The sequence below is a fragment of the Bacillus mesophilum genome (assembly GCF_008923265.1).
Classification (GTDB): domain Bacteria; phylum Bacillota; class Bacilli; order Bacillales; family Cytobacillaceae; genus Cytobacillus; species Cytobacillus mesophilum.
Genome location: NZ_WBOT01000004.1, coordinates 230,686 through 288,356, shown reverse-complemented (window position 1 = coordinate 288,356; position 57,671 = coordinate 230,686). Strand labels below are relative to the sequence as shown.

At 39.0% G+C, this 57,671-nt stretch carries 54 protein-coding genes and 1 pseudogene (2 of these 55 only partly in view); 21 read left to right on the top strand and 34 right to left on the bottom strand.

The genetic code is table 11. From position 1 onward, the window contains the following. Positions 1-1,288, bottom strand: the 5' portion of a protein-coding gene (locus F7732_RS14535) for a polysaccharide biosynthesis protein (protein ID WP_151574746.1). 47 nt of this gene lie to the left of the window's left edge; only the first 1,288 of its 1,335 coding nucleotides appear in the window; it begins with the start codon at positions 1,286-1,288; its stop codon lies off the left edge, out of view. Between the two features lie 443 nt (positions 1,289-1,731). Here F7732_RS14535 and F7732_RS14530 point away from each other — a divergent pair, with 443 nt between their 5' ends. Together F7732_RS14530 and F7732_RS14525 are read left to right on the top strand one after the other, a co-directional pair. Continuing rightward, positions 1,732-2,085 (top strand): DUF6054 family protein, encoded by a 354-nt coding sequence (locus tag F7732_RS14530; RefSeq protein ID WP_151574745.1) that lies wholly within the window; start codon positions 1,732-1,734, stop codon positions 2,083-2,085. Positions 2,086-2,213: 128 nt separating this feature from the next. Next, positions 2,214-2,945, top strand: a complete 732-nt coding sequence (locus F7732_RS14525) for a tryptophan-rich sensory protein (RefSeq protein ID WP_161598890.1) — start codon at positions 2,214-2,216, stop codon at positions 2,943-2,945. Here the strand turns inward: F7732_RS14525 and F7732_RS14520 are convergent. The 5 genes from F7732_RS14520 to F7732_RS14500 form a co-directional block, all read right to left on the bottom strand. Next, positions 2,931-3,563: a response regulator transcription factor gene (locus tag F7732_RS14520; protein WP_066449700.1), complete on the bottom strand. Its 633-nt coding sequence runs from the start codon at positions 3,561-3,563 to the stop codon at positions 2,931-2,933. The two genes, F7732_RS14525 and F7732_RS14520, sit on opposite strands and share 15 nt — an antisense overlap. A gap of 35 nt (positions 3,564-3,598) precedes the next feature. Further along, positions 3,599-4,621: a sensor histidine kinase gene (locus F7732_RS14515; protein WP_151574743.1), complete on the bottom strand. Its 1,023-nt coding sequence runs from the start codon at positions 4,619-4,621 to the stop codon at positions 3,599-3,601. Further along, positions 4,618-5,352 (bottom strand): cell wall-active antibiotics response protein LiaF, encoded by a 735-nt coding sequence (gene liaF, locus F7732_RS14510; RefSeq protein WP_151574742.1) that lies wholly within the window; start codon positions 5,350-5,352, stop codon positions 4,618-4,620. The genes F7732_RS14515 and liaF overlap by 4 nt, the downstream gene beginning before the upstream one ends. Before the next feature lie 351 nt (positions 5,353-5,703). After that, positions 5,704-6,336 (bottom strand): PspA/IM30 family protein, encoded by a 633-nt coding sequence (locus tag F7732_RS14505; RefSeq protein WP_151574741.1) that lies wholly within the window; start codon positions 6,334-6,336, stop codon positions 5,704-5,706. A 20-nt stretch (positions 6,337-6,356) separates the two neighbouring features. Next, on the bottom strand, positions 6,357-6,707 hold the full coding sequence (locus F7732_RS14500) for a lmo0954 family membrane protein (protein ID WP_151574740.1): 351 nt from the start codon (positions 6,705-6,707) through the stop codon (positions 6,357-6,359). Positions 6,708-6,914: 207 nt separating this feature from the next. On the opposite strand from F7732_RS14500, the gene F7732_RS14495 reads away from it, so the two are divergent. Continuing rightward, complete coding sequence (locus tag F7732_RS14495) at positions 6,915-7,418, top strand: hypothetical protein (RefSeq protein ID WP_151574739.1); 504 nt, start codon at positions 6,915-6,917, stop codon at positions 7,416-7,418. Between the two features lie 58 nt (positions 7,419-7,476). Then, positions 7,477-8,403, top strand: coding sequence for a VanW family protein (locus tag F7732_RS14490; RefSeq protein WP_151574738.1), 927 nt, complete (start codon positions 7,477-7,479; stop codon positions 8,401-8,403). 36 nt (positions 8,404-8,439) lie between these two features. Here F7732_RS14490 and F7732_RS14485 read toward each other — a convergent pair whose 3' ends face one another. The 3 genes from F7732_RS14485 to F7732_RS14475 form a co-directional block, all read right to left on the bottom strand. Continuing rightward, positions 8,440-9,249 carry an Fpg/Nei family DNA glycosylase gene (locus F7732_RS14485; RefSeq protein ID WP_151574737.1) on the bottom strand — a complete coding sequence of 270 codons (810 nt, stop codon included), beginning with the start codon at positions 9,247-9,249 and terminating at the stop codon, positions 8,440-8,442. Positions 9,250-9,454: 205 nt separating this feature from the next. Then, positions 9,455-9,733 carry a general stress protein gene (locus F7732_RS14480; RefSeq protein ID WP_151574736.1) on the bottom strand — a complete coding sequence of 93 codons (279 nt, stop codon included), beginning with the start codon at positions 9,731-9,733 and terminating at the stop codon, positions 9,455-9,457. A 68-nt stretch (positions 9,734-9,801) separates the two neighbouring features. Next, positions 9,802-10,935 (bottom strand): trans-sulfuration enzyme family protein, encoded by a 1,134-nt coding sequence (locus F7732_RS14475; RefSeq protein WP_151574735.1) that lies wholly within the window; start codon positions 10,933-10,935, stop codon positions 9,802-9,804. A gap of 184 nt (positions 10,936-11,119) precedes the next feature. Here F7732_RS14475 and F7732_RS14470 point away from each other — a divergent pair, with 184 nt between their 5' ends. Then, positions 11,120-12,646 (top strand): FAD-dependent oxidoreductase, encoded by a 1,527-nt coding sequence (locus F7732_RS14470; protein WP_151574734.1) that lies wholly within the window; start codon positions 11,120-11,122, stop codon positions 12,644-12,646. Between the two features lie 60 nt (positions 12,647-12,706). Here the strand turns inward: F7732_RS14470 and F7732_RS23480 are convergent, their stop codons facing one another. The 5 genes and pseudogenes from F7732_RS23480 to F7732_RS14455 all read right to left on the bottom strand — a co-directional run bounded on the left by F7732_RS23480 (position 12,707) and on the right by F7732_RS14455 (position 17,509). After that, positions 12,707-13,195: a methyl-accepting chemotaxis protein gene (locus tag F7732_RS23480; protein WP_420837696.1), complete on the bottom strand. Its 489-nt coding sequence runs from the start codon at positions 13,193-13,195 to the stop codon at positions 12,707-12,709. Between the two features lie 273 nt (positions 13,196-13,468). Further along, a pseudogene (locus F7732_RS23475) lies at positions 13,469-14,005 on the bottom strand (protoglobin domain-containing protein); the annotation flags it as partial. Between the two features lie 141 nt (positions 14,006-14,146). Further along, positions 14,147-14,281, bottom strand: a complete 135-nt coding sequence (locus F7732_RS23280) for a hypothetical protein (RefSeq protein WP_275670931.1) — start codon at positions 14,279-14,281, stop codon at positions 14,147-14,149. A gap of 380 nt (positions 14,282-14,661) precedes the next feature. Continuing rightward, positions 14,662-15,819, bottom strand: coding sequence for a DEAD/DEAH box helicase (locus tag F7732_RS14460; protein WP_240056636.1), 1,158 nt, complete (start codon positions 15,817-15,819; stop codon positions 14,662-14,664). A 229-nt stretch (positions 15,820-16,048) separates the two neighbouring features. Further along, positions 16,049-17,509: an alanine/glycine:cation symporter family protein gene (locus F7732_RS14455; protein ID WP_151574732.1), complete on the bottom strand. Its 1,461-nt coding sequence runs from the start codon at positions 17,507-17,509 to the stop codon at positions 16,049-16,051. Positions 17,510-17,726: 217 nt separating this feature from the next. On the opposite strand from F7732_RS14455, the gene F7732_RS14450 reads away from it, so the two are divergent. Beyond that, entirely contained in the window at positions 17,727-18,938 is a 1,212-nt protein-coding gene (locus F7732_RS14450; RefSeq protein WP_151574731.1) for an MFS transporter, read from the top strand. Positions 18,939-19,010: 72 nt separating this feature from the next. Here F7732_RS14450 and F7732_RS14445 read toward each other — a convergent pair whose 3' ends face one another. The 3 genes from F7732_RS14445 to map all read right to left on the bottom strand — a co-directional run bounded on the left by F7732_RS14445 (position 19,011) and on the right by map (position 22,718). Then, entirely contained in the window at positions 19,011-20,282 is a 1,272-nt protein-coding gene (locus F7732_RS14445) for a S8 family peptidase (protein ID WP_151574730.1), read from the bottom strand. A gap of 535 nt (positions 20,283-20,817) precedes the next feature. Further along, positions 20,818-21,813 carry a zinc-binding dehydrogenase gene (locus F7732_RS14440; protein ID WP_151574729.1) on the bottom strand — a complete coding sequence of 332 codons (996 nt, stop codon included), beginning with the start codon at positions 21,811-21,813 and terminating at the stop codon, positions 20,818-20,820. A 161-nt stretch (positions 21,814-21,974) separates the two neighbouring features. Beyond that, complete coding sequence (map, locus tag F7732_RS14435; RefSeq protein ID WP_151574728.1) at positions 21,975-22,718, bottom strand: type I methionyl aminopeptidase; 744 nt, start codon at positions 22,716-22,718, stop codon at positions 21,975-21,977. A 266-nt stretch (positions 22,719-22,984) separates the two neighbouring features. Here map and F7732_RS14430 point away from each other — a divergent pair, with 266 nt between their 5' ends. The 6 genes from F7732_RS14430 (at position 22,985) to F7732_RS14405 (ending at position 30,046) form a co-directional block, all read left to right on the top strand. Further along, entirely contained in the window at positions 22,985-24,721 is a 1,737-nt protein-coding gene (locus F7732_RS14430; RefSeq protein WP_151574727.1) for a LytS/YhcK type 5TM receptor domain-containing protein, read from the top strand. Next, entirely contained in the window at positions 24,722-25,450 is a 729-nt protein-coding gene (locus F7732_RS14425; RefSeq protein ID WP_151574726.1) for a LytR/AlgR family response regulator transcription factor, read from the top strand. It begins immediately after the preceding gene. 251 nt (positions 25,451-25,701) lie between these two features. Beyond that, positions 25,702-27,156: a carbon starvation CstA family protein gene (locus tag F7732_RS14420; protein WP_151574725.1), complete on the top strand. Its 1,455-nt coding sequence runs from the start codon at positions 25,702-25,704 to the stop codon at positions 27,154-27,156. A gap of 71 nt (positions 27,157-27,227) precedes the next feature. Further along, positions 27,228-28,139 carry a ketopantoate reductase family protein gene (locus F7732_RS14415; protein ID WP_151574724.1) on the top strand — a complete coding sequence of 304 codons (912 nt, stop codon included), beginning with the start codon at positions 27,228-27,230 and terminating at the stop codon, positions 28,137-28,139. A 146-nt stretch (positions 28,140-28,285) separates the two neighbouring features. Next, entirely contained in the window at positions 28,286-29,008 is a 723-nt protein-coding gene (locus F7732_RS14410; RefSeq protein WP_151574723.1) for a DUF3784 domain-containing protein, read from the top strand. An 81-nt stretch (positions 29,009-29,089) separates the two neighbouring features. Continuing rightward, a complete protein-coding gene (locus F7732_RS14405) occupies positions 29,090-30,046 on the top strand; it encodes a calcium/sodium antiporter (RefSeq protein WP_151574897.1) in 957 nt (318 codons plus the stop codon). Positions 30,047-30,089: 43 nt separating this feature from the next. On the opposite strand, the gene F7732_RS14400 is transcribed toward F7732_RS14405, so the two are convergent. From F7732_RS14400 to F7732_RS14390, 3 genes are all read right to left on the bottom strand, one after another. After that, positions 30,090-31,370 (bottom strand): MFS transporter, encoded by a 1,281-nt coding sequence (locus F7732_RS14400; protein WP_151574722.1) that lies wholly within the window; start codon positions 31,368-31,370, stop codon positions 30,090-30,092. Further along, positions 31,367-31,837, bottom strand: coding sequence for an ArsR/SmtB family transcription factor (locus tag F7732_RS14395; RefSeq protein WP_240056635.1), 471 nt, complete (start codon positions 31,835-31,837; stop codon positions 31,367-31,369). Before F7732_RS14395 ends, F7732_RS14400 begins: the two co-directional genes overlap by 4 nt. Positions 31,838-32,065: 228 nt before the next feature. Next, on the bottom strand, positions 32,066-34,144 hold the full coding sequence (locus F7732_RS14390; protein WP_240056634.1) for a catalase: 2,079 nt from the start codon (positions 34,142-34,144) through the stop codon (positions 32,066-32,068). A gap of 258 nt (positions 34,145-34,402) precedes the next feature. Here F7732_RS14390 and F7732_RS14385 point away from each other — a divergent pair, with 258 nt between their 5' ends. Beyond that, positions 34,403-35,668, top strand: coding sequence for a sensor histidine kinase (locus tag F7732_RS14385; RefSeq protein WP_151574721.1), 1,266 nt, complete (start codon positions 34,403-34,405; stop codon positions 35,666-35,668). Between the two features lie 97 nt (positions 35,669-35,765). Here the strand turns inward: F7732_RS14385 and F7732_RS14380 are convergent, their stop codons facing one another. The 3 genes from F7732_RS14380 to F7732_RS14370 all read right to left on the bottom strand — a co-directional run bounded on the left by F7732_RS14380 (position 35,766) and on the right by F7732_RS14370 (position 37,958). Then, on the bottom strand, positions 35,766-36,248 hold the full coding sequence (locus F7732_RS14380; protein ID WP_151574720.1) for an NUDIX domain-containing protein: 483 nt from the start codon (positions 36,246-36,248) through the stop codon (positions 35,766-35,768). Between the two features lie 64 nt (positions 36,249-36,312). Further along, positions 36,313-37,260 carry an SDR family NAD(P)-dependent oxidoreductase gene (locus F7732_RS14375; protein ID WP_151574719.1) on the bottom strand — a complete coding sequence of 316 codons (948 nt, stop codon included), beginning with the start codon at positions 37,258-37,260 and terminating at the stop codon, positions 36,313-36,315. A gap of 113 nt (positions 37,261-37,373) precedes the next feature. Further along, positions 37,374-37,958: a TetR/AcrR family transcriptional regulator gene (locus F7732_RS14370; protein WP_151574718.1), complete on the bottom strand. Its 585-nt coding sequence runs from the start codon at positions 37,956-37,958 to the stop codon at positions 37,374-37,376. A 327-nt stretch (positions 37,959-38,285) separates the two neighbouring features. On the opposite strand from F7732_RS14370, the gene F7732_RS14365 reads away from it, so the two are divergent. Together F7732_RS14365 and htpX are read left to right on the top strand one after the other, a co-directional pair. Further along, positions 38,286-39,965, top strand: coding sequence for a hypothetical protein (locus F7732_RS14365; protein ID WP_151574717.1), 1,680 nt, complete (start codon positions 38,286-38,288; stop codon positions 39,963-39,965). Between the two features lie 211 nt (positions 39,966-40,176). Beyond that, positions 40,177-41,058, top strand: a complete 882-nt coding sequence (htpX, locus tag F7732_RS14360; RefSeq protein WP_151574716.1) for a protease HtpX — start codon at positions 40,177-40,179, stop codon at positions 41,056-41,058. A 60-nt stretch (positions 41,059-41,118) separates the two neighbouring features. On the opposite strand, the gene F7732_RS14355 is transcribed toward htpX, so the two are convergent. From F7732_RS14355 to F7732_RS14330, 6 genes are all read right to left on the bottom strand, one after another. Next, complete coding sequence (locus F7732_RS14355) at positions 41,119-41,991, bottom strand: peptidylprolyl isomerase (RefSeq protein ID WP_151574715.1); 873 nt, start codon at positions 41,989-41,991, stop codon at positions 41,119-41,121. Between the two features lie 19 nt (positions 41,992-42,010). After that, complete coding sequence (locus F7732_RS14350) at positions 42,011-43,384, bottom strand: S1C family serine protease (RefSeq protein ID WP_151574714.1); 1,374 nt, start codon at positions 43,382-43,384, stop codon at positions 42,011-42,013. A gap of 170 nt (positions 43,385-43,554) precedes the next feature. After that, a complete protein-coding gene (locus tag F7732_RS14345; RefSeq protein ID WP_151574713.1) occupies positions 43,555-43,839 on the bottom strand; it encodes a spore coat protein in 285 nt (94 codons plus the stop codon). A 51-nt stretch (positions 43,840-43,890) separates the two neighbouring features. After that, complete coding sequence (locus tag F7732_RS14340) at positions 43,891-44,094, bottom strand: hypothetical protein (RefSeq protein ID WP_066449810.1); 204 nt, start codon at positions 44,092-44,094, stop codon at positions 43,891-43,893. A 325-nt stretch (positions 44,095-44,419) separates the two neighbouring features. Continuing rightward, positions 44,420-45,859, bottom strand: coding sequence for a HAMP domain-containing sensor histidine kinase (locus tag F7732_RS14335; RefSeq protein WP_240056633.1), 1,440 nt, complete (start codon positions 45,857-45,859; stop codon positions 44,420-44,422). After that, positions 45,843-46,523 (bottom strand): response regulator transcription factor, encoded by a 681-nt coding sequence (locus tag F7732_RS14330; protein WP_151574711.1) that lies wholly within the window; start codon positions 46,521-46,523, stop codon positions 45,843-45,845. The genes F7732_RS14335 and F7732_RS14330 overlap by 17 nt, the downstream gene beginning before the upstream one ends. 178 nt (positions 46,524-46,701) lie before the next feature. On the opposite strand from F7732_RS14330, the gene F7732_RS14325 reads away from it, so the two are divergent. After that, complete coding sequence (locus F7732_RS14325; protein ID WP_151574710.1) at positions 46,702-47,634, top strand: aldo/keto reductase; 933 nt, start codon at positions 46,702-46,704, stop codon at positions 47,632-47,634. Between the two features lie 1,001 nt (positions 47,635-48,635). Here the strand turns inward: F7732_RS14325 and F7732_RS14320 are convergent. From F7732_RS14320 to F7732_RS14300, 5 genes are all read right to left on the bottom strand, one after another. Continuing rightward, a complete protein-coding gene (locus F7732_RS14320; RefSeq protein ID WP_151574709.1) occupies positions 48,636-49,007 on the bottom strand; it encodes a hypothetical protein in 372 nt (123 codons plus the stop codon). A gap of 139 nt (positions 49,008-49,146) precedes the next feature. Then, entirely contained in the window at positions 49,147-49,911 is a 765-nt protein-coding gene (locus F7732_RS14315; protein ID WP_151574708.1) for a MerR family transcriptional regulator, read from the bottom strand. A 166-nt stretch (positions 49,912-50,077) separates the two neighbouring features. Next, the gene (locus F7732_RS14310) at positions 50,078-50,269 is read right to left on the bottom strand and encodes a histidine kinase (protein ID WP_240056632.1); all 192 of its coding nucleotides are present in this window, start codon (positions 50,267-50,269) and stop codon (positions 50,078-50,080) included. A gap of 33 nt (positions 50,270-50,302) precedes the next feature. After that, on the bottom strand, positions 50,303-51,469 hold the full coding sequence (locus F7732_RS14305; RefSeq protein WP_151574707.1) for a TraB/GumN family protein: 1,167 nt from the start codon (positions 51,467-51,469) through the stop codon (positions 50,303-50,305). A gap of 303 nt (positions 51,470-51,772) precedes the next feature. Next, complete coding sequence (locus tag F7732_RS14300) at positions 51,773-52,750, bottom strand: ring-cleaving dioxygenase (protein WP_151574706.1); 978 nt, start codon at positions 52,748-52,750, stop codon at positions 51,773-51,775. A 195-nt stretch (positions 52,751-52,945) separates the two neighbouring features. On the opposite strand from F7732_RS14300, the gene F7732_RS14295 reads away from it, so the two are divergent. From F7732_RS14295 to F7732_RS14275, 5 genes are all read left to right on the top strand, one after another. Next, a complete protein-coding gene (locus F7732_RS14295) occupies positions 52,946-53,203 on the top strand; it encodes a hypothetical protein (protein ID WP_151574705.1) in 258 nt (85 codons plus the stop codon). Between the two features lie 67 nt (positions 53,204-53,270). After that, positions 53,271-54,434 carry a GerAB/ArcD/ProY family transporter gene (locus F7732_RS14290; RefSeq protein WP_151574704.1) on the top strand — a complete coding sequence of 388 codons (1,164 nt, stop codon included), beginning with the start codon at positions 53,271-53,273 and terminating at the stop codon, positions 54,432-54,434. After that, on the top strand, positions 54,373-55,959 hold the full coding sequence (locus F7732_RS14285) for a spore germination protein (RefSeq protein ID WP_240056631.1): 1,587 nt from the start codon (positions 54,373-54,375) through the stop codon (positions 55,957-55,959). The genes F7732_RS14290 and F7732_RS14285 overlap by 62 nt, the downstream gene beginning before the upstream one ends. Continuing rightward, entirely contained in the window at positions 55,956-57,170 is a 1,215-nt protein-coding gene (locus tag F7732_RS14280) for a Ger(x)C family spore germination protein (RefSeq protein ID WP_151574703.1), read from the top strand. The genes F7732_RS14285 and F7732_RS14280 overlap by 4 nt, the downstream gene beginning before the upstream one ends. A gap of 79 nt (positions 57,171-57,249) precedes the next feature. Beyond that, a protein-coding gene (locus F7732_RS14275) for a sensor domain-containing diguanylate cyclase (RefSeq protein WP_161598889.1) crosses the window boundary here: on the top strand, positions 57,250-57,671 show its start. Its footprint extends 1,144 nt past the window's final position; only the first 422 of its 1,566 coding nucleotides appear in the window; its start codon is at positions 57,250-57,252; its stop codon lies off the right edge, out of view.

Below are 57,671 nucleotides of genomic sequence, written 5' to 3'. Positions count from 1 at the left end.
CACCGATGACTTTGCATATGGTCATATAGTGCATCAGCATTAATAAGACTGCTCCAGTATTGATCCCCATAATGATTCCATCCATTTGAAAAGAAGGCATTGATCCTAAGAAGTACATAACAGCATAGGATACGATCGTTGACCACACCGAATGGAAGAATGCATCTTTCATTAAGCCGAGACCAATGAGAAAGGCCTGCATGGGAATAATAAAGAAATGAAGCAAGAAAAACGGCCATAGCAGCTGCAAGTAGACAGAGGCGTCTGGCGAATGAAAAAACTCCGTCGTTAATTTTTCTGCAAAAATATAGAAAAAGAGAACAGCAGGAACTCCGTATATGAAAGTGATAAAAAATACTTGCTGAAGCAAATGCTGCAGTCTTGGCAGGTTTCTATCAGCATATTCCTTTGACACAGTTGGGATTAGCATAATCATAAAGGAATGAGCAATAAATGCTGGGAAAAACCCAATTGTCATCGCAATTCCTGCTACCATCCCAAAATGCTCTGTTGCTACCTCAGCCCCAACACCTGCTTTGATAAGAGCTGCTTTTATGAGGAAAGGCTGAATCGCATGTGTAATGGCATGAAATACACGCAATCCAGTCGTTGGGATTGAAACAGAGAGTAAATCATTTCGAACACTTTTCCCTGCTAAGGCTTCTTTTGGCGATCTTTTCATCTGCTGGTAATGAATCACAAACATATGAATTAAATAAATAAACACAATGGCTTCACTGCCAATCAATGTACAGAAAGCAACAAATACAGCCATTTCAATGCTAAATTCAAACATTTGGTATAGACTGGCCAGTAAAATCAGCTGCATCAGCTTTCTTAATAGATTTGCAGCCGCAATTTTCCCCATTAGATTCTTCCCCATAAAATAGCCTCTGGCAATAGAGGAAAAGGATACAAATGGAATAAAGGCAATGACGATCCATTTCAAAGCTGGATGGAATTCGTTGAATACACTGATATGAGGGATAATAAATGTAACGATTGGAAGCACGATAATGGTGAAAATCACGGTCCATTTCAATACATAATTAAGCATATTGTAATGCTGGTTCTTGTCCTTTTCAGCGACAAACTTTGAAATAGATACAGGCAGCTCAAAGCTTGCCAGCAATATGATCAGAAACACTGTCGGGAGAATAGACATATACATACCGAGCCCCTGCTCACCAAGTTCCCTCGCCAGCACCATGTTTACAACAAACTCAATACACTCTCCAGCAAATGCGGCAACTGCCAGCAAAATTGTCCCTTTAAAAAATGTTTTCATCTAAACTCTCCCCCATATTCACATTCTCTATAGCATATGAGACAAGTCCCTGTGAACATGACAAGAATATGATGAGGTTTTTTCTATTTGGATAAAACTTAATGTAAAGCTATATTTGTAAACTTTACTGTTCTAGGATAAGAGAAATTAGATTTCCACTCCAGGGTACTCGCTTTCCGGCGGGGCGGGTGCTGAGCCTCCTCGTCGCTACGCGCTCCTGCGGGGTCTCAGCTCCCCACTCGTCCCGCAGGAGTCTCGCACCCTTCCGCTCCAATCAACAAGCATATTGCTAAAGTGACCATTGTTCTAAGAGTAAGAAACAACAATCTTTTGTACTTAATTAAAAGAGAACAAGTTTTTTATTTCTTTGGAACGTTTTAGCATTTGCATCGTATATACAGACAAGAAATGTATTGGCATAATTAATGATTGGAGTCAGCACAATGAAGAAATATAGTGAATTCAAATTAAAAATAACACCTTTTGACGCGGCCGTGTTATTAACTGAAATTGAAGAATTAAAGGATTTACTTGTCTTTCAGGATTATAAATTGACAGAAGGACAGGATAAACAAATAAGTATTTTAATATTTGAAAAATTTTACTTTAGAACAACAAGCTTTGCCTCTTTAACTGTTGTCTTTGATAATTTCGAAGGTGAGACCGTTATGAAATGTATTTCTGCTGGGAATGGAGACGGATTGTTTAATTTTGGGTTAGGATCTGGCAAAAACTTTATCAAATCCATCCGCTCCCCGCTGGAGGACTATATCGTCGAAGTGGTTCACGAAGATTAACAGCTAATTTACGGCCCATTTTTCATAGCATTCTCATGCACATATCAATCCTATGTGAAAATCATCACGAAACGAGGATTAAGAAGGAAAAATATGTGGAATATACTCCAGAGAAGGAGGTTTTCTGCATGTTATGGATTAGTACTCTATCCTATATAGTGATGATTGTTATTAATGCCCTCTCCAATATACTGCCGATTGGCGGCAGAACAACTGGGGAGATTTCGAATGCCCTTGAGGTGCTTTTTACACCGGCAGGTTATGTATTTTCTATTTGGAGCCTTATTTATATTCTCCTGGCCGTTTGGCTCATTCGGGAATGGATTCAATATAGGAAAGAAGGACATATCAACCGCCGCCTGCATACTCTATTTATCTTCAGTTCTATTTTGAACGCAAGCTGGATTCTCGTATGGCATAACGGGTTATTTCTCCTATCAGTAGCCGTTATGATTCTGTTGCTTATCACGTTAATCATGATTTACAAAATAACTATCCAACATTCTTCTAAAATCACTAGATTTCCTTTTTCCCTTTATCTAGGATGGATTTCAGTTGCTTTCTTGGCTAATATCAGCTATTATGCCGTCTTCACGGATGTTGACTTAATTGTTGAAACACAGATTTATTGGACGATCGGGTTACTATTAGTTTCTGGATTAGTTCCCGTCTTTATGAGAAAAAATTGGAATGATTGGGTATATCCGCTGGTGTTTGTCTGGGCATTTATTGGCATTACTGTCAGAAACATAGAAGATGCTCCTTATGTAGGCAGTGTTGCCTTAGGACTGGCAATCGCCATCCTAGCCAGCATATTCCTAGTTCACTCAAAGTCCAACACAAATTCAGGTTACGAGTGAATGTTTAAAAGCATAAATGACAGCTTGCGTGCGATCTTGCACTTGAAGCTTACTTAATATATTGCTTACATGAGTCTTAACTGTTTTTAAGGCAATAAAAAGCTCGTCAGCGATTTCTTGATTCGTTTTTCCTTCGGTCATTAAGAGGAGTATCTCCATTTCCCTGCTGGTTAGTTCTTCATGGGGAAGGTACTCCTTTTTTTGGCGCATTTTGACCATCATTTTTCCCGTGACTTCAGGCTCGAGAACGGATTGGCCAGAATAGGTTTGGCGAACTGCTTCTGCAATTTCGCTTGCCTTTGAGGTTTTAAGCATATAACTAGTAGCACCTGCTTCAAGTGCAGGATAAACTTTTTCATCATCCAGAAAGCTCGTTACAATAATGATCTTAGCTTCTGGCCAGCGCTCAATGATATTTCTTGTTGCTTCAATTCCGTCCATTTCCTTCATTACAAGATCCATCAGAATGATATCCGGGCGCAATTCCAGCGCCATTTCAATCGCTGTACGTCCATTATCTGCCTCGCCTACCACTTCAATATCCGGCTGTGCTGTTAAATAAGAGGAAACCCCTATTCTTACCATTTCATGATCATCAACAAATAGCACTTTAATCATACCGTCCATCCTTCCTAAAACTCTATTCTGGCTGATCAGATTAATGGCACCTTCACTTCAAGTCTTGTTCCTTTATCTTTTAAACTAATGATCTTGAGTGTTCCGCCTACCTCAACAGCACGTTCATACATATTTTGAAGGCCATAAGAACCTGCTTTTGCTTCCTCTACATCAAACCCTACTCCGTCATCTACAACCCTCAGAATCGCATAACCATCTCTTTCAATCAGCAAAACTTCAAGCATTTCCGATTTTGCATGACGAAGAGTATTCGAGACAGATTCCTGCAGAATACGGAATAAGTGATCCTCTACTCCTTTATCAAGAGGAAACTCTTCAAGCTTCCAATTAATATTCATCGTTACCTTTTGCAGAAGCTCAACCAGCAGTTCTTCAACTCCTTCTTTTAGGGATTTTCCTTTTAAAGCCGCTGGCCTCAAATGCAGAAGCAAAGCACGCATTTCCAGCTGTGACTGATGAATCATTGCTTCTACCATTTTAAGCTGTTTTGCCTGTCTGTCTTCATCTTTTGTCTTTGTTTCTGTTAATGCGGACATAAGCATGGAAGCAGCAAAAAGCTGCTGGCTGACTGAATCATGAAGTTCTCTTGCCAGACGGTTCCGCTCCTGTGAAACAATTTCTTGCATTCTGTTTTCAATATCCTCCGCCTTCTCTGTTGCAAGCTTTTGAGATAACTTTGCCTGTTCAGCAATTTGTTTTTGAATCTTGCCTACACGCTCGGATACAGATTGCAGTTCTCCGGATACCGGCAGCTTGGTCAAATCAAGCTGGCGTCCTTCCTCAAGCTGATGCAGCCATTCATCTGCTGTGTCAATCTGTTTTCTCCAATGAAAGCCTGAGAAAATGCCAAAAATAATGCCAATAGCCAAACAGATACTAGGCATAAAGATAATAAAAGGAATATCCATAATATCCAGTTCCCAAAGGTCTCGCCAATTATTTAGAGGGAAAACGGTAAAAAAGGCTAGGGAAAAAGCAGCAAGCAGGAATAATGACAATCCAGCTCCCCACATTACCTGGCGCTGAACTGCACTCATACTCTTTTCACCTCTATATTCCCGGCGAACATAGAACTCACAATTTTCACCTTTTGATGAGCATTTTCATAATCAGCTGTATGAAGCTGAAGAGATTGATTGAACATCTTTTCATCCTGTAATTCTAAAATACGGGCTGTACCAGCAAAGGAAGTATGGTTTACATATACCTCCATATCGTAAGGCACCAGCACTTCAATATTACCTACAATATTGCGGATAAAAATAATCGTTTCTCCTTTTGGCAGTACGGTGTAGCTTAAATCAATAACCGTGTCGCCAAGGCCAGCCTGAATATTTATATCATTCCATTCATATACAGCTTGAGGAGTCTTCTGCTTCCCGAAAAAGACATTTGTAACCAGTGGTTTTTTCTTAACAAGATTTTCATCTTTTACAGAGCTTTTTGACAAATCTATCACTGGTTTAATTTGAATAGGATTTTTTTTCGTCTGGGAATATTGAATTAGAAAATGTATTAAAATGGCCAGCAGCAAAAAGCGGAATGTCAGCATGCTTAAAACAGAGATGACAAGAAAGATAATGCCTCCCCAAAAAAGCAGTTTGCCAAGCTTTTTCGACATCCGTTTGCTTCCAATGTAAATCATGCCCACTTGAACTAATAAAGAAAATATGAGTCCCGAATTAAAAAAGGTAAATTCTAAAAAGAGCATAACAATCCCTATGATGATCAGCCAGCTCGTATAATCACTTTTTATTTTTTCTTTCATCGGGCTTCCCTCCTTTATATCAGTGGTGCATTCTTATTTCTTAAAGATGAAAATTTATATTCGTATCGAAAAGACGCAGCATACCTGCGCCTTTAAGATAGGTCTAGCTCCAACGTTTCCGCTTTTCTTTTCGGCTAGCTCCAACGCCTAGCCCCTCGAGGTCTTAAGACAATCTGTCCAGAAGGTTGAAGACCAACCTTCTTGCCATCTTGCCTTAAGCTTGGGGCCCACAGGATGTGGGTTGTGCAGACGTTGCCACAGGACGTGGCGGTTTTAGTCTGCGTTCCTTAAACGAGCAAGGCGTTTCCGCTTTTCTTTTTATACTACCATTTTTTTATTCTGTTTTGAGTGTTATTCTGCTTTTTTCATATCTTTTTCAAGCTGAGCGATTTTAGCATCAATGGTGCTGCGGTAATAGGATGTATTGACTTCGTGTTCTAGTCTGTCAATGTATGTTTCTATTTCATTAAAGCGCGAATATGGCTGATCTGAATATTCATCGTTATGAAGGACCTTGCTCATCTGATGATTGGCTCGGGTAATATTCTCTCTGCCCATTAATTCCATACGGCGCAAGTGCATATCTTTTAATTTATGCTTCATATCCTCATAATTTCTTTCTAATTCCAGAAGCTGAGTATTAGCCTGTTTCAGCATTTCCTGCAGACGGCTTGCACGCTGCTCATAATGTTCGTATTCCTGCTGAGCAAATGCCTGCAGTTCTTGCTCGCCGGCAGCAGCCGCAATTTCAGCTTGCTTCTTTCTTTTTTGTGCAAGGTCTGCAGCTTCGTTATACTCACGTGTGAATTCTTCTTTTAGTTGGTATTGGCGTTCTAATAGCTTTCGGACTTTTTCAGCTTCTTGTTCACTTTCTCTTAAATACTGATTTAATAACGCGATTGGATTTTTCTTTTCTTTATGATCCAAAGCCTCGTTTAAGTCCGCTACAATTGTATTTTTTATGCGTGTGAATAGATTTGACATTTTATATGCTCTCCTTTAGGTTATTTTTTTTTGATTTCAGCCCATTGCTTTTCAAAGTTTGCGAATGGATCATTATGATTTTCTTTTGGAAAAGTCTGTTTTGTTTTATTCCAGTTCTTATATACAAGATATAGCACATATGCTGCTGCAATACCGATAATTGCCGGAATGTTAGATGCCGATGCAAGGAGCGCCGCTAATCCGATAATCCCCCATCCTACTTTCTCCCAGTTTGAATTTGCTTTTATAAATTGTTTATAGACGAAATATAGGATGGTGATGCTGATTGCCAGCGCGAGCATTGGTCCAATGTTTCCAATCAAGATCAGCGCTGCTATGCCTCCTGCCATTAGTAAACCGAATTTTTTCATTTCGTTTCCTCCTTTCTTGATATCATCTTACCGTGATTTCAAAACTTCTATAACGAGCCTCAAGCGTATTTTCATATAAGACTTAAGGCGTATAAGCCTTTAAGACTGTAACTCATGGAACTTTCATCCATGTCCTTTTTATTGGTTATGAACAATTTATGGAGGGGTAGTAAAAGGATAATCGCACTGTAAGGAGGAGAGAAAAAGATGTTTGGAATCGAAGACTTTTATCATTTCATTCAAGCATTTTTCGTCGTATTTCCGATTGTAACGATCTTGCATTTAATCGGACATCTAGCCTTCGCCTATTTTTTTGGCTGTAAGAAAATGAAGGTTGTAATTGGAGTAGGAAAAAAATTATTTTCAGTGCGAAACATTGAAGTCAGATTATATTATTTTTGGCATGGCAGCTGCAGCCTTGGACCTTTGAAATACACAAATAAATACTCTCAATGTCTGATCTTGATTGGAGGTTCACTATTTAATCTGCTTGGTATTCTGATTGTAAACATATTGATCCATGAGAGTATCATTAACCCTTCTATGCTCACGTATCAGTTTATTTATTTCTCCATCTACTATGTTTTCTTCGCTTTATTGCCGATGGACTTTCCAGATGGAACGGCCAGTGATGGAAAAATGATCTATTCGACTTTGAAGGGAAAAGAGTGCAAACAAACCTCTCAAGATTGTCAAAGTTTTACCAATTAACAAATCACATGAAAATCCGTACCTCCGCAAATAATAAAATTCGGAGGTGCGGATTTTCATGTTAAAAGCCACTTTATGCGCTTTGCTTTTAAGCGCACATTCACTTCATCCAAATGAAGGACTTATCATTCATCATCAGAATAAAAAGATTGCTGAAATCCAGAAAGAAGAGTATGAAATTCCATTATCAAGTATCCCGATTCTAAATATAGATCAATACAATACATTACTCAGTACTCTTGAAAAGCAAATCTATCTGCCTCCTGCAAACGCTTATATAGGTGACTATGGGCAAATTATTGAAGAGAAGGTTGGCGTAAAATTGCACAGGGAGAAATTTGCTCATTTATTTTCTCACTATTTCTATAATAATAAGCTGAAGAAAATGGAAATCCCTACTCTGCCCGTTCATCCAAGAGTAGATCGTGACCTGCTGCTGCAGATAAATATAAAGATGATCGGCCAATATGCTACTTATTTTAATAGCCGCAATGCCAGCCGCACGAATAATATTATCTTAGCTGCTAAAGAAATTGATAATACAGTTGTTTTTCCTGGTGAATTGTTTTCTTTTAATCAAAGTGTGGGGCAGCGAACAACAAACCGTGGCTTTCAGCGTGCTCCTGTTATTGTAAGGGGAGAATTATCAGAGGACATTGGCGGAGGAATCTGCCAAGTCTCTTCTACCTTATTTAATGCTGTTGACCAAGCAGGCCTTTCCATTATCGAACGATATTCACACAGCAAGCGTGTTCATTATGTTCCGCCTGGCCGTGATGCGACAGTCAGCTGGTATGGACCGGATTTCGTTTTCCAAAACCCGTACACTCATCCCATCTTGCTTCGTGCGAAAGTTTACGGTGGTCAAATGGTTGTAAAAGTTCTTTCTTCAGATGAAATTGACTTAGAACCGCGCAAAGTTCCTAAAACCGATGAATTAGAAGAAGATAAACAGCAGTTATTACAGTGGATGAATGAAAGATAAGCGGATGCTGCTGCAGCCGCTTATTGTATTTATATGCTATTTTTGACACCCTGGACAAAAAAATGTCTTTCTGGAGGATATTTCGGTTTTAACAATTTTACTATGACACCTGTTACACTCCATGCCTTCACGATCATAAACAAGACAGTGGTCATTATAACCGCCCGTGAGCTGATCACCTTGAGATAAAGGATTCTCCATATAACCTCCAAGCTGAGTTGCATTCTTTAAAACGGATACCATTGCAGAATACAACTTATCCTTCTCCTCTTCACTCAGCTTATCCATTCCTCGATCTGGAAGCAGATAGGCTTCATAGCAAATTTCATCGCTATAGCAATTTCCTATTCCAGCAATCACATGCTGGTTTACAAGTGTTGTTTTCAGCATGCCTCTTCTCCCTTCTAATAGCTGTTGAAATGCATCACGATTAAAATCATCTTGCAGCGGCTCCGGTCCTAAATCTGCAAGTTCTTCCTCAAGCGTCTGTTTGTTATGTAAGTGCAAATAACCTAGCCTCAATCCAATAAAATAAAGTTTAATGCTGTCAAAAGTAAGAGTGATCTGCTTTGTACGGTCTGGTGCATCTTGATCATTCCCCGCATACATCCAGCCTCCAAGCATTAAATGAAGCAATAGAAATTTACCTGTGCTTAAATGAAAAATCAAATGCTTCGCTCTTCTATCAATTTTAACGATTACCGCTCCATTTAGTTCTTGTTTAAATAAGTCAGCAGTCACATTTATTGATTTTTCGCGCTGAACTTCTGTCTTGATAATTCTTTTCCCTGCGAGGATGGCATGTAGCTGCTGCTTATAGGTTTCCATTTCCGGGAGTTCCGGCATATTCTTTCACTCTCCTTTATTACTTTTTGGTATAGTATGTTGACTGACTTGGGGAAATTATGCACGAAGGCGGATTGACTGGTGAATGAAAGAAATAAACAGGATTCCGTGTGAGGGAAGAAATATTTGCTTAATTGACGCAGAACAAAAAAATACACCTCTGCTGTTAGATAACTCTAACAACAGAAGTGCAGTTCATATCATCTTAATATTGTTTACGTTCTAGACCTGCTTCACCAGGATTTTGTTTTTGCTGCCGCAAGAGTGGCGACTGGCTATCAACAAAGACAAGTGTTTTCCCTTCTTCAACATGCTGCTGATAATCGTCATCTCCTGCATTAATTTGCTCTAAGCTTGCATACTGCTCACCAATGACAGCAATTTCTTCTGGTTTAAAGCCTTGATCCTGAAGTTGTTTGACTGCAGCAACTGCATCTTCTTCCGCTTGATACGCGCCAGCAAGCCTATAATGCTGTTGATTCATATAAACTCCTCCTTTATTAAGGAATTTATACTTTAATACCCCGTTTTCTGCATGTAGAAACTTAGCTTTTAAATTGATTTCGAAATAGCTTGATTGAATACTGCAATGATATCTTCTGCATTTTCAATTCCAATGGAAATCCTCACTACTTGATCTGTGATGCCAAGTGCAGCACATGCTTCTGGCGGCAATGCACGATGAGAGGTTCTTAATGGATGTGAAACCGATGTTTCCACACCAGCAAGGGTTGGAACAATTTTGATCCAATCCAAACTTTTAAAAAATAAGCTGATGTTGACTGTTTCTGCTAACTTGATCGTTACCATGGCGCCAAAACCATGTTCACCGTACTCTAATGGATAATAAACTGTCTCAACATGTTCATTTTCTTTTAAGGATAAAGCCAAAGCGCGGGCGTTTGCAGATTGAGCCTTCATTCTTAATGCTAATGTTTTCGCGCCGCGACATGTCAGCCATGCTTCAAAAGGGGTTGAATTGGCACCAAGATTCACAATTTTGGCTCTAGCTCTTTCCACAAGTTCTTGGTCGCCAACAACGACACCAGCTGTCACATCACTATGTCCGCCAATGTATTTCGTTGCACTATGAACAACGATGTTAACTCCTAATCGGTATGGCTGGCAATGCAATGGTGTCGCAAATGTATTATCAACAATCGTTTTCAGCTTGTGCTTTTGCGCTAGATGAACAAGCTGAGTCAGATCTTCTACTCTTAAGAGTGGATTGGTAATTGATTCTGTATATAAAAGCACTGTATTTGTTTGGATAGCTGCTCCCACTTCAGCCGGATTTGCAAATGAAACAAACGTGACACTAATTCCTAATGAGGAAAGCTCCTCTTTCAGCATATGAAAAGTGCCTCCATATACATCATCTGCCGCCACAATGTGATCGCCGTTTTGTGCCACTGATAAAATAGCTGCCAGAATAGCAGATAAGCCTGATGAAGCAGCCGCTCCTTCTGGTGTGCCCTCAAGACGGGCAACTAGCTGGCCCAATTCATCTGTATTTGGATTGCCAACTCTCGAATAAAGATAATTGCCGTTCCCCTGGTAGAAGCCTTCTAATTCTTCTAAATCGGAAAAGGCAAAAGCAGACGTTTGGTAGATTGGTGTTACCTTGCTTTTAATGGTCCGTTTCTTTTTATTTTGATTATGTAACACCGATGTTTCAAAATTCATTTCCTTGATCTCCCTTTGAGCAAAAGACTTTAGCTCGTTAAAATATTTGTAAATTCTGATAAGGATTATAGCAACGAATCTTTATAACGTCAATGTGTGAAAGCTTCCAGCTTTGGGTACTTATCGTATACAAATTCTTATTATAGGAAAACATACAATCAGATAATGTAAGAGGAGGATATTTATGACGAATCAAATGCCAAGATTTCCAGAATCATATTGGACAGATATTGATCTGCCCTCTTTTCAGCCCTTAAAGGAAGATACTTCTGCAGATGTGGTGATTGTAGGCGGAGGAATCACAGGAATCACATCTGCATATTTGCTGGCTAAGGAAGGGCTCAAAGTTACTCTCTTAGAAGCTGGGAAAATCTTAAATGGCACAACCGCACATACAACGGCGAAAATAACTGCACAGCATGGAGTTATATACGATGAATTCATTCAGCATTTTGGACTTGAAAAAACGAAACTCTATTATGAGGCTTCCAAAGGAGCTCAAGAATTTATCTCAAAAGTAAAGAACGAATTAAATATTGATTGTGATTACAGCGAGCAAGATGCCATTATTTATGCAGAATCGGATGAATATAGAGAAAAGCTTGAAAAAGAGATAAGTGCTTATGAAAAACTCGGCATTTCCGGCCATCTTGGCAATGATTTTCCTTTTCCTATCGAAACTAAGGCTGTCTTAACCATGAATAATCAAGCTCAATTTCATCCTCTGAAATATTTGCATCAGCTTGTTCAGGCATTTACGGATATGGGCGGCACTATATACGAGAATACAACAGCTGTAGATCTTGAAAAAGGGGAACGTCCAGATGTTGTAACAAGAGAAGGACATAGGGTCAAGAGTAAATATGTAATAGCAGCTTCTCATTTTCCTTTCGCAGATATGAAAGGATTCTATTTTGCCCGCCTGCTCCCAGAAAGATCGTATGTTATTGCGATCAAGGCAGAGAAAGAGTACCCCGAAGGAATGTATTACAGCGCTGATCAGCCCAAGAGATCCTTGCGATATACTCCTGTTAATGGGGAAAAACTCTTATTAATTGGAGGAGAAGGTCATAAAACAGGTAAAGGACCTGACACGCTAAAGCATTACGAAGCACTAGAACAATTTGCTTCCAGCCATTTTGGCATAAAAGAATATTCTTATCGTTGGTCTGCACAAGATCTGACTTCACTTGATAAAATGCCATATATCGGGCCAATCACTGCTGACCAGCCTCATATTTTTGTTGCAACAGGCTACCGAAAATGGGGCATGACGAATGGTACTGCAGCAGCTTTGCTTTTAAGAGACCAAATCCTTGAAAAAGAAAATCCGTACAGTGAGTTATTCTCACCGTCCCGTTTTGTGGCTGATCCTAGCATTAAGAAGGTCATTTCCTATAACACTGATACCGCTGGACAGCTGTTAAAAGGCAAGCTCGAGTATGTGCCAAAAGAAATCAGCGATCTCTCGAATGATGAAGGTGCGGTTGTCATTGTGGATGGAAAAAGATCTGGAGCCTATAAGGATATGGATGGGAAATTGCATGTTGTCGATACTACCTGTACACATATGGGCTGCGAAACACGATGGAATCACGGAGAAAGAACATGGGACTGCCCTTGCCATGGATCACGGTTCTCCTATGATGGAGAGGTTGTAGAAGGTCCTGCAGACAAGCCATTAAAAAAATTGAATGATGTTACAGGTTAATGCACCAGATAAAGAGAACCAGCTCCCCTGCAATTAGGAGGGCTGGTTCCATAATATCCTTTATGCATTATTTGCGGCATCATTTAACTTTTCAGCTGAAGAGGCAACCGTTGTGGAGGCGGTTCCTATTTCATTAATGCTATAAATAAGTTCAGTTACTTGACTCCCTACCGAACTAAGGTAGTTAGCGTTTGAAGATATGGATGCTGCAATCGCATCAAAGGCTTCATTGGTTTGCAGAGATGTTTCCATTCCTTCTGTAACAGAAGATGCTACATTTAACAGAGACTCACTAACTGCTTTTGTAAGCAAGGAAGATGTTTGAATCAATTCCTGGATTTCTCCTATTGATAATTTAGTCTGCTCAGCCAGCTTCTTAACTTCCTGTGAAACTACTGCAAATCCCTTGCCATGTTCTCCGGCTCTGGCAGCTTCGATCGCTGAGTTCAAGGCCAGCAGGTTTGTCTGATCGGCAATACTTTGAACAAATGCTATAACAGAATTTACTTTTTCAGATGCTCCGTTAAGCTGCTCAACGGTTGTTGTCATAATCGCAGTCTCAGACTGAATCTGCTCTATTTTATTAGAAAGGTCGGAAAGTCTTTCTTTCCCAATTCCACCTTGATACTGAATGGTTTCTGAATGGGCTCCGCTATCGTTAATAAGACTATTAAACTCATGACTTCTTGCAATTAAATTTTCAACTGATGCACTCGTTTCCTCAGCTAAAGCAACGAGATCCTCACTGACATCGAGGATTTTATCCTTTAAATCATTTTTCCCCTGCTGAAACGTATCCTTCATCATCCTCATATTTTCTTCTTCATAAGTCTCAAGGACAAGCTGCTGCTCCAGACTTAAAAGCTTATTTACGGAGGCAATGATTTCCTTTAATTCTATAATTGAATGTGCATTTTCACAAATGACTTCCAGAATAGCATTTTGAAGATTTTGAAACGATCCCATATACCATGCTGGTTTTAAACCAATCTTATAGTGTATAAATGCAATTCTTAATCTCTTATTTATAAACTCTTCAGTAATTTCTCCATTAAATAATTCAATGATATGCTGCCTTAAAGTTCCTCGTAATGTTGAAACGGAACTATGTTTGTTTACTATATCCTGCAGCTCCTGTACTTGAAGAATAGTTCCATAAAACTCTTCTGTTAACCTATCAACCTGATTCTCTATTAAAGGCTGCACCACCTTAATATGCTGCAAGTCTTTTTCCGATATTTTAAGCATTTGCAGTTTATCCAGTATGTTTGGGTTATTATTAATGTCAATTTTCACTTGAATTTCTTTTGCTGCTATTTGCCAGTTCTCTCTTTTTGGGTGTTTCCTAAACTTTAACATGTTTTCCCCGCCCCTAAAGGTGATAGCACCTCTGTTTATAAAATCTCTTTATACTATAAAATAACATAATGCAACAAGAAAATATGTGAATTTTTGGTGCCAAATACCTATACCAATCGCACGATTGGTATAGGTATAAGATTAATCTTGAACATTTTTATTTTTTGATTCTCTGCTGCCTGTTGTAAATTCAACTAATTCTTCACTTGTACGGTCTGGATGTTTTTTATTATTATTTCGCTGCGCGTTTTGATTTGCCTTTTTAGTACGTCCCAAGACACTCACTCCTTTCGTTTAATCAAAAGTAGTATGAGTCAAGGAAAGAATGGTTATGCAGGATAATCCCACCTCACCATTCATAATATTCAGAATACTAACAGCGTTCTACATGTTTCGACACTGTTTGTAGAAAATATACCAGCGATTCAACTTAATTTCTATAGGATTTCATTAAAATTTACAAAAAAATAATTGAAAGCCTTTACTATTTCCTTTTAGGCTAAACATCGCATTTACAAGTCTAAATTTAAATCTCCATTGTACTCTGGTCTAAGAATGAATTGTATTAAAAATGAGAAATAAAAAACCGAATGATAGAAACGTTATTTCTAATCATTCGGAAATTAATCTTGTTTAATTATTTTGTCATTAACAACTTATTTACGCTGATCACGCGTACTGTATTCCGTAATGTCTCCGCCTCTGATCATCATTTTTTGTACAGGTATGTTCAGATGATTTCCAAACTTTTTTAGTTCTCTTTCTTCGCGCTCATTGATAATGGAAAGAACCGTTCCGCTGGCACCAAATCGGCCTGTTCTGCCAGATCTATGAACATATTGCTCCATATCCTTTGGAAAATCATAATGAACTACATGGGTAATTCCCTTAATATCTAAGCCTCTTGCAGCCACATCAGTTGCCAGCAGCAGATTGGTTCTGCCTTCTTTAAAATCTTTAAGCGCTTTTTGACGTTCTGTTTTATCCAGGTCGCTATGCAGAGTACTTACTTTAATATTTTTGAAGTCCAGCTTTTCAGAAAGCACCGTTAAATTGCCGATATCTCTTACAAAAACCAATCCTTTAATCCCATTAAGCCTGGAGATCTTTTCAAGCATTTTCATTTTATCTCTTTGCTCTGCGATAAAGTAAAAGTGTGAAACTTCTTCTGCTTTAATGGTTTCGTCTTTATTAATTTTAAGCATACTTGGCGACTTGGCCATTTCTGCTGCAATTTTTTCAATGTGAGAGGGTAATGTTGCTGAAAACATAACCATTTGCCGTTCACTTAGAGTGGATTTCACAATATTATTTACAGTGGATGTATGCTCGGGTACAAGCAGCTGGTCACACTCATCTAAAATAATGGTCTTTACTTCATGCATTTTCAGCTTCTTCTGCTTAATAAGCTCAAGCATTCTTCCTGGTGTTCCTAAAGCAATATGAGGATGTTTTTTTAATTTTTCAAGCTGTCTCTTCACATTGGCTCCGCCGATAAAGGACGCTGCTCTAATTCCGCTGCCAGTTGCCCATTTCCCTATTTCCTCTAAAATTTGCATAATTAATTCTTGTGAGGAAGCTATAATAACCGCCTGTACAGCTTTTTTCTCAACATCGATTTTTCCCAGAAGCGGCAATAGGTATGCTAATGTCTTTCCGGTCCCGGTTGGAGATTGAGCAATAACATCTTTTCCATCCGTAATAAGTGGAATAGCCTGCTGCTGAATAGTCGTAGGCTGCTGAAAGCCGCTTTTAGTCCATGCTTCTTGAATAAATGGCTTCATATCTTTTATAAGTGTATCCAATTCTGTCACCTTCAGTTTTCTGTATTAATCAGTGTATTTGATAAGATATGTCCGAGGATATTCATACCTAAAAATACCACTGTTATGTTCGGTTAAACGCTAAACGTCATATATTTGATTGTGCAGTTTTGTGCATTTTCAGTGTCATACTCACTTTTTATTTACAACATAAAGCTTTTTTATTCTAACAAACTAAAAGATGCCCAGCAATAGCGCTGGACACCTCTGATGGTATTATTTATGAAACCTTATCCTTCTCTTCTTCAAGATTATAGCCATTTTCCCAATACTCAGCATTTTTAATGCCAAGCTTCGTTGAGTTGAATACAGGATCCAGTCCTTGTTTCTTTTGTGCTTCATAATCTTTCAAGGCAATAAGAGCTGGCTTTGTTAAAATGAGGATGGCGATCAAATTCAGCCATACCATCAATCCGAGACCAACGTCTCCAAGCGCCCAGGCAAGCCCTGCTGTTTTAACTGCTCCATAAAATGTTGCGCCTAAAAGGACTAATTTCAATATAAACATTGCCGGCTTTATATTCTTGCCTTTTACTAAATATGCAACATTTGTTTCTGCGATATAGTAATACGCCATAATCGTTGTAAATGCAAAGAAAAATAATGATACAGCAACAAAACCTGCTCCAAACCCAGGAAGAACGGATTCAACAGCTTCTTGAGTGAAACCTGCACCCGCTTCAACTCCTGGAAGATTCTCTACAAGGAAGCTTCCATCAGGGCCAACTGTATTGTACATATTCGTAAATAAAATCATAAATGCTGTTGCTGAACACACTAATAACGTATCAATATATACAGAGAAAGCCTGAACAAGTCCTTGTTTGGCAGGGTGTGATACCTCTGCTGCTGCTGCTGCATGAGGACCAGTACCCTGACCAGCTTCGTTAGAGTATATCCCCCGCTTTACACCCCATGCAATCGCACTGCCCACAATACCGCCAAACATCGAATCAGCTGCGAAGGCACTGCGGAATATGAGTGAAAATACTTCTGGAACTGCACTAATGTTCATTCCGATAATAATAAGAGCAACAATCATATATCCTACTGCCATAAAAGGCACAGCATACTGAGCAACAGTTGCGATTCTTTTAACACCGCCGAAGATAATTAAAGCTAATAATATTACAATAGCTCCACCAGTTACATACTTACTGACACCAAATGCGTTTTCAATCCCGACAGAAATTGAATTGGACTGAACACCAGGCATGAGGATTGCCATTGCCAGTAAAGCTGCAAGTGCAAATAGAACGGCATACCATTTCACCCCTATGCCTTTTTCAATATAATAGGCTGGGCCGCCTCGGTATACCCCGTCTTTCTTAACCTTATAAATTTGGGCAAGCGTTGATTCAACAAACGCACTTCCTGCACCAATGAATGCAATTGTCCACATCCAGAATACAGCACCAGGACCACCCATTGCGATTGCAGTTGCAGTACCTGCAATATTACCTGTCCCTACACGGCCGGATAATGCAAGCGATAAAGCCTGAAACGAAGAAACACCTGCTTCTGAGCTTTTCCCCTGAAACATTAGCAAGAACATATCTTTAATATGTCTTACTTGAAGAAATCTTGTAATGATTGTAAAAAATAGTCCTATTGCCAAACAAATATAAATGACAGGGTTGCTCCATAAAACATTATTAAGACTGCCTACGAATTCTTCCAAGCTAAAACCTCCTCTTTATTCTGAATTTTTACCATATTAAGAATTATAGGACATATGTAAATTCAATACAATCATTTTTTTTGACATTTTCAATAGAAAAGGAATTGGACTAGTTATTGTCTTGTTAGGTCATACTTAAATCACTTTCATTTTTCTGAAATTTCCGTTATGCTTATATTTAGGAAAACGAAATATCTTCAAGAAAGAAGTGTTTTTATTGAATCAGCAATCAAAGAGAAATCTCTTCATCATGTGGTTTGCCAATTTCTTCATAGCCGGAAGCATGACAATGGTATTGCCGTTTATCTCCTTGTACATTGAGACATTCGGAGACTTCTCCTCTGCTTATGTTCAGCATTGGTCAGGATGGACATTCGCCATTACATTTGTGACTGCTTTTATCTTCTCACCTATATGGGGAAGAATTGGGGATTTATATGGCCGCAAAAAAATATTGATTATTTCTGGTCTGGGCATGGGGGTATCCATCTTTTTAATGGGTTATGTCACTTCTGTCGGACAGCTTTTTACATTAAGATTATTCATGGGTATATTCACAGGATTTATCAGTGTCTCCCAAGCGTATATTTCCACACAAACTCCTAAAGAAATTGCTGGACGTGTTCTCGGCACGCTTCAGACAGGAAGCATTACCGGCTCCTTAATGGGACCGCTGCTAGGCGGAATCCTCGCAGATACTTATGGCTACGCAAGTACATTCCAGGGAACTTCCTTTGCCATTATTCTCTCCGCGATCCTCGTGATGTTTACAAAAGAATATGTAATCGAACGCACGAAGGGAACAAAGCAAAAATATTCCAGCAAAGAAGTTATTTTACACATCATCCGCCATCCCGTTTTATTAACCGTTATGCTCATTTCCTCCTTAGTTCAAATCGCGCATTTTAGTATTCAGCCTATTTTATCTCTATATGTCAGCGAGCTTCATGGACCAGAAAATCTCGCTTTCTTTGCAGGAGTTGCCTTTTCGGCAGCAGGAGCAGGAAATTTATTAATGGCACGTAAATGGGGGAAAATCGGAGATCAGCATGGCTATATTAAGGTGCTTATCATCCTATTATTATTGGCTGGTATTTTCTATATTCCAGGCGGATTCGTCACCAATATGTGGCAGCTTGTGCTTGTTCGGTTTCTGCTCGGAGTGACCATCGGCGGCATTATACCAGTGCGTGTCGCATATATTCGCCAAGAGGCACCGCTCTCTATGCAAGGCGAGGTGCTCGGCTACAATACGAGCCTGCGATTCCTTGGCAACGTCATTGGACCTGCAATGGGCGGAATCATCTCTGCTTATTTTGGTTTTACAGCCGTCTTCCTGCTTACAAGTTCACTTCTGATTATAAGCGGTCTTATTTTACTTGCATCAACACATCGGCACCCAGAGCTATCGAAGGATTCGGTGACTTAAATTTATAAAAGAAAGCAGTCCAATTCGAATTGGACTGCTTTCTTTTTTGATAACACTGTCTTCTTTTTCAAATTATCTTACACGCGGGAAGCCAAATCCTGAAGCATAATCATCTCCAGTTGCAGCACCAGTTCCGCCTTTAATATCATATTGAATGGCCCGGTTTCTTAATTCCGTGCGAAGCTGTGTGTGTGACCAAGATGGATTAGAAGACCAGATTTTTGCTGCTAATCCTGCAACATGCGGAGTCGCCATTGATGTTCCGCTGATTGTATTATAGCCGCCGCCTATCCATGTTGATTCAATGTTCGCACCTGGAGCAGAAACCTCAATATCTCTCTCCTGAATGACATAGTCACCATCTGTATTTGGATTTCCTCTTGAAGAGAAGTTTGCAACTCGGTAAGTTCCGTTTTGCTGTACATTTTCAAGAGCGGCAACAGCAACTGCGTTTGGCAAGGCGCCAGGATATCCAATTGTATTGCTTGAAGGACCGCTATTACCTGATGCAGCAACAACTAATACACCTTTGCTGTATGCATAGTTTACCGCGTTTGTGATTAATGTGTCCTTACCAGCTGAACCTAAAGACATATTTATAACTACTTTAGAGCCTGTTCTTGATGCTTCATCTGCTACATGGCGAATGGCGCCAGCAATATCATCCGAATAACCTCGGCCATTATCACCAAGCACTTTATATGCCCAGAGTTTCGATTGAGGAGCAACACCATAAATACCCAATCCATCATTGCCTCCATGCGCTAATACACTGCCAGCCACATGTGTTCCATGCCCTTGTCTGTCCGTACAAGAACCGTTTACGAGCGGATTCGATTGTGTAAAATCTTTACATTGTTCAGCTGATCCTGCCAGGTCAATATGCGATGTATATACGCCTGTATCAAGAACAGCTACTTTAATGCCGCTTCCCCCTGATGTGGCTCTAATGCCGCTATCATTATAAATCGCCTGAATGCCCCATGGTGTCTGGTCACTAGGAACTGCGTTTATGTCATTTGACAGGCTATTTTGTTTGCGATTTGCCGAAGCCGTTTCTACCTTTACCTCCTGAACAATTTCTACTTTAATATTTTTATTGTTCTGCAGTGCTTGATATTGTTTTGCATTTACTGTTGTAGTGAATCCATCATTGCCAAAATTCCAGCGGGGTTCATGCTGCGACTGCAGACTTGCTTTTGCTGAAGAAGATCCTTGAATTAACACACGATAGGTTTCTTTTGCTTCTGCTGCAGAATCCTCCTTTGCAAATGCATTTCCTGTGAAAAGAGATACGCCCAAAGTCAAACTAAGTAACACGGCACCAAGCTTTCTTTTTTTCATCCTTTTTCTCCTCTCCATTTTTTATTTGTGTTTCATGGATGTGACCTCAGTATAGTTAAAATTTCCAAATTAAAACATATGTCAAACTATGCAACATTTACACTGTGAAAATTAAGTGAAGTTTCATAGATATAAAAAAGTAACAGGAAATATGGATTAATTCATATTGATTTAGTGGGATATTAGCTCAGAAGCACTAACTAATCTGCTGTGAAGCTGCAAAGAAAGCAACTAAAAAGGGGGGCATTTGGTTGGATAGATCGTGTGGATTTACACGGCATTAAGTTCAACCCAATATATTCCAGTCAGTAGAGTGTAACTTTTTCAGAAATCCTTTAATATGGTGGATGCTGCACGAGGAATTGAACGATAAATGCAGAAAATGATTGAAGTCTGCCTGAAAATTCTCGAAAATATCTTCGAATTGACCAGGAAAATCAGGAAAAGGATCAATACCCTTTAGGAAATGATCGAAAAAAAGATAGACTAGCTCGCAGCTAATCTATCTTTCTGTCTTTCTACCTGTCTTCATTCGTTATTCACCGATTCGAAAGGCAATCTTTCCAAGTTGTTTCGCTTCTTCAAGTCTTTTAAAGGCTGCTTCATATTGATCTAAAGAGTAGACTTCATCAAGAACCGGTTTGATGCCGTGTTTCTCAATAAATGAAAGCATTTCTAAGTATTCCTCTGCACTTCCCATTGTCGATCCAAGCAAATTAAACTGGCCGTAGAAAAATTCCCGTAAATTAAATTGAAATGTATCACCTGTTGATGATCCAAATGTTACGATGGTTCCGCCTTTTCGCAATAAAGACATAGACTGATTAAAGGTGGCAGCACCTACAGATTCAATAATTAAATCCATACCTATACCCCCAAGTGCCTCTTGCCAGTCTTCATTGCTGTCAACTGCTTGTTTTGCTCCTAACTTCAGCGCAGCGTCACATTTCTCTTTGGAACGGGAGCTAACATATACTTCAGCACCTGCAGCAACTGCAAACTGCAGCAGGAATGTAGCTACTCCTCCGCCAATCCCGGGAATAAACACTTTCATCCCTTTTTTTAGCTTTCCTCGAGTAAATAAGGCGCGGTATGCTGTTATTCCGGCAAGTGATGTGACGCCCGCTTCCTCCCATGTTAAGAAATCTGGCTTAGCAACAGCATTTTCTGCCGGTATGGTAATATACTCGGCAAAAGTGCCGTGATAAGGCAATCCCACAATCTCGAAGCCAGCTGGTGGCGCATCGCTGTTGTCCTTCCAGCCAAGACCGGGGTTAATCATGACTTCTTTGCCAATGAGGGATGGTTCCACCCCTTCTCCAACAGAATCAATGATTCCTGCACCATCAGATCCGATTACTAGGGCAGGATCAGCAGAATGATGGCGGTGAAGAACAAATAAATCACGATGATTTAGTCCTGCTGTCAGAAGCTTTACCCTTACTTCCCCTTGAGCAGGTTCCGGTTTATCTAATGTCCTATACAAAAGGCCTTCCATTCCATTTGTGCCTTCATGTGCTAACGCTCTCATTTATACCACTCCTTATTCAGATTCCTAGTTCCATACTACAAGGAAAAGTACTTTAGGATCAACAATCTGACTTTTTATTTTTTTGAATAGTGGCAATTCACAAAACTGTTTACAGAAATTAAATGAGGCATACCCCTCATGCAGGCATGCCTCATTCTTACTTATAAAGTTAAAATAATAGGCTGATCTTTAGTAATGACTACCGTGTGTTCACATTGAGCCACAAAGCTTTTATTTGGTGTTACGAATGTCCAGCCATCACTAAGCTCGATGACTTGATCGTCTCCAGATGAAACGAATGGTTCGAAAGCGACAACCATTCCTTCTTTTAAAAGCTGGTTATCCCAAGGTTCGAAATAGTTAAGGATATGATCAGGAGCTTCATGAAGCGAGCGTCCTATTCCATGTCCAGTTAGATTCATAATAACTGTATAGCCATTGTTTTTCGCTGTATTATGAACAATTTTCCCGACCTGACTAAGCTTTGAGCCGGCTTTTAATTTCTTTAAACCTTCATCAAACGCTTTTTGAGCGGTCTCGCATAAATGAGTTAATTTTTCATTTTGTCCGCCTACAACGAAGGAACGTCCCGTATCAGCAAAATAGCCATTCTTCGAACCAGAAACGTCTATGTTCACTAAATCTCCATCTTGGATTACGCGGCTGCCGGGAATCCCGTGAGCGACCTCCTCGTTAACACTAATACAAGTGAAGCCAGGGAAATCATATTCGCCTTTCGGACCTGAAATAGCTCCATTTTTTTCAAAAAGTTCTCCTGCGTAATCATCAAGTTCTTTAGTGGTTACGCCAGGCTTTGTCTTTTCAATCATTTTATCTCGGATTTCCGCTACAATGCGGCCAATTTCTTTTAGAGCTGCTAAGTCTTCTTCCGTTTTAATAATCATTTTACATCCTACCTTTTTAAAAGTTGTATCATTATTATAGTCTATTTTGCTGGAGAGTAGTAATGAATGCACTTAGTTTAAGAGCAGACACCCGTGTCATCGTACAGCTGGACAGCTAAAGACGTTCAACGTAATTTCAATTGTGAATGAACCACTCTCTGATTTGAGAAGCTTCCTCTTCTTTAATCATGTTAAAATGTAATATAATGTATGAGATTCAGCTGACTTAATATGTTTAAATATTATACTTTCAGAGGAGGCTTGGCATGTTTGAGCTCCTGATCACCATGGTTGAGCGTCTTGGAATTATTGTTACGATCGCATTTGTCTTAACACGTTTTAGCTTCTTTCGTGACATGATTCATCAAGAACGGTTAGATACACAGCAGCAATATAAAGCGATCATTTTTTTCGGTTTCTTTGGCATTATCGGTACATACTCTGGAATGGCGTTAGATACTGGCACACAGCAATTTGACCGCTGGGTGGCAGAACTTACTTCAGATGAAGCGATTGCCAATTCACGTGTGGTTGGCGTCGTACTAGCCGGCCTGCTGGGCGGCTATAAGGTCGGGATTGGAGCAGGAATCATTGCGGGCATTCACCGTTTTACATTAGGCGGATTTACAGCACTTGCCTGTGGCTTGGCTGCGATGTTAGCCGGGATCATTGCGGGATTTTTTCATAAAAAAGATCGCCATGTAAAGCTCCCTGCTGCTTTTTTCATTGGCGCATTAGCCGAGTCTGTACAAATGCTGATCATTCTCTTAATAGCCAAACCATTCGATAAGGCTTTAACACTTGTTGAAATTATTGGTCTGCCTATGATATTAGCCAACGGACTTGGCTCTGCTCTCTTCTTATTAATTATTAAAAATGTGATCAATGAAGAAGAAAAAGCCGGGGCAGCACAGGCACAAAGAGCACTAAGGATTGCAGACCAAACACTTGCATACTTGCGAAAAGGGATGAATGCCCAATCTGCAAATGCTGTCTGTCATATTTTACATAAAGAAATACAATCAAGTGCTGTTGCCATAACAAACACTACAGAGATTCTTGCTCATTTGGGGCTTGGTGATGACCATCATAAAGCAAACAGCACAATCCAAACACAAATTACGCGGGATGTAATCCAAAATGGCGAGCTTGTGATTGCAAAGGATGATACGATCCATTGCCGAAATAAGGATTGCCCGCTTGGAGCAGCTGTTATTGCACCTTTAAAGCAGCGCGGGGAAACGATTGGCACACTTAAATTCTACTTCAGTTCAGAAAAAGAAATTACCAATCTATCCATTGAACTTATTACAGGTTTGAGTCTGCTTTTAAGCAATCAGCTTGAAATGGCACAAGCCGAAAAAGCGTATCAGCTGGCACAAGAGGCAGAAATTAAGGCTTTGCAAGCGCAAATCAGTCCTCATTTCTTATTTAATACGTTAAACACCATTATCTCATTAACAAGAATTGATCCTGATAAAGCACGCAGCCTGCTCGTATCACTTTCTCTCTTTCTCAGAAAAAACTTAACGGCCACCACAGTCACAATGACCACACTGGAACAGGAATTAAAGCATACAAAAGCATATCTGGCTATTGAAGAAACCCGTTTCTTCCACAAGCTTACTGTAGAATATGATATTGATGAAGAAACGCTCCTCGAAAAGATTCCTCCGCTGACACTGCAGCCTATTGTGGAAAATGCGATTAAGCATGGGATTAAGGATAAAGAGGAAAATTGTATTATTTCCGTCTCCATTAAAAAATATTATGAAGCAGTAAAAGTATCGGTTACAGACAACGGGAATGGCATAACAAAAGAAAGGATCAAGGAGCTTGGCGTTAAAGAAGTTCATTCACAAACAGGATCTGGTCTTGCCTTGTATAATGTAAATCGCCGTCTCACCATGATGTTCGGCAAACAGTCTGCTTTAAAAATACACTCAAAAATAAATGAAGGTACAAGCATTCATTTTTTATTAAATACGATGGAGGAAACTTAATTGGAAAAGCAAATTTCCGTGTTGATTACCGATGATGAACACTATAGCCGTGAAGAGCTGAAGCATCTTCTCTCCTCCTTTCCAAACATCAATGTAATTGGAGAAGCGGAATCTGGAGAAAGTGCTGTGATGAAAACAATTCAGCTGCAGCCTGATGTTGTCTTCCTTGATGTCGAAATGCCAAAGATGAACGGAATGGAAGCTGCAAAAATTCTAATAGAGTTGAAAAAGAAGCCTATCATTATTTTTGCAACCGCTTATCCGCAGTTTGCCGCTGAGGCATTTCGCTACGAAGCAACAGACTATTTACTTAAACCTTATGACGAAGAACAGCTTGCTGACACAATCGGGAGAATCTCTAAACTACTGACGGTGAATGAGAACACGCAGCTTCGGCCAGCAGGAAAACTTGCCGTCGAAGAGAATGGAGAGATCTTATATGTAGACCCCATTGAGATTTTGTATGTTTCCCGTGATGATAAAGTCACAAAAATCATTTCAAAACAAGGATCCTTTGAAACAAAGCTTCCGCTCAAGGATTTAGAGAATCGCCTTTCTTCTTATCGTTTTTTCAGAATCCATAAAAGCTATATCGTTAATCTGGATTATGTCAGTAAGCTCAGCCCATGGTTTAACGGTGCATATCAGCTTGAACTTGAAGGAAACAGTGAAAAATTGTCTGTAAGCCGAAATTATGTTAAAGCTCTTCGTGCTAAATTAGAAATCTAACTTACTGCTCTTCATAAAAAAGCAGTTTTTATGAGGTGAGCTGCCGTTTATATTCTAGACGGCAGCTCACCTTTTTCTTTTTTCACTTTATACAAAACCCTTTCATACACTCACATTTATCCGTTATTTTGCATCTTAGAAAGCCTTTTCAACATATTAACCTCTTAATCTTACATCTTAGTCACAAAATGTTCATATTTCTCTATTGATCTTTTATACTGATTGTAAACGCATACAAGGGGGAATTATTTATGATTACTTTTCTTGCCTCTATCGCACTTTTAATTATCGGATATTTTACTTACGGCAAGTACGTAGAAAAAGTATTCGGCGTTAAAACGGCGAGAGCAACTCCAGCATATACGCATTCTGACGGAGTCGATTATCTGCCAATGAGCACACCGAAAAACTCATTGATCCAGCTTTTAAATATTGCTGGTACGGGGCCAATTTTCGGACCCATTATGGGAGCGCTCTACGGTCCTGTTGCTTTCATTTGGATTGTTATTGGCTGTATTTTTGCAGGTGCTGTTCATGATTATTTAACAGGGATGATTTCCATCCGCAACCGCGGTGCCCATTTACCAGAGCTTGCGAGCAAGTTCCTTGGCAAAGTGATGAAGCATGTTGTTAACGCATTTGCAGTACTTCTTCTGTTACTAGTCGGAACTGTATTCGTTTCTACACCAGCAGATCTATTATATGTGCTTTCAGACGGAAGCGTAGCTCTATGGATTATCATTGCAGCTATTTTCTTATACTATGTTTTGGCTACTTTACTGCCAGTTGATAAAATTATCGGCCGCTTATACCCTTACTTCGGGGCACTTCTCATTATTAGTGCACTAGGAGTAGGAATTGGTCTAATTGTAACAGGTGCAAAAATTCCTGAGATTTCATTATCAAATTTCCATCCTGATAATTTACCAATCTTCCCGCTTATTTTCTTTACGATTACTTGCGGTGCATTATCTGGATTCCATGCAACACAAACACCTATTATCTCTAGAACAACTCAAAAAGAACAGCAAGGCCGTAAAATTTTCTACGGAATGATGATTGCTGAAGGTATTATTGCTATGATCTGGGCAGCTGCTGCGATGAGTATGTTTGATGGTTACAACGGTTTAAGTGACATGCTTGCAAACGGTGGTCCTGGTGCTGTTGTATCAGAAGTATCTACTACTCTTCTTGGCGCAATTGGGGGTACACTTGCGATCTTAGGGGTTGTGGTTTTACCGATTACTTCCGGTGACACAGCGTTCCGAAGTGCACGTATGATCATTGCAGAATATATTAACATGGCTCAAAAGAAATTTTCTTCACGCCTATGGATCGCACTTCCATTATTTGCAATATCTGTTATTCTGACGCAAATTGACTTTAACATCCTATGGAGATATTTCAGCTGGGCAAACCAAGCAACTGCCGTTATTGCATTGTTTGTAGGAGCTATGTATCTATATATTGCGAAAAAGAATTATTGGATCTCTTTAATACCAGGAACATTTATGCTCGTCATGGTATGTACCTATATTTTAAATGCACAGATTGGATTTAATCTTCCGATGAATATTTCATGGATTGTATCTGCTGTAGCGTCCACAGTGTTGGTTGTCCTATTCTTTAGAGCAGCGAAAAAGGCGCGAGCCAATAATCTTCCGCTTGAAATTGACATCTCTGATTACAATAAAAATATCGCATAATAAAAATTGCTTTAGAAGAAGGGCACGTGCAGAAAGCATGTGCTCTTTTACCTTATAAGGAGGAATTGAAATTGAGAATTTTAGTTGTTGGTGCTGGAGCGATCGGCGGTTATTTTGGCGGCAGACTTGCTGAAAAAGGTGAAGATGTAACATTTTTAGTAAGAGAGAAAAGAAAGGAATACATTGATCAGCATGGACTTTCGATTGAAAGTGTGAACGGCAGCATGCAGCTTGCTCCTAAAATGATTTTAAGCGGAGAGAAAGCTGATCCATTTGATATTATTTTGCTTTCTGTAAAATCCTATCATCTCGATCAGGCTGTCGCGAGTATGAAGCCTTATGTTGAAAAAAATACATATATTCTTCCCCTCCTAAATGGGATCGCTCATCTTGATCTATTGCAGGATGTTTTTGGCAAAGAGAAAGTCCTAGGCGGTTTATGCTTTATTGAAACCACTATCGGCGAATCCGGAAATATTCTTCAAATGAGTCCTCTTCATGAGCTTGTGTTTGGACCGCTGCCATCAACAGAACGTGCGAACCTGCCTCAATTAAAAGAGGTGTTGTCAGGCACGAAGGCAGAGATCCGCTACTCTGATTCTATTGAACAGGAAATGTGGCATAAATATGTGTTTATTTCTGTCTTATCTGGTGTGACCTCTCTCTTTCGCTCGCCTATTGGTCCAATCCGAGACGATCAAAATGGGCAAAGCGTTATTCAATCTGTCGTAGAGGAGGTTACTGGGATTGCAAAAGCGATAAACGCTCCTGTGGCAGAAAATCTGCAAGAGATCGTTTTAAATAAACTGCAAATACTTGGTTTTCAAATGAAATCGTCTCTTCAGCGAGATATGGAAAAAAACCTTCCAACTGAAGGTGATCACTTCTTTGGATATTTGCTGCAACAAAAGAATTCATATACCTCTTCACCTGTCCTTTCAGCAATTTATTCAAATATCACTATTTACGAAAAGTCACTATAAAGGTAAAAAGCAGCAGGATCACACTGCTGCTTTTTTTTTTCACATTTTTCATTTGTTATCATGTAAAATATGACATATCAGTTAATTTTTATCGATGATAAAAATTAACTGATTTTTTGCAGATATTTAAGATAAGGAGGACCTTCTTGGCTGGATTAATCGTAACTTTAGTTATAATGATTATTATATTTAGTCTTCTAGGCTGGGCAGTTCGATTTAAACAAGCTTACTATCTTATTTCAGGCTTTAACACGATGTCAGAGGATGAACAAAGGCAGCTGATTCAAAATGGATATCCTCAAAAGGTTGGCAGTTTGCTGATCTGTACAGCAATTGGGACACTGGTGCTGCTGCCTTTGCTCTTTACGCCATTTCCCTATGCATTTGAAGTTATTTTCGGGTTCATATTGCTCTTTTTGCTTGGAGGGTTTGTTTATCTATCCAGATATGAACTCAAGCATAAAAGGAAGAAAGGCTATATTATTAGTATTTCGTTATTGATTATAGTAGTTGGCGGCGTAGCTCTATTAATGACATTTACTTACCAGGATTATGAAGTCATATTGGAGAATAAAAAGATGGAAATCACAGGGATGTATGGACAGCAATGGCCAATTGATGAGCTGAAATCAGTGGAGCTGCTTGATGAAATGCCTGAAATCGGATTTAAAACAAATGGTGTTGGAGTTGGAACCTTGGCTAAAGGGCATTTTAATGTAAAAGGATACGGAAATAGTTTGCTATATATATTTACAGACAGCAACCCGATTATTTTAATTGAAACTAGTAAAAAACCCATCTTTTTGAATAATCAATCTCCAACTGTAACAGAGGATTGGTTTAACAAGCTTCGGAAGTACTTGCAATAAAAATCCAGTGTTTTCATGAATATTATTTTGGGAATGATATAGTTATGAATAGATCAAGTAAAATTGGGAGGGTAACCATTGATGACATACATACTGTTAATTGCAGGCTTTGCGCTGTTAATTTTTGGAGCCAACTTCTTTGTAGATGGTGCTTCTAAAATTGCAGGGTTTCTAAGAATTTCCCCTCTTTTAATCGGTTTAACCATCGTTGCTTTTGGCACGAGTTCCCCGGAGGCTACGGTTAGTATACTGGCCGCATTAGAAAATAATGCAGACGTGGCAATTGGAAATGTTGTAGGGAGTAATATTTTCAATATATCTCTAGTTGTAGGACTTACTGCCATAATTTTTCCCTTACAAGTCGAAAGTACAACGATTAGAAAGGAAATTCCTTTTACGCTTCTGGCAAGTGTTGCATTATTTATCTTCATTGGCGATGTTTTTCTTGATGGCAGTTCAGTCAATGTCATTACAAGAAGCGATGGCTATATACTTCTGCTGTTTTTCGCCGTATTTTTATACTATTTATTTGAAGTAGCAAGAAAAAACAGAACTGAGGCCCCAGCTGATCAGGTTAAAGCAACACCTGCTTTATGGGCAAAACAGATCGCCTTTACATTGCTTGGTCTTGCTGCAATAATATTTGGCGGTGATCTTGTTGTCAGCAGCAGTACAGAAATTGCTTATACCTTGGGCATGAGTGAAACCTTAGTAGGATTAACGATTGTAGCGATCGGAACTTCCTTACCTGAGCTTGTTACTTCCATAGCGGCGGCAATAAAGAAGGAAAGCGAAATTGCGCTAGGTAATATTGTCGGCAGTAATATCTTTAATATTTTATTTGTGCTCGGTGCCTCGGCTGCTATCGCACCACTGCCTGCAGATCCAAAAATCTTCGTAGATATGGTCATTATGATTCTGTTAACCATACTCCTTTTGATCTTTTCTCGCTCACATTACAAAATTGGCAAATTTGAAGGGATTATATTAGCCGCAGCATATATCATTTATCTTGTTTATATTATCATGAGAAATTAGATAAAAAGCCGGTTCTATGGAACCGGCTTTTTTGAATACAGCTTTATAACTCAGCAGTTACTACTGGATCTGGCTTCCCATCCAATTCCCTTAAATGGATAATCAGCGTCCGTTTCCATAATTGGTAACAAAGCAGAAGGAAAATACTCAATCCGCATACTGAAAATAATAACCAGACAGGCACACTCTCAAGCAATGCACCAAAGATAATATAACCAAGCGGTGTCATTGCAGTTGCGCCCATTTCCATAATGGACATGACTCTGCCCCTATAGGAGTCTGGTGTGCTCTTTTGCAGTAAAACCATTACAGGCATATTGATCAGCATAACAAAGGTCGAAAGCAGTAAGACCATAATGATTAAATAAATAAACACTAAGTTATTTGAAATCGCGTTTAATCCTGGCATACTAGGAAGTCCAAGTAATACTAAGACAAGAGATAATGCAATCATTCCGCCGATAATGGCATTCTCTTTCTTTTTCATCTCTGGGCGTGAAGATAAGAATATAGCCATTATTAGCATCCCTACGGACAAAGAGCCTTCAATAATCCCTAATTGAAAAGGTTCCATTCCCTTAACGGTCAGAACTAAGTATGGCATTGCCACTGGAAACACAGCAAACCAGAAGTTAATCCAAATACAAACAAGAATGAGATTAAAAATAAACGGCTGATTTTTTACATAGACAAATCCTGTTTTCATATCTTCAAAGAAATTTGTCTGTTTATTTTCCTCTTTTTTCTCCGCAAACAAATGATAGTTAATAAGAATACTGGCAATCCCAGATACGGTAAAGGCGATGATATTAATCATCATAAAAAAAGGCAGCGTCATAAAACCGAATAATACTCCGCCTAATACTGGACCTAAAATCGTCGACAATGAGGCTGCGGCTTGATTGAGTGACATAGCTTTTTGTAAATGTTCCGGACCAATCATATTGTAGATGGATGAGGTCACTGCTGTAGAATAGAAGGTGTTGAGGGTGCTTAAAACTGCTGTTGCTGTATAGAGGAGCCAAATTTCAGGAAATACAAAGTGAAACAGCAGCAAAATGATCGTTAACCAAATAGCACAAGCAAAGTCTGAAATGATGATGATCTTCTTGCGGTCAAGCCGGTCACTAAGCGCTCCAGCCACCGGAGCCAGGAGAATACGAGGAAGAACACTCAGCATTAATGTAATCGCAAAATTTAAGCTTGATCCTGTTTCAGCAAGGATATATAAACCAATTGCAAACCCATAAAGAGAAGATCCTAAAACTGCAATCATCTTTCCAGAGACAAAAAGGATTAAATTCTTTTTGACAGCAGCATTCATTCTTTTTCCTCCTCAGTCATTTCCTCGACCCTAAACTCAAAAATATACGGTTTTCTGCCTTCACGCTCTTTAACCGTCATTTTAATGTACTTCATAATCAATGCATCAATGTCATCATCAAATGCTTGCTTCTCCTCCTCTGTTAAGGACAAATTCGTTCTGCTTGTTCCTTTTTTTACATATGCTAACTCCACCCCTTTTAAAACAAAATGGGTCGCTTTAGAGCGATAATACTTTTCCATGATTCCCCGGTTTTCTTTCGTTTCAGTGATTTCTAGAATGCCGCCATTGTACAGCTGCTGAATATGGTAATGAATACTCCCTGGCGTTTTCCCCACTTCATCTGCCACTTGTTTAGCTGTCATCTGATTTTCAGCCAGCAGATAAATAATTTTCACACGCAGCGTGCTGGAAATGAGCTTTTGCTGTTCTAGATTGATTTCCATTGATTTCTTTTCAAATTTCATTTTTTCACATCCGCTTTTCTTCTTTATGTTGAGTATAAAAGCTCTGGTCCTTAGTATACTAACAATAGTCTGAGTTAATCGTATATTTAAAAATTATTATATGTTCTAATTTTTTAGAATGCAATAATAAGTTAGAACGAAAATTCGACAACTTTTTGGCAATTTACTCCTGCCTTTTAAAAAGCACAATAAAAAATCCAGATCCTATAGGACCTGGATTTTTTTCACTTAAACTTTTCTATTCCAGAAACGATGCTGGCCAATAGCCTGAATAAAGGCTTTATTAAAAGTAGTCAGTTCTTCTGCGTTTGTGATGCAAACAACTCCCTCTTGCTCACATACCTTTCTAGGTTCAAGTTCAAGGTCGTTTAATCCAGCAGATTGTGCAAGCTCCGCACCCTCGTTTACGAATCCAATCGGTTTAAAGTGCTTATGTGCTTGTCGGAGAAAATCTATTGCTTCTCTTTCTGTCTTTAGCTGATCGATGCTTCCTTGACCTCCGGGTACAAAAACAGCATCATAATGCACAGAGTCTGCTGTAAGGAATGTTTGGTGCGCTTCTACGTGTTCGTTTGTTTCACTCTTCAGCATTCCTTGATGTGTACTGACTACATCAGCTAGAACACCCTCAGATTTAAAGGCTTTCATCACTTCCATTACTTCCTCAGCACGTACACCGTCGGCAGCAAGTATAGCGACTTTTCTAGTCTGTGGCCATTTTGCTGTATTCTCTTGGCTCAATGCAGGAGAGGATGCTGTCACTTTTGATTCTTCAGCATTCTCAGGCATTGTAACACCAACACCTTTAGCAATTTGCTCTGCCAAGTACGTATCAACATGACTGAACATATTTACAACCTGCTGCCTTACGTCTTTACTTTTCACCTTGCCGAGTTCAAATTGAAAAGCGCCAATCATATGCATCTTTTCCGGCTCTGTCATGCTGTTCCAAAAGAGCTTTGCCTGGCTGAAGTGATCCTTAAAGCTGTCACTCCGTGCACGTATTTTTCTGCCTTCAACCTTCTCCTGATAATGAACATATCCGCCTTCTTCCTCTGTTGCAGGACGAGGATCATTATTTTGCAGGGAGTTCTTATGATAAGCGACTTGCCCCTTATTTATCGTCATTCTATTATAACCGTCGTATTGATTGTTATGGAATGGACAAACCGGGCGATTGATTGGCAATTCGTGAAAATTGGGACCGCCAAGACGGATCAATTGTGTATCGGTATAAGAAAACAGTCTGCCTTGCAGCAATGGATCATTGGAAAAATCAATTCCCGGCACTACATTGCCTGGGTGAAAAGCAACCTGCTCTGTTTCAGCAAAAACATTGTCCTGGTTGCGATTGAGTGTCATTTTGCCAATCTTCTTAACAGGAACAACTTCCTCTGGCCATATCTTTGTTGGGTCTAGGATGTCGAAGTCGAAATTGAACTCCTCTTCTTCATCAATCATTTGTACACCCAGTTCATATTCTGGATAATCTCCTCTTTCAATGGCTTCCCATAGATCTCTGCGGTGAAAATCTGGATCTTTTCCTGCTAAAGTTAGGGCTTCCTCAAAAACAAGGGAATGAACGCCAAGCACTGGTTTCCAATGAAATTTCACAAAACGTGCTCTGCCCTGTTCGTTAACAAATCTGAATGTGTGCACACCAAAACCTTCCATCATTCGATAGCTCCTAGGTACGGCACGGTCAGACATTGTCCACATAATCATATGTGCGGATTCTTGGTTATTGGCGGCAAAATCCCAAAAAGTATCATGAGCAGTAGAAGCCTGCGGCATTTCATTATGAGGCTCTGGCTTAAATGAATGTACTAGGTCAGGAAACTTAATGGCATCCTGTATGAAAAACACAGGAATATTATTGCCGACAAGATCATAGTTTCCTTCTTCTGTGTAAAACTTTACTGCAAAGCCTCTGGCATCACGGACAGAATCTGCTGAGCCTTTTGAGCCTGCAACTGTTGAAAAACGGACAAATACCGGTGTTTTTACATTTGGATCTTGAAGGAAACCTGCTCGTGTATATTCTGCCATTGATTCATATGGCTGAAAGAATCCATGTGCTCCAAACCCGCGAGCATGAACAACCCGCTCAGGAATACGCTCATGATCGAAATGAGTCATTTTTTCTCTGAAATGAAAGTCCTCCATTAACGTTGGCCCTCTGCTGCCTGCTTTCAGAGAGTGCTCGTCCTCTGAAACCTTAACACCCTGATTGGTTGTCATATATTGGCCTTTGTTATCACTGCGGAACTGCTCTAATTGTTCGTCTTTGCGATTTTCATTACTCAATTGAACTGTACCTCCTACTTATTAGCCGCCAAATATGCTGCTATGTATATTTATTTCTTCCCATACCCGCCCAATTCTTCTAATAAACAAAAAAAGCAGTTTCTGATAATAGTCTTCTAAATTACTAGGTAAATTGCGTCATTTTTTTCCCATTTTGCTATAAATCGACAAATTATTTTCCTATTTGAGGAATAGGGTGTTGTTAAATATTGAAAAACAATATAAAATTTTCTTAATACTTCAATAGGACGTGAAAAAATGGAAATAACAACTCATTTTTTCTTTAATCTTTCATTGCTCATTATTGTGCTCTTTTTTTCTTTGGTTGTTGCCAGAAAGCTTAATTACACTACTGTACCTAAGTTTGGAGCTTTATGCTGCGTGATGTTTATGCTTTTTATTTGTATGCAATTGTCCTATAAACCTCATCCTGAATTTCATTATGATTTACGGATTATTCCCATAGCGATCGCTGGATTATATATTGGAATTGGTCCTATTGTGGCTTTATTGGCGATTATCCTGCGGGGGTTTTATGGATTGGATGAAGGATTTCTGCTTCATACAGTACTATTTACTGTTTTCGGTCTCATAACTTGGTTCCATTATTCTAGTTTTTGGAAACTTCCTGCCTCAAAAAGAATCAATTATTCTATTCTAAGCACCATTATATTCTCACTTATAAGTTTACTTGTTATCGAGCTAACCATTACAGTAGAGAATCGTTTTGATTTATGGTTTGCATACTTGATTATACCGGCCTTAGGTGTTGGCATGATCGCTTATACCATTGAATTTGTTCTGCATAATGCAGATATTCAAAAGAAAGTGATTCTTACGGAGAAAATGGAAGCAGTTGAGCAAATGGGGGCTGCAATATCACATGAAATCCGTAATCCACTTACAGCCGCAATGGGATTTGTCCACTTAATGAAGGAGCCAGCGATATCACCCAAAAAACGGATGGAATATTTGTCTATCGTTAAAGAAGAACTTGAATCAGCAGAACGTGTTATTCAAAACTATTTAACATTTTCTAAGCCATCACTTGGTTATATAGAAGAAATACCAGTTAAAACAGAGCTTCTGAAAGTCATAAATATCTTAAAGCCTTCAGCTAACCAAAATTCAGTAGAAATTACGACGAACTTTGCCATTTTGGGCTCCATTGAAGGCGATCGCCAAAAATTTCATCAATGTTTCCTAAATGTTATCAAAAACTCAATTGAATCTATGCCTCGAGGCGGACATATTAATATTTATACACATTATACAAAAACACATATCATTATTGAGATAGAAGACACTGGAGTTGGCATGAGCCAAGAGCAAATTCAGCGTCTCGGCGAACCCTATTATTCTACGAAGGGGTCTAAAGGGACTGGATTAGGAATGATGGTTGTGTTCAGCATTGTAAAAGCAATGAAAGGTATGATAAAGGTTGAAAGTGAAATAAATCTAGGCACCACATTTACGTTTACTTTTCCTACATACAATCACTCAAGTAAGAATGAAAGGTTTTAACGCAACTCACAAAGGCACCTGCATATTTTAATACATACAAAAAAGGATCCCGGTGAAGACTTGGACCCTTTTTCTAGCTTTATTCGTTTTTTAATTGCTAACTTTCAATTTTTATGTTTAGCTGACTTTCCTCAATGATTGGCAAACTTCTTTTCTCCCAAGCAAACTCAAGTATCTGCTCCTTAATATCAGGATATAGGGTAATGTCCTTTAAACGTGCTAAATGGATCCATTTAATATCTGTTTGATTCAAACCTGGATACTCTGGCATCTGAGCTGTTTCTCCATCTGGGATTGTACATTCAAACATAAGACAGATGCTATGCTGAGGGCCATATTTTGATTGATTTTCAACTGGTTCATATTCGTAAACAAGAACAAGATCACCGACTTCCACTGTAGCCGAAACTTCCTCCATAGCCTCACGCCTGACTGCTTCAAAGATTGTTTCTCCAGGCTCTGCACCCCCGCCTGGTATATTATAATGAACTCCATTTTCATCTTCATATTCCACTAATAAAATCTCGTTATTTTTATTAATGATCATTGCAGCAGCTCTCACTCTAATATGACTGTTCACAGCAGGCCCCCATTTCAGCTGTATTCTTGGATTCTTGTTTACTCAAATCAAGAGTTCCCTCTAATCACTTATTCGTTTTCTCTGCTAAATATTCCTTCGTCCATTCTAATGTTTTGCGAATCCCTTCTTTGTAGGGGGTTCTTGGAACTGGTCCCACTTTAGCTTCATACTTTTCCCCATTGAGAATGACAGGCTTTTCCGTTAGATACATCATTTCCTTCATTTCCCGCATGAGCGGATTGAAGATTCCCAGTAAGGAAATCATTCCCACAGATACGGACATGATCTTCTTCTTGTATTTTTCCTCCCGTAAAATGGATTCAATTTCAATTCCTGAGATAGGATGGGCAGAGGGGATATTCCAGTTTTGATTGTAGGCTTTATCCATAAGCGCAAGCTCAACAATCGCTTTTGCTCCATCGATTGTATATAAAAACTCTCTTCGTTTTTGTTTATTCCCTACATAAATGGCATTCTTATTCTGTGCAGCTCCTTTAATCGTTTCAAAAAGGATTGTATTTACCGCCAATGGTCCATATAAATCGGGCATATGAGCAATAATCACATCTATATCGCTGCTTAATAGTCTCTTCTCCATTTCAAGTCTAATCTTCCCCTTTTTCGTTTGCGGATTTTTTGCATTGCTCTCTTTAACATGTTGATCCTGAGAACCATATGCATAAATATTATCGGCAAGCACTATTTTTGCTGAATGCGCCTGTGCTGCAGCCAACATATTTTCAATACATAGCGGATGCTGTGCCTTCCAGTTTTGATAAGGAAAGCTGACCGCATGAAATAGAATTTCAGCTCCCTCTGCCGCTTCCAGCATGTCTTCCTTTACTAGAGCATCGCCTGTAAAAATGGTTACCAAATGATTGTCATTAAATAACGCTCGAAGTTTTTGTTCACCTCGTGCAAAGGCGATCACTTCCACTCCTCTAGAAGTCAATTCATTTACCAGAGCATACCCTATTCCTCCAGTTGCTCCTGCTACCAATACCTTTTTCATCTCTTTATCCTCCTTATTAACCAATGGTCAATTAATAGTGAAAATATAGAACTGAACAATATGCCCGGTTCTATATGAGTCTAATATGCGTGGAAAAGTTATTTTTCAAGCATCTAACAAGATTCTTCATTTCCTAATCCTCTCAGAACAAATGTAACATGATTTTCTGCAGCAGCTTCTGCTTCTGAATAGGATTGGGCATAGCCTAAGAAATGTGAAACAAATCCATGTAAAGATAGAAAAGCAGACCATATTAAGTAGATGGCTGGAGGGCGATCCATTAACGTAAAAACCGCTTGTGCAAATTTTTCATAGCTTTCATTTGCAGGAGACTGCATTAACCCATCCAATCCTTCACCCTTCATCAAGAACATAAACTCATACTGATTTTGATTATTTAATCCGTATTCGATAAATCGCAGGAAGAGTGTCCGAAGTTTTTGTGCCCTTTGTTCTTCACTAGCCATAACCATATCAATGATCTGATTAAGTTGGGCGAAATCTTCTTCAATCATTCCATAAAAAAGCTGTTCTTTATTTTTAAAATGATAATATAGAGCTCCATGACTGCAGCCTAATTCTGCAGCAATACTGCGCATTGATACGGCACGATATCCTTTTTCTTCAAATAGAAAACGAGCTTTACTAATAATTTTATCCCGTGACAGCTCATCTGCATTCATTCTTCTTGCTGACATCCTAATTCCCCTTTATTAACCGGTGGTTAATTATTAATATACACATTCGATAAAATAAAGGCAATATTTTCTTTTTTCATTTCATAACTCTTAGTTATTAAAAATATCTTTACAGTGTACAACTCCAAACTCAGTACTTGCTCTTCCCTGGTACTGGCTCTCTCACACAAGTGAATGAATAAATCTCTGAAATAACAGCTCACAGAGAAATTTAGCATTGAAGATTCCCATGTCCCTTAAAAGCTCATCCTTTTAGGAATGTAAATCTTTGAAACTTTTTCCACAGCTTTACGTAATACTTATTAGTCAATTGAAAGAAGGGATCTTATGAGTCAATTTTTATTATTTTCAATCATAGCAGGCCTTGCTGCTGCTTTAATTCTTGTGCCTTTTTCTTCCAAGGTTAAATCAGACGATAAGAAGAAATCATTTAATATCAAGCTTTTAGGTGCTGCGGTGATTTTATTTACCATCGGGGTATTCGCAGTATATTACCTTACAAATCTAGATCGCAATTTTACTTCTCTATGGGGACTTCTCATCGTTGTTTCTGCTCTTGGTGCCCTGCTTTCCACTGGTGCAGAGCGGATGGTAAAAACAGTCCTGTTTATCGGCAGCCTCCTGTTTGGAATTTACTTGCTGAGTGCTTTTGTTTTTAATGCTGACGAAAAGTATGAAATAGCTAACATGGATGAGCAAACTGAAATTGAAGCTTTTGATGAAACAGAAACACCTGCCAGCGTTCCGCCGCAGTTTGCCCGAAATAAAATGAAAAAGGCTTTCGGCCAAGTTCCAAATACAAGCTACTATGAACTAGGCAACCTGCAAATTCAAAAGGTAAACGGTGAATATGTATATATTGCTCCAGTAGAATTTTCTGGTCTTTTTAAATGGCTAAATGGAGATACAACACCTGGATATTTTACGGTTAGTGCCACTGATTCAACAGCAAATCCGAAGTTTATTAAGACAGAAATGGAATATACTCCATCATCCTATTTCCATAAAAATATCGAGAGACATATTCGGATGAAGCACCCTGAATATATCTTTTATGGTGATCCTCAACTGGAAATCGATGATGATGGCAAACCTTTTTATATTCGTTCTTATGGTGAATTTGTTTCAGCACGAAATGGCTTTGATGTGAAAGGGATTGTGATGGTTGACCCTTCAAATGGTAATACAGAAACATATAAACTTGCAGATGTGCCAGCCTTTATCGATGGTGCTGTTTCCCCTGAAGCGGTTAGCCTGGCTAATAGCTATTATGGAAACTATATTCATGGATTTTGGAACAGCAAGTTTGGAAAATCAGATGTTAAGCTTCCTTCCGATGAAGGAACAGAAGCAAATGTCAGTCCAATCTTCGACGAAAACGGTGATATGTATTACTTCACTGACTTTACGAGTCCAAAAGAAGGCGTAGATTCTATGCTGGGTTATTCCTTAACAAACTCTCGTACTGGTGAGGCGGTGTACTACACAGGCAATCTGGAAGAATCATATATGGATTCGCAAGGAGCTCTGCAAATTATCGAAAAGAGATTTATTGAAAAGAAATGGGAAGGCAAGATGCCGATTCTATACAACTTTTATGGAGAAGCAAGCTGGCTGACACCTGTTCTTGATGCCAATGGCTTTTTGCAGAATTACTTTATCGTCTCAGCAGCAAATCCTGAAATTTCTGCTTTTGGCACAACACCTAATGAAGCATTACGATTATATAAAACCGCCTTGCAGCGCGGCGGCGGTTCAGTTGATGGCAGTTCAGATGCAGAAGAAAAAACAATTAGCGGTTCGGTTGTACGGGTTTACAAGGAAAAGGTAGGAGATTATACAACGATTTCCTTCCTGCTCAATAATAACAATAACTTCCTCATTTCTTCCGAAAGCAGTCCGCTTGCCATCTACTTGCAAGAAGGTGACAGTGTAGAAGTAACTTACTTGGATACAGGAGAAACCTTCCTGCCTGTAAAATCCATGACGATTGAAGGGCTGGAATAACATGAAGGGCAATTGATCTTCAGCTGAAGGTGAATTGCCCTTTTTTGAAAATTTTTTTGTTGTAATTTGAAACCTTTTACCTTTTGATTCGTAACATCATATGATTTCGATTGGAGATAAGTAGATTTGAAACACCTGCGAATGGACAGAATCTCCTCCTCTCGTATATTGTAAAAGTATATTCTTTAAAAAAATATAAAAGGGTGAAGACATGGGTAAACGTATTTTTTACTTTTTGCTGACAAATATTTTAGTTCTTGTAACCATAAGCATTATCTTCTCGCTAATTGGCGGGGGCAATTATATTAATGGAGCAGGCAATATTGATTTTACATCGCTATTGATCTTTAGTGCTGTCATTGGTTTTTCTGGCTCCTTCATCTCATTGGCAATGTCACGCTGGATGGCAAAACGCATGATGAATGTCCAAGTATTAAATCCGCAGGATGCACTATCTTCTTATGAAAGAGACATTGTTGAGAAAGTACATCGTCTATCAAGAGCAGCGGGTCTGACACATATGCCTGAAGTTGGGATTTATGATTCTCCTGAAGTAAACGCATTTGCAACTGGACCTTCTAAAAAAAGATCTCTAGTAGCAGTATCCACCGGACTGCTGCGAGAAATGGACGAGGATGCTATTGAAGGGGTTATTGCCCACGAAGTTGCACATATTGCAAACGGTGATATGGTTACAATGACGTTACTGCAAGGTGTCGTCAATACATTCGTTGTCTTTCTTTCACGCATTGCGGCATGGATTGTATCGCGTTTTGTTAAAGAAGAGCTAGCGCCAATTGTCCATTTTATTGCTGTTCTCGTTTTCCAGATTGCCTTTTCGATCTTAGGAAGCTTAGTGGTCTACGCATATTCAAGACATCGTGAATATCATGCTGACCGAGGCGGAGCTGACTTGGCCGGCAGAGATAAAATGACACACGCACTGCAAATGTTAAAAGCTTATTCAAACCGTATGAAGGGTGAAGAGCAAACAGCCATTTCTACTTTAAAAATAAACAACAAAGGCAAATCTATGCTGTTTTCAACACACCCTGACATAGATGAGCGAATTAGACGCTTGAACAGCAGATGATAAAAAAAGCAAAGCCAATGGCTTTGCTTTTTTTATCATTGTTTCTGTTAACATTCTCAATTAATCCTGCAAATAATTAGTAATCTCGTATTCTTCATATTTCTTATCAAGCCATGTGGGATATTCTGTCTGCATCTTAGTATCCAGCAATGCCGTTTTGATTTCATCCTTCACGTCTTCAAATACTGCTTCCTTCGCTTCTTTTTTTCCTGTTGTTTTAATAATGTGATAGCCAAATTCAGTCTTTACAGGTTCACTAACAGTCTCTGCTTCTTGGGAAAAGGCTACCTCTTCAAAAGCCTCTGCCATTTCCCCTCTCCCGAAGTATCCTAATTTTCCGCCTGACTCTGCTGTCGCTTCATCTGTTGAATATTCGCTAGCCAGTTCAGCAAAATCATCGCCATCATTTAATTTTTGGACCACTTCATTTGCCGTTTCTTCATCTTCAACTAAAATGTGACTTGCTTCCACTTCCTCTTCTTGACCATAGCTATCCTTATTTTCATCAAAGTATTCTTTCATTTCTTCATCTGTAATCTCAATAGCAGGTTCAATTAGTTTTTTGGTAGCCAAATACATTTCAATATCCTTCTCAATGGCTGATTGTTCAATGCCATTCGTCGCGAGGATTTCATTAAAAGCATCTTCACCTCCATACGAATCCATATAAACAGTCATCTCTTCATCTATTTCCTCTTGGGTGATCTTTATATTTTCTTTTTTCATTTCCTGCTCGATGATATTATTTGTAATCAGCGCATCCAAAGCAGTTGTTCCGTATTGGGAGACAAGCTGCTCTTGCAGCTCATCCATGCTAATCTCTTCTCCATCTACCTTAGCAGCCAAATTTTTGGGAGTAAAGAATATAGCGGCCCCAATCCCGATTACTAACACTGCTCCAATTACAACGTATATCCATTTTTTAGTCTTCATAAATTCTCCTCTATATTCCTTATTCTGTTTCAAGCTGTTTGCTGGCAAGCGTTACTTTCACTTCTTTTAGTTCGCCTTGTCTATAATACTCAACTGTTACGTTATCGCCTATTTTAAAATCGGTATATAGGGCTTTCCGTAAATCATCTGGACCCGTAACCTTTGTTCCGCCAATTGACACAATAATATCCTCAGCCTGAAGTCCTGCTTTCGCTGCAGCCGATGATTCATCAACATTGGTAATAATAGCACCTGCTGTTACATTCTCTGGTACATCTCTTAAGTAGAATTGCGGAATCTCCTCTAATGCTGCAAGCCCAACACCTAAGTAAGGACGTTCAACCTGTCCGTCTTCAATCAATTGATTGATTAACGCCTCTACATCATTACTTGGAATTGCAAATCCAAGTCCTTCCACACCGCTTTCAGAGATCTTCAAGCTGTTAATGCCAACAAGTTCGCCGGCAGAATTTATAAGGGCACCGCCGCTATTTCCCGGATTGATGGCTGCATCTGTCTGAATAACATCCAAGTCCCATTCTCCAGCTGATGTAGATACAGCAATGGAACGATCTACCGCACTAACAATCCCTTGTGTAACCGTTCTTGATAAATCAAGCCCTAGCGGATTTCCGATTGCTAACACTTGCTCCCCAGCTCGAAGCTTTGATGAATCGCCAAATGGCAGAACTTCTGCTGATATATCTCCTTTTATTTTAATAACAGCTATATCAGTTAATGGATCTGTGCCTACTAATTCTGCAGATAGCTTTTCTCCATCATGAAGGGTGACCTCCACTTTGCTGGCATTTTCAATGACATGATTATTCGTTACAATAAATGCTTCACCATCTGACATTTTAAAAATCACTCCAGAACCGGAACCGCTCTCTGCTTCTTCGCCAGACACCGCTCTTCCAAAAGGATCAACCTGCTGCTGATCCTGATAGTTTACAATCCCCACTATAGCCTTGGATGCTTGTTCAATGGTGTCTGCTAAATTCCCAGTTGCAGCCGAATTTACTTTTTGAACATTGACATCTGATACTGCAGTTTCCGTTTGACTAACTGCTCCAGGAGCATCATCTTGGGCTGATTCTACAAAAGGCAGGGCAGTTAATGTAAGTGCTGATCCAATAACTCCGGCGGCAATAGTTTTCATAAATCCTCCCCACTTGCCGGATTTTTTTGTTTCTTTTACAGAAACACGGCTTCCCTCGCTGCTTTCTGGTTGAAAAGACTTTTCTTGTACAATCTCATCTTGAGCATTATCCTCTCTGTCATTTTCCTGTTGAACGTTAAATGATGTGTCATATTTATTTTCGTTATGGTTCTCGGTTGTATTGTTTTGATCTGAGAATGGATTGTTTTTGTTTTCGTTTTGGTGATCCATAATCTATTCATCCTTCCATACCTAAATGGTTTTTGTTATATAAGCTGTTCCTTACATTTCATACTTTACACACGTAATGTGTCAGGAATATGTCAGGGAAAAGAAATCAATAAAAATAAAAAACCTTTCATCTATTGTGCTGATGAAAGGTTTACCGATAGATATTATTATCAATTTGGGTGCAGGTTGTTTTGCATAAGTTCTTGTACTCTTATGACTTGTTCCTGTGCAGCAAGTTCTGTTTCATACCAGCCTTTTTGCTCTAAATAACTGAAGATTTTATATTGATTTGTACTGGCATGTTCAAAGCATTGGTTATAAATATCACGAAGTTCATCATGAGCTGATTCTAATAAACTGCGTCCGCTTCCAGTGCATCTCGCTTTTTCGAGTTCCAGACAAAGCTGAAGAATCTCCCGCTCTGTCAGACTTCTCTCATCCATATTGTTAGGCATTTGGGGTTTGCAGCTCCTATCTTTTAATGACTTTTAGATAATGAATTTCAATTACTGCATCATTTTTGTCCTGTTAAAATATTGAGAAAGGTTGGCGACATTAAGCTGATGACTTTCTGCGATCGTCTCCAGCATCTGCTGCACTTGCGGATCTTCACACTGGGTGGCACACCAGTTAAGTGTTTTGGCTGTTATCGCTTCTGCTCTGATTTCATCTTCTATTAAAGCAAGCTCCTTCATCGTTAGCTGATGCATGGCTTTCACCTCATATGTATTTAATATCCTTATTAGTATGGATGAGGGAATTTACTTTATACCACCTTGCTTTCAATAAAAAAAAGCGGATGGGAGAACACTAAATAATATTTCTAAAATACGAATACTAGCCCGTTCCATTGCGCTGCGGGGTCTCACCTTTTCCTCTATTTCCCTCCGGAGTCGAGGGTCCTCCGCTCAATTTCACTCATATTTTAAAAGATAAATTCTTTAAATAAATAAAAATCCGGATGATTAGAAATAGTCACTTCCTAATCACCCGGATCTATGATCATGTTAAATATATATGTCCCCTGCCTCACTATTATTGTTCTTCATTTAAAACAGTATATTTGGGCAAGCTAATCGTAAAGGTTGTGCCGGCAGCTGAGCTCTCTGTTAACTCCAAGTCTCCTCCAAGTGCATTGGCAATCATTTTGCTGAAGGGCAGGCCAAGTCCCAAACCTCGCACTTTGTATTTCTTTCCTTCGCCCCTGTAAAATCGTTCAAAAATCAGTTTCTGTTCTTCTAGAGGTATTCCAGAACCAGTATCTTGTATCTGAATATGAACATTGTCCTGATCTTTTTTAACAGCAACATGAATTTGGCCGTGATCTTCAATGGCCTGACGCGCATTATTGAGCAAATTTGTTAATACTTGCTGCAATCGGATTTTATCAACACTTACCACTGCATCCTCTGATAGATACTCTCTTGTTAAGGTCACTCTCTGATCTTCTTGAACAATTTCCCAGTCATGCGTAAATTCACGGATTAATTCATTTATATGGTATTCTTCTTTGGCTACAGGAATGGAGTTTGCCGCAAACGTATTAAAAGCAAGCAAATCCTCCACCATCTTTTTCATTTTAGCTGTTTCTTTTAATGATAATGTTAAAAATTCCTTTGCATCTTCACCGGTAACCACATCATCATTAATTGCCTGAAGGAGACCGCTTATAGATGTAACAGGTGTTTTCAGTTCATGTGTCACTCCAGCAAGCAGTTCTGTTCTAAGTGATTCGAGCTTTTGCAGCCTTGCGGACATTTCCTGGAAAGAATGCACAAGCTCATAAACTTCCTGCTCATTGATATTGCTTGGAAGATGAATATTGTAATCACCCTCTTTTACTTGCTTTGCGGCAAAAGCAACATCCTTGATCGGATTAGAAAGCCGCCGCGATAAAAAGTAGATAGCCGCCCAGCCAAGGAGCGCTAAACTGATAATCATCACCCCAAGCAGCGTATATTCCTGATCTACTTCCGTCAGATTATCTTCCAGCTCAATAAACACCACCCAGCCGTAAGAAATCGCTTCTGATTGGATCGGCGTTTTGACAATGTAAAAATCTTCACCGCTGTCAGTTAACTGCAGTTTCTGCACCTGTTCTTCATTCGTCAAAATGGCAGCCGGAAACCGTGCAAATATACGTTCATTTGAGCGATTGCTCGTTAGAATTCTTCCGTTGACATCCACAATGTACATATATGGGTCTTTTTCCAGATCCATATATCTTCCTCGCTCAGACAGCAGGCCAGGAACATCTCCATTTTGCACTGGTCGTCCTTCACTAATATCTATAAATCGGTCTGCTACTTCTTCAGACATGAGTGTCATAATTTTTAAGCGGTTTTCCAATGTGGTATGCCGAATCCAAACGGCGGAAATAATCGCTATAACAATTAGACCGATGCATAAAGTAATTAAATATCTTGTAGTCCAGTACCGAAGCAACGAAACCCTTTTATTATTTTTTGTAAACACTGAGCTGATACCCCAATCCGCGTAATGTTTTAATCTCCCCTTCATCCTCTGGCCAGGATTGCAGCCCCTTGCGGAGACGTTTAATTGCCAAATCTACTGCACGATCGCTTCCATCATATTCCCATCCCCAGACATGCTCAATCAGCTGATCTCTTGTGAACGTTTGGTTAGGATGTTCTGCAAGAAAAAGCAGCAAAGACAAATCTCGGGGAGTTAGTTCCACAATTTGATGCTTCACCTTTACTTGATGAGCTTTCATATCGATCTGCAGGCAGCCGAATTGCTTAATGTCCGTATCGTCTGTCTGCGCTCGTCTTAATACGGCATTGATTCTGGCAATTACTTCATCTGCTATAAACGGCTTTGCAATGTAGTCATCAGCACCGCCATTCAGTCCATCCAATTTATAATTCACGTCACCAAGCGCTGTCAGCATAATGACAGGACAGCTGCTGGTTTTGCGGATTTCTTTTAAAATGCTCCAGCCATCTTTTCCAGGAAGCATTACATCTAAAAGGACTAGTGCAGGGTTATGTTCTTCAAATTTCCTGATGGCTTCATTGCCTTCAAAAGCTTGTACAGCTGTATAGCCAGCTTTTTGTACATATACTTTCAGTACTTGGCTTATCGATAATTCATCTTCTACAATTAGAATTGTTTTCACTGCTCATCCCCCGCAAAACATTGTACTAGTTTGTGTATATGATACCCCTTCTTTTTTACCTTCGTCTACCTGACTTTACCCTTTTATCATGTCAGCAGGATGTCAGGCATGATAGTTTCATTTCCTATCATGTTTTGATAGCATAAAATTATCCAGAATATGAAGGAGAGTGGAAGATTTGACGAATAAAGTTCAGATTGGCAAAACTGGTTTATATGTGAATCCAATTGGTCTTGGCACAAATGCGGTTGGCGGACATAACCTGTATCCAAATTTAAATGAAGATACTGGGAAAGAATTAGTCCGAACTGCTTTGAAAAATGATATTAATTTCTTAGATACTGCTTATATCTACGGACCAGAACGCTCTGAAGAATTGATTGGGGAAGTTTTAAAAGAAACTGGGCTTCGTTCCGAAACGATTATTGCTACAAAAGGCGCACATAAATTTGTAGGAGAAAATACGGTTTTTGATAATTCTCCAGCCTTTTTAAAGCAGTCTGTAGAAGATAGTTTGAAACGCCTGCAAACAGATTATATTGACCTCTACTATATTCATTTCCCTGATGATAGCACGCCAAAAGATGAAGCTGTGGGCATGCTGAAGGACTTAAAGGATCAAGGAAAGATTAAAGCAATTGGGGTTTCTAATTTTTCTATGGATCAGTTGAAGGAAGCAAATAAAGACGGGTATGTTGATGTGTATCAAGGTGAATATAGTTTATTGGCTCGAGATGCAGAAAAAGAGCTGCTTCCATATGCAGTAGAGCATAATATTTCATTTGTTCCTTATTTCCCGCTTGCATCTGGCTTGCTTGCAGGTAAATATACAAAGGATACAGCCTTTAACGATTTGCGTGCAAACTCTCCTCATTTCCAGGCAGGAGTTTTTAAGCGTAATTTAGAAAAGGTTGAAGAATTAAAGAAAATCGCAGCCGAGAAAAATGTCGAAGTGGCCCATCTTGTTCTGGCATGGTATCTCGCACAGCCAGCCATTGATGTCCTCATTCCTGGAGCTAAGCGCGCTGAGCAAGCGATAGACAATTTAAAAACATTGGAAGTTTCCTTAACAGCAGAAGAAATCAAGAACATTAGCAGCATTTTTAACTAAATTAAAAGAAGAAAAAATGCCTGAAACCCGCTGACTATGGGTTTTAGGCATTTTTTGAGTGATTCCCTCGACTTACTCCAAGCGGTTTTCGGGACGTACTTTCCCTTTGTAATTCCTGAAACTTTGTCTCCTAGCGGATTTCGGGAGCTACTTTCCCTTTGTAATTCCCGAAACTTTTTCTCCTAGCGGATTTCGGGACGTACTTTCCCTTTGTAATTCCTGAAACTTTGTCTCCTAGCGGATTTCGGGACGTACTTTCCCTTTGTGATTCCCGAAACTTTTTCTCCTAGCGGATTTCGGGACGTACTTTCCCTTTGTAATTCCCGAAACTTTGTCTCCTAGCGGATTTCGGGACGTACTTTCCCTTTGTGATTCCCGAAACTTTTTCTCCTAGCGGATTTCGGGACGTACTTTCCCTTTGTAATTCCCGAAACTTTTTCTCCTAGCGGATTTCGGGAATCACTTTCCCTTTGTAATTCCCGAAACTTTTTCTCCTAGCGGATTTCGGGAGCTACTTTCCCTTTGTAATTCACGAAACTTTTTCTCCTAGCGGATTTCGGGACGTACTTTCCCTTTGTAATTCCCGAAACTTTTTCTCCTAGCGGATTTCGGGACGTACTTTCCCTTTGTAATTCCCGAAACTTTGTCTCCTAGCGGATTTCGGGACGTACTTTCCCTTTGTGATTTTCGAAACTTTGTCTCCTAGCGGATTTCGGGACGTACTTTCCCTTTGTAATTCCCGAAACTTTTTCTCCTAGCGGATTTCGGGACGTACTTTCCCTTTGTAATTCCTGAAACTTTGTCTCCAAGCGGATTTCGGGACGTACTTTCCCTTTGTGATTCTCGAAACTTTGTCTCCTAGCGGATTTCGGGACGTACTTTCCCTTTGTAATTCCCGAAACTTTGTCTCCTAGCGGATTTCGGGAATCACTTTCCCTTTGCATTTTCCGAAACTACTTCGGCATCCCGATTTCAGACATCAGTTCCCTTTTTCTTACACATTATATAGATTGCTTCACATAAATAGCTTGAGTCTTTTTAACAGTTTTACAGTCTTGCAAGTCTTCGTTAGTTAACAGTCCCAGCTCAATCGCTGATTTTATTTTAGCTTCATCGGGGCTTTTTACAATTAGATTATTCAAATTAAGTCCTTCTAATTTTTCTACGGTCGAATCCTGCTCATATTTTTCAGCCGTTCTTATTTGCCGCTGCAGTTTGAAATCATGTACAACAAGCTCACCCTTTTGTCCTTCTCCGACTGTATGATCAAAATAGCTGTTAAAGGATGTCTTCAAATCCGCCAGCTCGTCATCCAGCTCTTTTTTCCGCTTAATTAGTTCTGTATAACGGACAAGCATTTCTCGCGTAATCATTGTTCTCCTCCATTTCAAAAAAGAATACTACATTGTATTTTTAAAATGGAGACTATATTCATGATGTTTATGAACATAGCCAAAGTATAAATTTCAACAAATAAAAACGACCGGCATTTCACCGGCCGCTAAATCATCTCTACTTCTGTTTTGTTGTATAAATCAATATTGCATCACGCAGAAAAATCGCAGTTCCCTTCTTCTGTTTATCATAATAGACTGTAAACCTTTCATCATCCACATACATTTGCGCAAGATTAGCATGCGCATCTTTATTGTATTCCTTCCAATGAAAGCATAACCACTTCTTATGAAGCTCTGCTGCCTGCTGAGCTATTTCTGAAGAAGGATCTCCTGTTTCAATTGCCTCAGCCAGCAGTGTAAACATTTTTTGTTCCAGCGCCTGTAATTGTTCATAATCCTTTTCAGACATGTTCATTAACTTGCGATTGGACTCATCAATCGCAGCATTTCCATACTTCTCACGTATTTCCGCACCATATTTTTTCTCATTATCATCAACTAGTTTCTTTTTAAAGCCTTCAAATTTCTCTTGATCAGACATGGTCATTCTCCCTTCTGCAGACAGAATTGTCGCATTAACGTTTTTTATTAATTGATCCAACTGTCTTTGTTTTTCCAGGAGTTTTTCACGATGTTCCATCAGTGCAGCAACTGAATCAAAGTCTGGACTTGATACAATTTCCTTGATGTCTTCGAGACTGACGCCCAATTCCCGATAAAAAAGAATCTGCTGAAGTGCATCTACCTCTTTCTCACCATAAATCCGATATCCAGATGAATTGATTCTTGCCGGCTTCAGAAGTCCAATTTCATCATAATACCTTAAGGTTCTTGTACTTACTCCAGCCAATGCTCCCAGTTTTTGCACTGTATATTCCATGTAATCACTCCTATACAAAGTTCAGCTTAGAAGGCGGCCTCTGAAACCCTGCCTTCTATCAAAAATGTTACACGTTTCCGCTGCGTAAAGGTCAACAGTATTTTTCACATTTTTATGATCTATTATAAAAAACTCCCTAAACCAAAACGGTCTAAGGAGGAATGTCTTATTTTCTTTGATCCCGATGATCAAGGAAAAACAGGGTATAGGATATAAGCCCAGACAACAATGAAGCACCAATGGCGATCAAAAATCGAATGCCAAGTTCAATATCCGAAAAATCCTTATCGAGCATCCACAAGGCGGCAATTGCTACAAGGATCATGATGGCAACGACAGCCGGCAGCTTTTTTTTCAAGATAGATAACTTCCTTTCAAAGCAATGGTGAGTTTAAAAGTTTTGGAAGAATAAGCGTATGACATCCGCTCCGCCAATGAACGTGCCTAATGAGCTTCCCAGATTCGACATCACGACAATAAGCAAAATGCGTGTTACTTTATTTCTCCAAAAGCCTTTAAACGTAAATACATCTTCTGTCAATTTCTCAAAATCACTTACATTTGGTTTAACTAAAAATGCTTGTGCTATACCTGCAAACCAGCCAGCAGCAAGCAGCGGATTTAATGAAGTAATAGGTGCTGCAATGAATGACGTTAATATAGTAAGTGGGTGGCCCAGAGCTAAAGCAGCTCCCAGTGCAGATAAACCGCCATTCCATAATACCCAGCTGAGTGTTTGCTGAAGCCCTGCATCTGGATTAGCAATAAACGTATAAGCAATAATCGCCAGAATAAGGATTGGAATACTCCAGCCAATTATTTTTGGTGCCTTTGATTTTGGCGGCAGTGCCGTCAATTTCTTTAAATCATGTTTTTTATGTATTTCTTTTGTTATTCCAGGTACATGAGCAGCCCCAAGTACAGCTACGATTTTTTCACCTGGTGCATTTCTGATTTTTTCAGCGAGATACTGATCACGTTCATCAATAAGCGGCACCTTTAATTGCGGGAAGGAATCTGTAAATTCATCTAAAATCGCATTAATGGTATCCTGCTTTTTCATTTTTTCAAGCTCTTCTTCTGTAATACTTTCATCACTGAAAATACTGGCGATCACTTGGGATAAGAGGAGCGACTTTCCTTTTAACCCTAATCCGCCCCAGATGCGTGAGAAAGTAATTTGGATATTTCGATCTGCCAAAACTAGTTTTGCATCTACATCTTTCGCTGATTCAATTCCTTGAATCATTTCTTGACCAGGTTTTATATCAAACTGCTTGGCCATACGGTTTTGGAAAGAGGAAATAGCTAAATTCATCAGCAGCAAGGTCGCTTTTTTTTCTTTAATGACCTTGAAAATATCCATTTCTTTCCATTTGTTACCTTCCATAACAGACTGATAACGGCCTGCATCCAGTTCAACACAAACTGAGTCTGGTCTTTCTTGTTCAATGACCTCTTTTACCTGTTCAGCACTATTTTTTGAAATATGAGCCGTGCCAATTAGTATGTATTCTTTTCCATCTAAATGCAGCCTCGTAATATTCTCCTCAGACATATATACCTTCCTTTTTAACCTATCACAGTTACTTATAGGTTTATTCACAAGTCGTTCATGAAAATAAGTTTTCATTGATAAAGCAGATTTGCATTTTTCTTTTAACTGTTTAAAAATCCATACTATAAGAGTACAAAATGTACGTGATATAAACAACTACTTTATTCCCACGTATAATCATTTTACATTATTTTAAAGAGAAGTACTTGTAATCGGTATATAGCCGAGAGAATAACTGACTTTCAGTAATATACAAAAAGAACCGGCAGCGCATTGCTAAACCGGCTCTCAGGCGAGAAGTGCTTATTCCTTCGTAAATGTCTTTGTGCTTCTGACTGTATCAATTGGACGTACCAGCTTTTCAATTTCTTCCCGCTTATGCTCTAAAAATGGCGGCAGTGATAATTTCTCACCAAGTGTTTCATAAGGTTCATCTCCCATGAAACCAGGTCCATCTGTAGCAAATTCAAAAAGAATCTGCGGTGCCAGCCTTGAGTATAGTGATTCAAAGAAAAAGCGATCAACGTGACCTGAAGTACCAAAACCAAATTGTCGAAGTCTTTCATCCCAATAGTCGATAGCACTGCGATCCTCAACACGGAAAGCGGCGTGGTGTACCGTGCCATACCCTTGGCGTCCCTGCGGCAATACTGAGTTATGTTCAGCAATGACTCTAGCGCCATTTCCGCCTTCTCCAGCTTCAAACAAGTATAGGTCTCCTTCGCGGGCAACCTCTTTGAACTGAAGGACTTTGTTCATCATTTCTTTAAAATAGTCAATATTAGCAATGCGAACAGTAATGGGACCTAAACCTGTGATCGCAAACTGTGTTGGTATCGGTCCTTTTTCCCAAGGTGACCCTGGGGCAACACCAGTAAGATTTTCATCTGAAACAAGTGCATATTGCTGATCATCAAAGTCTGCAAAAGAGAGTGTTTTAACGCCAAATTCTTCTGTTATTCCACTATGTGCCACATTCAAACGATCAAAACGTTTTGCCCAATAGTCAAGAGCAGCATCGCTCGGAACACGGAAGGCTGTTTTATAAATTTCATTTGTGCCATGCGTGCCCTTCGGAATACCTGGAAAAGCAAAAAATGTCATATCAGTACCTGGACTGCCTAAATCGTCCGCAAAAAAGAGATGATACGTTTGGATATCATCCTGATTGACTGTTTTCTTCACAAGACGCATTCCTAATGTATAAGTAAAAAATTGATAGTTTTTCTCCGCACTGCTTGTAATGGCTGTTACGTGATGGATACCTTTTAAAGGATGCATTATAATATACCTCCATTTTAAATATCTTTAATTAATTTATTTTTAATTCGAGATAAATATATCATTGAACTCTCCACCTTGTCAAATATGTAACATTTACATATTTATTTAATAACTTCCTGTTTTTTTACATAGTTCCCCTCCATTTATGCAAAACTATTTACAATCACAAATAATGCAATTGGAGTCCTTTATATGATCACTCGTGCAACCTTATTATTTTTCATGTTAACCCTAATTCTCATTGTTTCTTTAGATTTTCCTATTAAAAACTTCGATTATAAAAAGGTGATGGGTGATCTTTTCGATTTTAGCAAAAACCCAGGAAATATGTATCTTGTGGGGATTATAGGCATTGCATTGATTTATAGCTTCATTACCGATCTGAGGTTAAAAAGGAGTTCTTCTCATTCCAATGGTAAAAAGAACAACAATAAGAATTCATCTACTTGAATATAGGATAGATGAAGGTTCGCCTGCTTAAATATACTATTTTTACATAAAGGGATGAACGTGTTTTATGAATAACTCCGGTGAGAAAATCTCCATTTTTGAATTTATGTTATTAATTGTACTATTTGAAATTGGTACTGCCATTGTCGTTATACGAGGTGCAGAAGCAAAACAAAATGCTTGGCTGGCAGTCATCATAGCAACGATGTTCGGAATCATGCTGTTTAGTATGTACTTTAAATCTTTCCTATGGAAAGAAGGAAGTTTATATGAAATTTTAATCGCATGCTTTGGAAATAAATTAGGGAAGGTCTTCTCTTCGGTTTATACCGTCTATTTTATCTATTTAGCAAGCCGCGGACTGCGTGATTTCACTGAAATGCTTGTATCAGTGGTTTTGCCTCAAACACCAATTGAATTCTCTTCAATCCTGTTTATGGCTGTTTCTGCTTATACTCTATACTTAGGATTTGAGGTTTTCTCAAGGACAACTGTTATTTTCGCACCATATATTTTTGTGTTACTGGGAGCCGTTGCACTATTTCTTTGGGTGAATAAAAGCATTGATATAACGAATTTGCAGCCTGTCCTTGCTGAGGGAATAACACCCGTTTTAAAAGCGGTTTTTCCTGATCTTTTAACCTTTCCCTTTGGTGAACTTATAGTGTTTACGGTTATTATGCCTCAAGTGTTGAATGTAAAGAAAGGCTTTCGGCATATTCTTTTTGCAGTCTATACTTCTGGATTGATCATTACGGTTACCATCATATTAAATGTGAGTGTTTTAAGTGAATCCGGTTACTTGCGAGCCAATTTTCCATTACTTAGTTCAGCGAGGGAGATCTCAATTGCTAATTTTTTGGAACGGCTCGATGCCTTTGTAGTTTTCATTATTATGTTGGGGGTTTTTACAAAGGTTTCAATATTTTTATATTGTGCCCTAAAAGGACTTGAAGCCATTTATCAGCAGCCTTATCGCTATTTTGCTTTTCCAATTGGGATGCTTTCTGCAGCCTTTTCTGTTCTGATCGCTTTTAGCTTAAATGAGCATTTGAAGGAAGGGTTAGCTATTATTCCATACTATTTAAATATTCCCTTGCAAATAGGGCTGCCGATGCTAGTGTTTGTCATTCTTTTATACAAATCAAAACGAGGGGAGGGAACAAAAAATGAAAAGAACGATAAAAACGTTCAAAAAGATCGGAGCAAAGGAAGCGAAGCCAGCAGCTGAGGAAAAAACGGATGATGAGATGGATCCTCTTCCCGATTCATTGGAAGGACATATAAATGAATTAAAATCACTCTTACATCAAACAAGCGATCTCTTAATAGATGATATTTATGTTGGCAGCCTAAAAGCTAAATTATGTTATATCGAATCTATTTGTGATTCAAGTCATATTTATGAAAAAATTCAGCACCCTTTAAATACGATCCCAACTGTTACAGATCAAAATTTACGGCTTGATAGTAAACGCGAACTAATTCGGCTCTTTTCAAGTGCACAGCTTCACTTTTCGGATGACTTGAAGGAAGCAGGGAAAAAGCTGGTCGAGGGCTTTGCCTTAGTCATATTAAAGGATTCAGAGCCCTATTGTTTTATTCAAGTCAAAGGGACCGAAACTAGAAGTATATCAGAGCCAACAACACAAACCATAATTCGAGGTCCTAAGGATGGCTTTGTTGAAGATCTTTCAACAAACTTAAGTCTAATACGAAGCAGAATTAAAAATCCGAACCTTTGCTTTCAGAAATATATCATAGGTGAAGATACAAGCACCTCCGTGACGATCGGCTATATGGGTAATATTGTTAATAACAAAATATTAGAAGAGGTTAAGACACGGCTTGAGGATATCAAAACGTTTGCGATCTTTGAGTCATCGAATGTAGAGGAAATGATTGCTGATAAGACCTTTACTCCCTTTCCGCTAATCTATAATTCGGAACGGCCGGATTCTGTAGCGGCTCATATTGTCTCTGGCAAAATCGCCATTATAGTGGATGGTACACCTTTTGTGCTGACAGCTCCTGCTACATTTAATGATTTTTTCAGCATTTCAGAGGATTATTATCAGCCCTTTTTCATGGCATCCTTTTTGCGGATTATCCGTTATTTTTCCTTTGTCATTTCACTGCTGCTTCCATCCCTTTATGTAGCTATTATTACTTTTCATCATGAAATGATTCCAACCACCCTGATTACTAAAATATTTTCACAGCGAGAAGGAATTCCATTTCCTGCTGTCATAGAGGCTCTTGTTATGGAAATTACCTTTGAAATTTTACGTGAAGCAGGAGTTCGGATGCCGCGTGCCGTTGGCCAAACCGTTTCCATTGTAGGAGGACTTGTAATTGGGCAATCGGCTGTAGAGGCAGGTATTGTATCTAATTTCATGGTCATTATTGTGGCATTAACCGCCATTGCCAGTTTTGTTTCACCTGTATACAATTTAGCCATCTCAACTCGGATGCTGCGCTTTGTATTTATTCTTTTTGGAGGAATGATCGGCTTTTATGGAATTATATTAGCTTTGATTGTGATGGTTTCCCATCTCAATAGCCTTAGATCGTTTGGGGTACCATACTTGACGCCAGTTACACCTTTCATCGCCGCAGATCAGCAGGATACCTTTGTTCGCCTTCCTTATTTTATGATGTTTTCACGGCCAAAATATTTAAAAACGAAAAAGGAAGCAAAGCAATTCAATGATAATTCTCCAACACCGCCATTAAATAAGGATGGTCAAAAATGAAGAAATGGATTTTACTCTTGTTTTGCCTGAATACTACTTTATTTCTTACTGGCTGCTGGGACTTGAGAGAAGTCAATCAAGTTTCGATTGTCTCTGGGCTGGCTCTTGATCAAGGCAAAGATTCAAAGTATCGATTAACGATTGAATTATTTAATCCAACTGAATTAACCCCTCAAACCAGTTCTGGCAATACGGCTAGTATTGTCTTCGGCATAAATGGAGACTCAATCGGGGAAATGATGCTGAGATTAAACGAGATTTTTTCAAGGAAGCCTATTTTTTCTCATATGAAGACCATGTTTATTAGCGAAGAACTTGCCACAACTGGAATTTCTGAATTGTTTGATCCGATGGACAGGAACAGAGAAATAAGAAATGATTTTAATATTATAATTGTGGAAGAACCTCATAAAGCAGCAGATGCATTAAAAATTACGTATCCGCTGCAAAAGGTTTCTACTTTAAAAATTAATACGCAAGCCAACAACTTTTTTGAAGACTGGGGAGGAGATCCTGATGTCCGATTAAAGGATATTATTGATTCAATGGTATCAGAGGGACGCGAGCCTATTACGGCAATGGTAGAAATTATAGGTGATCCAAAGGAAGGTTCTAAAATAGAAAATATACAATCCACTCACCCTAATACTTATATTAAAATAAGCGGGATCGCTCTTTTTAAAGGGGATGCGATGATTGGCAAACTTCCTATAACAGCGACTAGGGATTATCTGCTTATACAAAATAAATTAAAACAAACTTCTATATATATAAACTGTAAAGACCAGCAAACTGTTGATATTCAGCTAAAGGATATTAAAGTGGGTACAAATGTTGCTGTAAAAGATAACCTGCCTACCTATCATATCTCTATTAGTGCAGAAGGAAATATAAATGGAGTTCAATGCTCTGAACAGCTGAATTCTTTTGCTACAACTGAAGATTTTGAGAGGAAAGCTGAAGACTTTATTAAGAAAGGACTGCTCCATACTATAAACGAGTTACAAAATGAATATGGTGCAGATATATTCGGATTTGGAGAATTATATTACAAATCCTATCCAAAGCAATTTAAACAATTGCAATCCAATTGGAATGAAACTTTCGTTAACGCAAATTTCGAAGTCGATACAACTATAAAGATACGCAGATCTGGATTGAGAAACGAATCGTATATTACTGAAATACACGATCCGGAAGTAGAACAATAATTTCTCTCCTTGTACAATGCCATTGAACACTTCTAAAGATAAGGGTATACTCAACTTTAATATTATGAAGAAAGTAGAAATGATTAAACTTATGAAATTGAGTATGAAGTTTCTTATATTATCATTGCTTAGCTTTGCAATGATCGGTACATTCGTCGGAAGTATTGCTTCTAGTATTATCAGCAGCAGTAACCACTTAAAAGAGAATTACTTAGCTGAGAATCAATATTATGCTGAAAAATTGGCAGCTACAGCCAATCTGCTATTTAAAGATATGTTTAAAAGCCTTGAAGTTGCAGCCAATGATACTTCCTTTAAAACCGCCAACGCTAATGAAGCAGGCATGGGTTTAAATAACCTTTTGCAATCAACTTCTTACTTTAATTCAACATGGTTTGTAGATGCAAGCGGCCTTATTGTAGCCACAGCGCCAGATATTAATTTTGAAGGAAGAAAACTGAACAGCTCTGGTGCGATGGAAGCCTTAGAGAAAAAGATGCC

Coding starts and splice junctions, on each gene's coding strand:
- F7732_RS14530 (WP_151574745.1), top strand. CDS start 1,732: ATGAAGAAATATAGTGAATTCAAATTAAAAATAACACCTTTTGACGCG.
- F7732_RS14525 (WP_161598890.1), top strand. CDS start 2,214: ATGTTATGGATTAGTACTCTATCCTATATAGTGATGATTGTTATTAAT.
- F7732_RS14520 (WP_066449700.1), bottom strand. CDS start 3,563: ATGATTAAAGTGCTATTTGTTGATGATCATGAAATGGTAAGAATAGGG.
- F7732_RS14515 (WP_151574743.1), bottom strand. CDS start 4,621: ATGAGTGCAGTTCAGCGCCAGGTAATGTGGGGAGCTGGATTGTCATTA.
- liaF (WP_151574742.1), bottom strand. CDS start 5,352: ATGAAAGAAAAAATAAAAAGTGATTATACGAGCTGGCTGATCATCATA.
- F7732_RS14505 (WP_151574741.1), bottom strand. CDS start 6,336: ATGTCAAATCTATTCACACGCATAAAAAATACAATTGTAGCGGACTTA.
- F7732_RS14500 (WP_151574740.1), bottom strand. CDS start 6,707: ATGAAAAAATTCGGTTTACTAATGGCAGGAGGCATAGCAGCGCTGATC.
- F7732_RS14495 (WP_151574739.1), top strand. CDS start 6,915: ATGTTTGGAATCGAAGACTTTTATCATTTCATTCAAGCATTTTTCGTC.
- F7732_RS14490 (WP_151574738.1), top strand. CDS start 7,477: ATGTTAAAAGCCACTTTATGCGCTTTGCTTTTAAGCGCACATTCACTT.
- F7732_RS14485 (WP_151574737.1), bottom strand. CDS start 9,249: ATGCCGGAACTCCCGGAAATGGAAACCTATAAGCAGCAGCTACATGCC.
- F7732_RS14480 (WP_151574736.1), bottom strand. CDS start 9,733: ATGAATCAACAGCATTATAGGCTTGCTGGCGCGTATCAAGCGGAAGAA.
- F7732_RS14475 (WP_151574735.1), bottom strand. CDS start 10,935: ATGAATTTTGAAACATCGGTGTTACATAATCAAAATAAAAAGAAACGG.
- F7732_RS14470 (WP_151574734.1), top strand. CDS start 11,120: ATGACGAATCAAATGCCAAGATTTCCAGAATCATATTGGACAGATATT.
- F7732_RS23480 (WP_420837696.1), bottom strand. CDS start 13,195: ATGACAACAACCGTTGAGCAGCTTAACGGAGCATCTGAAAAAGTAAAT.
- F7732_RS14445 (WP_151574730.1), bottom strand. CDS start 20,282: ATGAAAAAAAGAAAGCTTGGTGCCGTGTTACTTAGTTTGACTTTGGGC.
- F7732_RS14440 (WP_151574729.1), bottom strand. CDS start 21,813: ATGAGAGCGTTAGCACATGAAGGCACAAATGGAATGGAAGGCCTTTTG.
- map (WP_151574728.1), bottom strand. CDS start 22,718: ATGATTATTAAAACGGAAGAAGACTTAGCAGCTCTAAAAGAAATTGGC.
- F7732_RS14430 (WP_151574727.1), top strand. CDS start 22,985: ATGTTTGAGCTCCTGATCACCATGGTTGAGCGTCTTGGAATTATTGTT.
- F7732_RS14420 (WP_151574725.1), top strand. CDS start 25,702: ATGATTACTTTTCTTGCCTCTATCGCACTTTTAATTATCGGATATTTT.
- F7732_RS14405 (WP_151574897.1), top strand. CDS start 29,090: ATGACATACATACTGTTAATTGCAGGCTTTGCGCTGTTAATTTTTGGA.
- F7732_RS14400 (WP_151574722.1), bottom strand. CDS start 31,370: ATGAATGCTGCTGTCAAAAAGAATTTAATCCTTTTTGTCTCTGGAAAG.
- F7732_RS14395 (WP_240056635.1), bottom strand. CDS start 31,837: ATGAAATTTGAAAAGAAATCAATGGAAATCAATCTAGAACAGCAAAAG.
- F7732_RS14385 (WP_151574721.1), top strand. CDS start 34,403: ATGGAAATAACAACTCATTTTTTCTTTAATCTTTCATTGCTCATTATT.
- F7732_RS14375 (WP_151574719.1), bottom strand. CDS start 37,260: ATGAAAAAGGTATTGGTAGCAGGAGCAACTGGAGGAATAGGGTATGCT.
- F7732_RS14370 (WP_151574718.1), bottom strand. CDS start 37,958: ATGTCAGCAAGAAGAATGAATGCAGATGAGCTGTCACGGGATAAAATT.
- F7732_RS14365 (WP_151574717.1), top strand. CDS start 38,286: ATGAGTCAATTTTTATTATTTTCAATCATAGCAGGCCTTGCTGCTGCT.
- htpX (WP_151574716.1), top strand. CDS start 40,177: ATGGGTAAACGTATTTTTTACTTTTTGCTGACAAATATTTTAGTTCTT.
- F7732_RS14355 (WP_151574715.1), bottom strand. CDS start 41,991: ATGAAGACTAAAAAATGGATATACGTTGTAATTGGAGCAGTGTTAGTA.
- F7732_RS14350 (WP_151574714.1), bottom strand. CDS start 43,384: ATGGATCACCAAAACGAAAACAAAAACAATCCATTCTCAGATCAAAAC.
- F7732_RS14345 (WP_151574713.1), bottom strand. CDS start 43,839: ATGCCTAACAATATGGATGAGAGAAGTCTGACAGAGCGGGAGATTCTT.
- F7732_RS14340 (WP_066449810.1), bottom strand. CDS start 44,094: ATGCATCAGCTAACGATGAAGGAGCTTGCTTTAATAGAAGATGAAATC.
- F7732_RS14320 (WP_151574709.1), bottom strand. CDS start 49,007: ATGATTACGCGAGAAATGCTTGTCCGTTATACAGAACTAATTAAGCGG.
- F7732_RS14315 (WP_151574708.1), bottom strand. CDS start 49,911: ATGGAATATACAGTGCAAAAACTGGGAGCATTGGCTGGAGTAAGTACA.
- F7732_RS14305 (WP_151574707.1), bottom strand. CDS start 51,469: ATGTCTGAGGAGAATATTACGAGGCTGCATTTAGATGGAAAAGAATAC.
- F7732_RS14300 (WP_151574706.1), bottom strand. CDS start 52,750: ATGCATCCTTTAAAAGGTATCCATCACGTAACAGCCATTACAAGCAGT.
- F7732_RS14295 (WP_151574705.1), top strand. CDS start 52,946: ATGATCACTCGTGCAACCTTATTATTTTTCATGTTAACCCTAATTCTC.
- F7732_RS14290 (WP_151574704.1), top strand. CDS start 53,271: ATGAATAACTCCGGTGAGAAAATCTCCATTTTTGAATTTATGTTATTA.
- F7732_RS14285 (WP_240056631.1), top strand. CDS start 54,373: ATGAAAAGAACGATAAAAACGTTCAAAAAGATCGGAGCAAAGGAAGCG.
- F7732_RS14280 (WP_151574703.1), top strand. CDS start 55,956: ATGAAGAAATGGATTTTACTCTTGTTTTGCCTGAATACTACTTTATTT.